Below are 57671 nucleotides of genomic sequence, written 5' to 3' on the forward strand. Positions count from 1 at the left end.
AGTCCATGCCAACCTCGTCGGCCTTCACGGCCGCCGCGCGGTTCTGGGCATAGAGGCCGTCCAAGGTCGGCGCGGTCTTGGAAATGATCCAGCCGCCGTTGGCGACCGGCAGGAACACCCCGAACTGCTTGCGTTGCGAAGGACGGTGGAACATGGCGCGCGTCTTTTTTGGGTCCTTCAGATTCAGGCCTCGTCCCCTAGGGCGCACAGACAGATCGGCCCGCGCCGCCATCATGCCTCGGACCTCGGTCGGCAGCCAGTGCGATCCATTCACCTGGCCTCAGCGCGTCCATTCAAAGACGCAAACAAGGCCCGGCCCTTGCGGGGCCGAGCCTTGCATCGCGCGTCGCCGGCGAACCGGCGATGCTGACTGTCCGTCTTAGAACTTGCGGCTGAAGCCGATCGACGAGACCAGCGGATCCAGGTCGACCTTCGACTTCAGGGCGCCGCCGTTGATCTTGGCGTCGGTGCTGAAATAGACCTTCTTGATGTCGGCGTTCAGCATCCAGTTGTTCTTCATCTTGACGTTGACGCCGGCCTGCAGAGCATAGCCGAAGCCGTCGTCGAGCTTCACGGTGAAGCCGTTCTTGTTCTTGCCGCTGTAGAACAGCATGTAGTTGATGCCAGCGCCGACATAGGGGCTGACGCGAGCGGCGGGCAGCGGGTGATACTGCAGGGTCACGACCGGCGGCAGCACCCAGGTCTTGTGGACCAGGACGTCCGTCGTACCGCCTTGAGCGCGGATGTCGTGCTCGGTGGTGCCCAGGATGGCTTCGACGGCGACCTTGTCGGTCAGGAAGTAGGTGAAGCCCAGGGTCGGCTTGATGTCGTCCTTGACGTGGGCCTTCAGGCCCGTGGCCGCGCCGGCGGCGGTCAGGATGGCGGCATCCTTGTCCGGAGCGACTTGGGTGATACGCGCATGGACGATGAAATCGCCCTTGGCGTTCGGCGAGAAGTCCTCAGCGTGCGCCACGCCGCCAGCCAGAGCCGTCGCCGCGATGGCCGAAAGAATAAGCGTCTTCATCATCTATCCCCAGAAGTGGCGACTCTCTAATTTTCGTCGCGATGTTTGTTTGAAGGATTACGGAGCACTCGACCTTGACCTCGATCAGTTTCTGAAAACTAGATCGCCCGGGAGAAGCCCTCACGCGTATCGGAGCGGTGATCGAAGGCCTGGGCGGCCAGGCGAACGAAGGGACGCCCGGTCTCCGTCACGCTGACGATGTCTCGGTCGACATTGACCAGACCGTCGTCATGCAGATCCGCCAGCTTGGCGATGTCGGCACTGAACACCATCGGCGAGACGCCGTGCCGCGCGGCCACCGCGGCCAGATCCACTTGGAAGTCGCACATCAGCCGCTCGATCGCGTCGGCGCGCAGGCGGTCGTCGTCCGTCAGTTTAACCCCGCGCGCGACCGGCAGGCGTCCCTGAAGGATGGCGTCGCGCCACGCGACCTCGGCGGGCAGGTTCTGGACGTAACCGCCCGGCATGCGGCCGATCGACGAGGCGCCCAGGCCGATCAGCGTCGGGTGCTGGTCGGTCGTATAGCCTTGGAAATTCCGACGCAGCGTGCCGGTGGCGACGCCGAGGGCTAGGTCGTCGTTCGGCAAGGCGAAGTGGTCGAGGCCGATCGCGACATAGCCCGCCTTCACGAGCCGCTCGGCGGCGGCCTGGCTCTGCTCGAAGCGACCGTTGGCGTCGGCCAGGTCTTCCTCGCGAATCAGCTTCTGGTGCGATCGCGCCCACGGCACGTGGGCATAGCCGAACAGGGCGATGCGTTCGGGGCGCAGGGTCAGCACCTTGTCCAGTGTGGCGACCACGTCGGCGGTCGTCTGCTTGGGCAGGCCGTACATCAGGTCGAGATTGATCGAGGCGACGCCCGCCTGGCGCAGCCAATGCGCCGCGCGCGCGACGACGTCGAACGGCTCGATCCGGTTGACCGCTTCCTGCACGTGGGGCGCCAGATCCTGGACGCCCAGGCTGGCCCGCGTCAGGCCGTGGAAAGCCGCGGCCTTGACCCAGCTCTCCGTCAGGACGGCCGGATCGAGTTCGGCGGAGATCTCAACGCCCGGCGCGAACGGGAAGACGTGGCGCAGGGCGCCGAACAGGCGGACGAGGTCGTCGCGCGACAGCATGTTGGGCGTGCCGCCGCCCAGGTGCACCGCGCCGGCCTTGATCCGGCCAGGCAGTCGCGCCTCGACCAGGGCCAACTCATCCACCAGGCGCTCGACATACTCGCTGATCAGCGCCTGCTTCTTCACCACCCGGGTGTTGCAGCCGCAGTACCAGCACAGTCGATCGCAGAACGGGATATGGGCGTAGAGCGAAACCGGCTCGCGCGGATCGAGGCTCCCGAGCCAGTCGCCGTAAACTTCCGAGTCGACCTCTTTGGAGAACTGCAGCGCGGTCGGATAGCTGGTGTAGCGCGGCGCGCGGCTGTCGTAGCGCGCCAGAAGCGCGTGGTGGTCGTTGGCGGGAATCGTGGCGGCGGCTGCGGTCATGCGTGTCTCCTGACGCGCGCAACTTGATCCGCCCCAGCCGTCCTCGCCGTGATTTGGATCAATCCTGGGGCGGCTTGTCCTCGAGGTGGTCATAGAGGATCCGGGCGGCGTCGCCCTTGGGGTCCTCGTACTGCCCCGACCGCATGGTCCAGAAGAAGGCGAGGAGCCCCATCGCGCCGAGGCCGATCGAGAACGGGGCCAGGAACAGGACGATATTCATCGACGCCTCCAGGCGATGCGCGGGCGCGCGGCGTTCAGCAGCACGACCATCGACGAGCCCGACATCGCCAGGGCGGCGATGAACGGATTGATAAGACCGAACATGGCGGCCGGCGTGGCCACGATGTTATACAGCGCCGAAAAGCCGAAGTTCTCAAGCGCGCGACGACGCGCCTCGCGGGCGGTGTCGATCGCCTCGACCACGGCGCCGAGTCCTTCGCCCGTGAAGACGAGATCGGCGGCGTTCTGGGCCGCATCGACGGCCGCGCCGGGCGCCATCGAGGCATGGGCCTTGGACAGGGCGGCGGCGTCGTTGAGGCCGTCACCGACCATCAGCACCTTGCGACCGTCAGTCTTAAACTGGTCCACGATCGCGGCCTTGTCGAACGGGGTCAGGCCGGCGCGCCATTCGGCGACGCCCACCTCGCGGGCGATGTCGCCCACGGGACCGGCCAGGTCGCCGGACAGGATCTCGACCGACAGGCCCATGCGGCGCAGGCGGGCGATGGTCTCGGCCGCGTCGGCGCGCGGCTGGTCCTCGAACACGAAACGGATCTTGATGTCGTTCTCGAAGCCGAACCACAGCTCGGTTTCGCGAGCGTCGCCGCCGGTGACGCCCACAAAGGCGGCGCGGCCCAAGCGGGCGCGGCGGCCATCGATCAGGCCTTCAACGCCCTGCCCGGCCGTCTCCACGCAATCGACGGCGACCGGGCCCAGCCCCGCTTCAGCGGCCAGGGCCTTGGCCAGTGGATGGCGCGAGGCGCGGGCCAACGGCGCGGCCATGGCCACCAGATGCCCGGGCGCATCGATCAAGCGGGGGCGACCTTCGGTCAGGACGCCGGTCTTATCGAACACGACGTGATCGACTTCGGCGAGGCGTTCGAGCGCGGCGCCGGACTTGACCAGCACGCCTTTGCGGAACAGGCGGCTGCTGGCGGCGATCTGCACGGCGGGCACGGCAAGGCCCAGGGCGCACGGACAGGTGACGATCAGCACCGCGGCGGCGCGCAGCAGCGCCTCCCGCGGGCCTAGACCCAGCGCCCAGCCGCCGACGAAGGTTAGGGCCGCGGCGGTGTGCACCACCGGGACGTAGAGCGCGGCGGCCTTGTCGGCCAGGCGCACATAGGCCGAGCGGGTCTGGGCGCCGGCCTCCATCAGGCGAGCGATGGCGGCGACGGTGGAATCCTCGCTGCGCGCCGTGGCGGTCATGACCAGACGGCCCGACAGATTCAGAGCGCCCGCATGCAGACGCGCGCCCGCGCCGACCGGCGCCAGGGCGGTCTCGCCGGTGATCAAGGCGTTGTCGAGTTCCGACTGGCCGCTTTCGACCAGGCCATCCACCGGGACGCGGTCGCCCGGCGCGACGACGAGACGATCGCCGATTTTCACCTCGGCGACGGGGATCCCCTGCTCGACGCCGTCGATCAGGCGCATGGCGACCGGGGTCTGCAGGGCCAGCAGGTCCCGCGCGGCCGAGCGGGCGTTGGCGCGTAGACGATGATCCAGATAGCGGCCGATCAGCAGCAGGAACAGCAGCGTCACCGCCGCGTCGAAATAGGCGTGCTTTCCACGCAGGATCGTCTCGGAGAAGCTGACGATCAGGGTCAGGATCACGCCAATCGAGATCGGCACGTCCATGTTGGCCTTGCCCCGCTTCAGCGAAGCCCAGGCGGAGCGGAAGAACGGACGGCCGGCGAACAGCGCGCACGGCGTCGCGACGATCGCGGCCATCCAATACATCAGCGTCAGGGTGGAGCTGTTCAGCTCCTGCCCGAACAGGCCGGCCCAGGCGGGCACGGTGAACATCATGACGTTGCCCGCGCCGAAGCCCGCGACGCCAAGCGCGACAGCCAGTTCGCGCCCTTCCCGGTCCTGCGCCGCGGCGGCTTCGCCGGGATCGAACAGGCAGGCGCGATAGCCGAGAGCCTCGACGGTCTCGACCACGCGTTCCGGATCGGCCTGCTTGCCCTCGAGCTGAACGGCCAGCTTGCCCGTGGTCAGGTTCAAGCGCACGGCGTCAACGCCGGGCAGTTCGCGAACCGCTTTCTCGATCTTGTTGATGCAGCCGGCGCAGCGCGCGCCGCTGACCAGCAGTTCGAGACGGCCCTTCCCTTCCTCGTCCCGTCGGACGAACGCCTCGAGGTCACGATGCAGGGTCAGGCTCTGGCTCATCGCGCGGGCTCCACCAGACGCGTTTCGATCTCGAACATGTCCTTGGCGTTGCGGGCCGTGGCGCGCAGGTCCCAGGCGCCGTCCAGCTGAGCGGTCGCCGCGTAGCGGCCGCCGCCCAGCGAGCGGAAGTTGAGGGTCTGGCGACCGGTTTCCGTCGCCGGACGCTCCAAAACGCCGGTCAGCGACAGACCATCCATCGGCTTGTTCGCGCGATCGACGACGGTGACGACGACGGTCTTGCCGGCCGGCGTCTCGACGCTGGCGGTCCAGCCCAGAGCCGCTTCCTTCTGGCGCTGGGCCAGGGTGCGGTTGAACGCCAGACCCGCTTCATAGGGATTGGAGGCCACCTCGCCCGAGAAGGTCCGATAGGCCTGCACCATGAAGACGATGTCGACCGCAATGACCGTCGCGAAGAACAGCACCACGCCGATCAGGACGTGCCAGCCGGTGATACGGCCCTTTTCCGACGGGACCTTGGCGATCGAGGACGTTGCGCTGGTCATTGCGGGTTCGCGGCTCCAGAGAGGAAGACGGTCTTGGCCTCGGCCTGCACGTCACCCGATCGGATAACGAAGCGCGCTGGGACGCTGGCGTCCAGTTCGGCGTTCGGCGGGGCGGTGACGAAGACGCGCAGCGGCACGACCTGGTCGGCGGGAACGACAATGCTGACGTGCTGGCCTTCGCCGCCGGGATGGCTGAGCCGCGCGCCGGGGACGCCTTCGAACGAGACATCGAAGCGTTGCTCGACGAAGGTGCGATTGCCGATCTTCAGCGTATAGCCGTCTCGCACCGCGCCATCGTGCATGCGCACGAAGACAGGGTTGCGATCCCGGATCACGTGAAGGTCCGCGTCGGGCCGCGAGAACAGCGACCAGAGCGTCAGGCCGCCAACGATCGTCATCGCGAGGGCGTAGTAGATCGTGCGGCTACGAACGGGCTTGTATTGCGGCTTGCAGCCCGAGCCGCGATGCGAGACGGCGGCTTCGGAGTCGTAGGCGATCAGGCCGGTCGGGCGACCCATCTTGGTCATGATGTCGTCGCAGGCGTCGACGCAGAGACCGCAGTTGATGCACTCCAGCTGCGCGCCGTCACGGATGTCGATGCCCATCGGACAGACGACCACGCACTGGCGGCAGTCGACGCAATCGCCGCGGCCTTCCCAGCTCTGGCCCTTCTTGTGCGGGCCGCGCGGCTCGCCGCGATAGCCCAGATAGGTCACCTGCAGCGAGTGGTGGTCCAGCATGGCGCCCTGGATGCGGGGCCACGGGCACATGTAGGTGCAGACCTGCTCGCGCATCCAGCCGGCGAAAATGTAGGTCGTGCAGGTCAGCAGGAAGCACGAGACATAGGCCGTGATCGGCGCGTCGCCGGTCCAGAAGGTCCGGATCAGGGTCGGAGCGTCGTGGAAGTAGAAGATCCAGGCGCCGCCGGTGCCGAAGGCGATGGCCAGCCAAGTCAGGTGCTTGCCGGTCTTGCGCCAGATCTTGTCGAACGACAGCGGCGCGGCGTCGAGGCGCATCCGGGCGTTGCGATCGCCCTCGAACAGGCGCTCCACGACGATGTAGAGGTCGGTCCAGACGGTCTGCGGGCAAGCGTAGCCGCACCACAAACGACCAAAAAGCGCCGTCACCAGAAACAGCGCCAGGGCGGACATCACCAGCAGGCCCGTGAAGATATAGACTTCCTGGGGCCACAGCTGGATGTCGAAGAAATAGAACCGCCGGCCAGTGAAATCGACCAGCGCCGCCTGTTGCGGAAAGCCGTCCGGCCGGTGCCAGCGGATCCAGGGCGTGATGTAGTAGATCCCAAGCGTGATGATGAGCAGCGCCCACTTCACGTTCCGCCACTTGCCGTGGACCAGCTTGGGATAGATCGGCTCGCGGGGCTTGTAGAGCCCGCCCTTGGCGTCACCCTTGCCCTTGGCCCGGGCGGCGGCCGAGACCGCCGTCCGGGTTTCAGGTTCAGGAGGCCTGTTGTCGATAAGCGTGGGCATAGCCCTTACTGACCACCGGCGTTGGAGTGAATGTAGACCGCGAGAGCCTTGATCGTCTCAGGGCTCAGGCGACCGCCCCAGGTGGGCATGACGCCGCCGTTGCCGGCGTAGATCTGGCCGCGGATCGAGGCCCGGTCAGAGCCGTACAGCCAGTCGGCGTCCGTCAGGTTCGGCGCGCCGAGCTCCTGGTTCCCCTTGCCGTCCACGCCATGGCAGGCCGAGCATTGGGTTTCGAAGATCGGAGCGGCGCGGGCCACGGAACCGGCGTCGGCGGGACGGTTCGACAGCTTGACCACGTATTCGGTCAGGTCGTCGATCTGCTCGGGCTTGAGCAGTTCGTCGCGGCCGTAGGCGGGCATCTGCGACATGCGAGCCCCTTCGGCGCCCGTGCGGATGCCGTGGGTGATGGTGTACTGGATGTCCTCCAGCTTGCCGCCCCACAGCCACACGTCGTCGCGGAGGTTGGCGTAGCCCTTGCCGCCGGTGCCGCCGATGCCGTGGCAGGTGGCGCAGTTGTCACCGAAGACCGACTGACCGACCTGCTGGGCGTAGGCCTGCAGCTTGGGATCCTTTTCGATCTGCTCCAGGCTGGCGGTGCGAAGCATCGCCGCGCCCTGGCCGCGCTGGAGTTCAAGCGCGGACAACTCCTTGCCGACATTCGCCCGGTCCGACTGACCCAGCATGCCCTTGGTGTAGCTATGCAGGCCCGGCCAGGCCGGCATGGCCACCCAGTAGGCGATCGAGAAGGCGATCGTCGCGTACCACACCCACAGCCACCAGCGGGGCAGCGGGTTGTCCAGTTCCTTGATGCCGTCCCACTCGTGGCCGGTCGTCTCGACGCCGGTGGCGTGGTCGGTCTCGCGTTCGTGAGCCATCAGGAGAGCTCCTCGTCATCCAGCGGCATATGCGCGGCGTGTTGGAATTCGGCCTTGCGGGAAGGCCACAGGGCGTAGGCGACGCCGGCGAGGAAGATCAGGCCGAAGTAGACCAGCCCACCCTGCTGCGCGAAGCGCGCGACGGTTTCGTAGGTCAGACCGCTCATCGTTGGTTCTCCGGCGCCTGGGCCTTGTAGGACTTGAAGTCCACCAGCGTGCCCAGCATCTGCAGGTAGGCGACCAGCGCATCCATTTCGGAGATCTTGTTGGGATCGCCGTCGAAGTCGCGGTTGACGACCTTGGCGTCGTAGCGGGTGCGAAGGGCCGCAGCGTCGGTCGAGAACGGATCGGCCTGGGCCTCGAGATCCTTCTTGGCGTTGGCGATCTGATCGGCCGTATAAGGCACGCCGACGGTCCGCTGGGTCTTCAGGCGATCGACGATGTCGCTGTAGTCTAGGTCCTTTTCAGCCAGGAACTTGTACGGCGGCATCACCGACTCCGGCACGACCGAGCGCGGGTCGATCAGGTGGTCGCGGTGCCAGGTGTCCGAGTACTTGCCGCCCACGCGCGCCAGGTCGGGACCGGTCCGCTTGGACCCCCACTGGAACGGGTGGTCGTACATGCTCTCGGCCGCCAGGCTGTAGTGACCGTAGCGCTCGACCTCGTCGCGCAGCGGGCGAACCATCTGCGAGTGGCAGAGGTAGCAGCCCTCACGGACGTAGATGTCGCGGCCGGCCAGCTCGAGCGGGGTGTAGGGACGCATGCCCTGCACCTTCTCGATCGTGCTCTGCAGCCAGAACAGCGGGGCGATCTCGACCAGGCCGCCGATAGAGACGACCAGGAGGATGCCGACGACGAGCAGCAGCGAATGCCGCTCAAGCTTGGAGTGTTGCTTCCAGAGAGACATCGGAACCTCAGGCGATCGCGGTGACGGGAGCGGCCGAAGCGTCGGCCTTCTCGGCGGAGGGCATCTGAACCGTCTTCCAGAGGTTGACGATCATGATCAGGGCGCCGGCGAGGTACATCAGGCCGCCAACGGTGCGGATGACGTTCTCGATGTGCTTGGCCGAGACGGTCTCGATGAAGCTGTAGGCCAGGAAGCCTTGGGGGGTGTATTCCCGCCACATCAGGCCTTCCATGATGCCCGACACCCACATCGCGGCGATGTAGAGCAGGATCCCGGTGGTCGCGATCCAGAAGTGCCACTCAACCATCTTGTTCGAGTACAGGCCCGGCTTCTTCCACAGCCACGGCACCAGGCAGTAGACCGCGCCGAAGCTGATGAAGCCGACCCAGCCCAGGGCGCCAGAGTGCACGTGGCCGATGGTCCAGTCGGTGTAGTGCGACAGCGCGTTGACGGCGCGGATCGACATCACCGGACCTTCGAAGGTCGACATGCCGTAGAAGGCGATCGAGACGACCATCATGCGGACGACGGGGTCGGTGCGCAGCTTGTCCCACGCGCCCGACAGGGTCATCAGGCCGTTGATCATGCCGCCCCAGGAGGGCATCCACAGCATGATCGAGAAGGTCATGCCCAGGGTCTGCGCCCACTGCGGCAGGGCCGTGTAGTGCAGGTGGTGGGGACCAGCCCAGATGTAGATGAAGATCAGGGCCCAGAAGTGCACGATCGACAGACGGTAGCTGTAGACCGGGCGCTCAACGCGCTTGGGCACGAAGTAGTACATCATGGCCAGGAAGCCGGCGGTCAGGAAGAAGCCCACCGCGTTGTGGCCGTACCACCACTGGGTCAGGGCGTCCTGCACGCCGGACATCACGCCGTACGACTTGTGGTTCAGCAGGCCGACCGGAACGGCGGCGTTGTTGACCAGGTGCAGCAGGGCGATCGTGACGATGAAGGCCAGATAGAACCAGTTGGCCACATAGATATGCGGCTCCTTGCGCTTCCAGATCGTGCCCAGGAAGACCAGCAGATAGGCCACCCAGACGATCGTCAGCCACAGGTCGGTGTACCATTCGGGCTCGGCGTATTCCTTGCTCTGGGTCGCGCCCATCAGATAGCCGGTCGCGGCCATCACGATGAAGAGCTGGTAGCCCCAGAAGACGAACCAGGGCGCGATGCCGCCGGCCAGGCGAGCCTTGCAGGTGCGTTGGACAACCCAGAAGGACGTCGCGATCAGGGCGTTGCCGCCGAACGCGAAGATCACCGCCGAGGTGTGCAGAGGCCGCAGCCGCCCGAAGTTCAGGAACCCGAACTCAGGGAAGTAGAAGATGCGCGGCCACGACAGCTGGGCGGCGATGAGCACCCCCACCAGCAGACCGGCGGCGGCCCAGAACATGGTGGCGATGACGCCGGCCTTCACGACGTTGTCGGAATACTGGTCGGGATGATCGCGCAGGGTCCCGCCGGCGAGACCGCCGTTCAGGACGAAGGCGGCGATCACGCCGGCCAGGGCGAGGGTTCCGGCCTGAAGACGGAAAATGGGGTCATGGGTTAGACCCGCCCCCAAAATCGCCAAAAAGGCGCCGATAACCGAGATAATTAGAAGGAGGCTGGAGCCCGCGGGCGGACCAGCACTGGTGTTAGATGGGGCGGACATGCGGACTCCATGAGTCGAACCTGGAACCCAGGGGTGTCACACCGGCTCATCCCGTGCTTTGATCTGTCTCAAAGCCAAGTCCGCGAACCTGTTGGACCCTGTGGGCCAATTCGGAGTCCGCCATGCTCAAAGAGTTCTCTCGTCATCTCCCTTCGGCCACCGGCGTGGCGGCCCTTGTCGCCTGGGCGATCGCCCTGCAGCAATCGCTGCCGCGTATGCTCGCCGGCCCCATTTGCAGCGCGCGCGGCGACTCCTTCGTGTTCGCGGGCCACTGCCCCGCTTGCTACGTGGCGGCCGCGCTCTCGATCGCATTCGTGGCGTCGCTGTTCCTTGCTGGCCGACAAACTCGGCGTGAAGCGCGCGCGATTCTGACGGTCGAAGCCGCGCTCTAAGCCTGACTGCGACGTTCCGCCGCGCCCAAAGGGCGCGGCGTGTCTTCAGCGGTTCGCGGTCGCCGCTTCTTCCAGACTGTCGCCGATCAGGGCCAGGTTCTGGATGGCCGCCAGCCCCCATTGCGCGACTCCGTTCGTCGACAGGATCGGATCCTCGTCGAGCGGGCGCAGCACCGCCGTCCCGCCAACGCGACGGCTTTGGCTGGACATCAGGTCGCCCCCTTCCCGCCCCGCCTTGCCAAGGAATTCCGACCAGGCCCGCAGCGCCAGGGCGTGATCGTTCTCATGCCTGGCGGCGTAGGCGGTGAGACGCGAATGGGCGTCGGTCAGGCTGCGCCCGCCCGGGACCTGGCCTAGCAGCGCCTTCAACTCGGCGGGCGGCGCATTGTAGTAGCGGCAGTATTCCAGCCAGGCCTTGCGATAGGCGGGGACGTCCAGCAGATCGAGCAGCTCGGACGTCATCTCGACCACCCCGAACACCGCGTTCAGGTGCGAGACGCTGACGTAGTCGCCGTCGCCCAAAAACTTGCCCGTCTTGAGGTCGTACGGCGCCTCGCCCGCGAACCAGCGCCGCTTCATCGCCGCGATCGTGTTCATGCCGTTCAGGATCCGGTCACGCCAGCGCGGATCGCGCGTGCGTTCCCACTCGGTGAGCCAAGCCCCCAGGAAGGCGCCCCACGACGTGCCAAACCCCGAGGCGACGACGCCCTTGGGATGCTCGCGCCCCGGCGACGGCGGCAGCTTGCGCGAGATGTCGACGACCTCGAGCGCCGAGTCGGAGGTGACCAGCTCGCGCATCAGGTCCCCGACCCGCTCGTCGGCCGTCAGGTAGTAGTAGATGCGGCGGTAGGCGACGTTCGAGACCCGCGGCTGCTTGGACGAGTCGGACCAGTGCTGCACGCCGTGTCGCGTGCCAAAACCCTTGAAGCGGCCCAGGTGATAGACGTCGACCTCGCCGGTGTGGCGGGTCATCGCCTCGGCGAACTTGAAGACATCCGCCCGCCCGGTGCGCAGGTAGCTGTACCAGACCCAAAGGTCGGTCGAGAGCTCGGAATTGTCCCAGGCGTAGCCGCCGACGTCGTAGCGCCACATGTGGCGGTCCGGGTCGTAGGTGTGCATGACGTCGCCATAGGACCAGAAGCCGTACCAGCGCCGCTGGTCCGTCTCCTTCATGTAGTAGTCGATCAGGTAGGTGAGCCGGTCCTCGATCCGCTTGCGGGTCGGCGTGGAGGCGTCGACGACGCTCCAGTCTCCGAACACGCCCGCCGCCTTCAGCCGCTGGGGCGACACGGTCAATCGCGGAGGATCGGCGACCCGGCCCGCCATGTCCGAGAACACGTCGTGAGACGGCGTCGCGCCCAGGACCCACAGGGTCAGCTCGGAGGTCCGCGCGATCCCGCGTGCGTCGTCCCAGCCGGCCTCGTAGTCCTCATAGGTGATGTCCAGGCCCTCAAGCTCCTCGGCGTGAGTGTCCATGCCGTTGGCGCTGCGATAGGGCCGCACGTCCATGGCTGGCGCCTCGGGCGACCACATCCAGGCGGTCAACTCGGCGAGGTCGGTGTGGGCGTTGCGGATGTCGAGCCCGGTTGGCGCGCGCTGCCAGAAATCCTTGAGGCCCAAGGCCACACCGCCGGAGACGCCGCCGACATAGGCCAGCCCCTTGGTCCTGCGCCCAGCGTTGGAGTCGATCCAGGCATGGCCGGCGCTGGTCCGTTTGCGCAGCGTGAAGCCGTCGGGCGTCAGCTGCGACAGCGAAAAGTCGCCCCACTCCGGGATCCACTTCAGGCCGTCGCGCAGCTTGGGCGGAAGGCTGTCTGTGCGCACCGCGCGGCCAGCGACCTGCGCCTCGCGGGCGGCGGGTCCCGGATCGCCGCGTGAGCGAAGGCCCGTCAGGGTCCGCACCGCTTCGCCGAAAACGCCGACTTCCTCGCCCGACAAGCGGACGTGGCGGTTATGGGTCTCGTCGCTCATCGGCACGCGCGCCGTGACCCCCAGCCCTCGGATGAAGTCCTTGGCCGGGTCGGCGTCGAGGATGAAGCTGTGGACGATACGCACGGCCTCGGAGCCGGCGTGAAAGTAGAGGCGCACGGTGACGGGCAGCCACTCGCGCTCCCCGCCGCGGTGGACGCCATCGAAGCGGACAACGGCCCGCACAGGCCCCGATTGCTCCACGGTGACCGTCGAGAACCGCGACTCGTATCGCGCGGAATGGACGACGCCGTCGGGCTCCAGGGTCGGCTGATCCTGGGCTATGGCGACCAAGCGCAGGTCCTTCAGCGTAATCCGTCCGCCGCGCAGCGCCTCCGACACAAGGTCGGGACCAGATGTCGGGAGACGCCAGACCAGATCGCCGGAAGTCACGGTGATCAGCGCTGCGGTCTGGGTCACGGTCACGGGCGAAGCCGGCGCTTTGGGCTTCCCGGGGACGAGCGACAGCCCCTCGCGGCCCTCCCCGCCCGCGACCGCGTGAGCGGACCATTTCAGCGAGCCGTCCGGCCAGTAGGCGATCGGCCACGACTGGACCGCGAAATCCTCGCCCGTCCTGCTGGCGATCCTAAACGCTTGAGAGGGCTTGAGCGCGCCCCGAGGCCAGGGGACGCCGAAGGTGGCGCCATCCAGAACCCTGGGCGGCTCCTCGTCGAGCCAGCGGAGCTCCGTGACCGGCGTCGAGGGCGAGGCGTCCGCAAGGGCGGTCGACCCGAAGCCGAATGCGGCGGCGGCCGCCGAGAGAACCAGAAGATCGCGGCGTGACAGAGCCGTGGCGTGGGCTTGCTGCAAGATGTCCTCCCAGACCTTCGCCGCCCGCACGGTTACGCCCCGCGGATCGCTGGTCCCAGAGCCCAAGCGTTAGTTCCATATTATGGATGGTCAAGTCACATTTTGAGAGCTCAACGATGCAACCGCCGCTACATCGCTCAACCGGCTCTAAAGACCCTTGAGCGCCAGGCTCAAGGCCTCGGCGCTGACCTGTTTCAAGACCCCCTGCGGGTTCTCGAACACGGCGGCGTTGGCGCCGTGCTCACGGCACTCGACCGAGGCCACCCAGCAGCGCCCCTTGGTCGCCGCGTTCACCAGCCCTTGCGCGTGCTCGAATACGTGCGCGGCCAAGGCCTCTGCGCTGACGCCCGGCACGATCCTGACCTGCGCCAGCCCCAAGCGCTGGAGCCGCTCGAACTCCAGCCGCGACGGATCGTCGGCCGCCACCAGCAAGGTGTGGTCGAACATGTGGTGAAGCCACTCGCGGATCGGACCAAAGCCAGCCTTGCCGAAGTCCACCACCCAGCCGCGCGCGTCCAGCTGTTCGGCCGCGAAGTCGAAAACGAAGCCCAGCGAATAGCCGTGCAGCAGCTGGCAATGGCTCTCGGCCGCCCACTGGCGGTAGGCGCATGACAGACCCCGCTCAGCCCCGTAGGTCTTCACCGACCTGTAGGCCATCAGGCGTGGCCCTCGACGTGGGCGGCGCGCTCGCGTCCGGCCTGGCCCATTAGCGCGCCAGCAACCGGCAGAGGGTTGTCGATCAGCGGATCAGGCTTGGCCAAGCGCGCCAGGACCGCGGGACGGGTGATCGTGACCAGCGGCCCATCGACCTTGACGCCATGCTCCGCCAAGGCGGCGAACGACCGAGAGAGGTTCTCGGGCGTCATGCCCAGCAGCGACGCCAGCATCCTCTTCTGCAGCGGCAGACGCAGCACGCCGCCGCCGCCCTGGCGACGCTGCTGCACGAGCAGGTAGTTGGCCAGCCGGACGAGCGGCGCGCGCAACTTGTGGCTCTTGATCGTGCGGACCAGGCCGCTGTAGCAGCCCGACAGCTCCTCGATCACCGCCATGGAGACGCCCTGGTCCTCACGGATCACGCGCCGAAAGAGCTCGCCGGGAATCATCAACAACTGGCTGCGGGCGAGGGCGCGCGCCGTCATCAGCGCCGGCGCCTCAAGAACCACCGAGGCCAGAACAAAACTGGATAGCGGTCGCAGCACGGCGAGGGTCGAATCGCGGTCGCCCCACGTGCCCTCCAGCTCCACGGAGCCGTCGAGCAGGATGTAGAGGAAATCGTTGACCTCCCCCTCGGCGACCAGCTCAGCGCCCTTCGGCGTCCATTGCAGGAAACCGCCCTGCCCGATCAGGGACAGAGACTCCTCGCTGGCGGAAGCCAGCAGCGGCAGGTCACGCACACGGCTTAGGTCAATGGGCTTGATCGACATGAGTCATCTCGAACATCAGGATGGTTCGTCGGCTTTACGGCCGGCGAACGCGCCCGACGTTGCGGTTAGTCAATCTTGGCCATGATTTGAGTCGCCCGAACGCCCGCGCCGGGGCTTAAGCTAACTGGACGCCAGGATCTGTTCGGCGGCGGTGAGACTGGCGGGCACGCCGATATCGACGAACGCGCCATCGAAGACCTGGCCGCCCAGGTCTTGCGCCTTGCAAAGCGCGGGCAGCAATTCCGCCTCAAGGGAGAAGGCGCGATTGGTCTTCGGCACGGCCATCTTGGTGAGGCGGCAGACGCCGCCATTGATCAGGCCTTTGCGCAGACTGGCGTCGCGAGGTCGGATCTCGTCGACAAGATCGCCGTTCAAAACCACGGTCTCGTAGCGGTCAGCAGGCTCGACCAAGCGTAGCGCCATCAGGCCGCCATACCCGCCAAGGTCGGCGAAGGCGCGCCAGTCGAAGTCGAACCAGGTGTCGCCATTCAGCAGCAGGAAGGCGTCGTCCAGCCGATCGCGGGCGTGGCTCAACGCGCCGCCGGTTCCCAGGGGCTCAGGCTCGACCGACACCGCGATCTCCATGCCAAGGCGATCGGTCAGCGCCTCCGCCTCGATATGCCCGGTGATCACCTCGGCCCGATGTCCGGCCAGCAAGAGCGCGCGGTCGAAGCCGCTGCGCGCCGCCTTGACGAGCAGATGCTCGAGGAAGGGCCGTCCGGCTACCGGCAGCATCGGCTTGGGCGTGTCGCGAGCGATGTCGCCGAGACGCGTGCCCAGTCCGCCGACGAGGATCACGCACTGACGCACCCTCACCGAGGCACGCTCCAGGCTTCCGCGCCGTCGAACGTGACCTTGACCGAGCTCGCCTGGCCGCCCGCCGCATTCAGCGTGGTGATCAGGTGGTGGCGGTTCTCAGGATCGGTGAAGAACATCAGAAAGCCGCCGCCGCCGGCGCCGGACACCTTGCCGCCCCAAGCGCCCTCGCCGATCGCGAGATCGAACAGGCGATCGACGGTGTCCGTCGCCACGCCGCTGGCCGTGCGCTTCTTGGCGGTCCAGGACTGCATCAGGATGGCGGCCATGTCGCGCATGTCGCCGCGCAGCAGCGCCTCGCGCATCAGGGCCGCATCGGCCTTGAGTTGGTGCATGCTCTCGAGGGTCTCGGCGTTCATGCCGACCAGCCCGTCGATCTGCTCCTTGATGATCGTCTCGGAGCGTCGCGATTGGCCGGTGAAGCAGATGACCAGCGAGGACTCGAATTCATTGAGATAGGCGCGCGGCACCCGCAGGGGACTGACCAGCACCTTGTCGTCGGGCAGGAACTCGATGAAGTTCACCCCACCGAACGCGGCCGCGTATTGATCTTGACGGCCGCCAGCCAGGCCGAGCTTGCGCCGCTCGATCAGGAAAGCCAGGCGCGCGACGTCAGCGGGTCCCAACGGCAGGTCCAGCGCGAGGCGAAACGCCTCCACCAGCGCCACGACCAGGGCCGAGGACGAGCCCAGGCCAGACCCGGCGGGCGCGTCGATATTCGTCGAAACGCTGAGCGCGGGCGCATCGCCGTCCAGATAGGTCTCGACCATATGCTCGTAGACCGCGCGATGCAGGCTCAGCCCCTCGTCGATCCGCGGACGCGCGCCCAGCTCATGCCGCTCCTGAACGCCGAGGTCGTTGGCGCGGAACGAGACCGCGCCGTCCCTGCTGGGGGCGATATGCGCGAAGGCGAAGCGGTCGATCGTGACATTCAGGACCGCGCCGCCGAACTGGTCGCAATAGGGGGAAAGGTCGGTGCCGCCACCCGCCAGCCCCAACCGCAGCGGCGCGCGGGCGCGGACGTCGAACCCGCTGGTCGCTCGAACTTGGCGAACGCCGCCGAGGACCTCCGCGCGCCAGGCGTTCATGCGACCTGGCTCAGCAGGACCTGCGTCCCGCCGCGATCGACGCCATAGCGCAGGCGCGGCATGTTCTGAGACGCCATGTAGGCTTCCAGGGCCTGGCCGTCGTTCGGCGTGAACAGCATCAGGAAGCCGCCGCCGCCGGCGCCGATGACCTTGCCGCCCGTAACGCCCAGATTGGCGCGAACGTGGTCATACAGCTGGTCGATATGCGGCCAGCTGATCTTCGACGAGAGCTGCTTCTTGCTGACCCAGTGCTCGTGCAGCATGCGACCCCAGCCGTCGAGGTCGCCGGCGACCCAGGCGTCACGGATGCGGTAGCCGAGGTCCTTGATCGCGCCCAGGCTTTGGGCGGCCTGCCGTTGGCGTTCGCCGTCGCTGAGCATGGCGCTGTTCTGGTCGTCCAGGATCACCGCCGCGTCGCGCCGAAGACCCGTATAGTAGATGTGGGTATGGGCGATGAAGGCCGCCTCGACCTCGGGATCCAGAGCGACCGAACCGACCCGAACCTCGCCGTTCGGCGCGATGTCCAGCGTCGTCAGGCCGCCGAACGCGGCCATGTACTGGTCCTGCTTGCCGATGCCCTTGGCCAGGACATTGATCTCCAGGTCGCAAGCCTCTTCGGCCAGCGCCTGACGATCGGGTTCATGGCCCTTCAGCGCGTGCAGGGCGCGCAGGAAGCCGACCAGGAAGCAGCTGGAAGAGCCCAGACCCGTGCCGCCGACGATGTCGCCGATGGAGGCCGCCTCGAAGCCGGTCTCGATCCCATGACGCAGAAGCGAGGCCCGGACCAGTTCGTGCTTGAGGTCTTCGGTGCGGGCGACGTTTTCGGGATCGGGCCCCATCAGGGCCACATGGTCATGGAAGGCCGGGCGATGCGCGCTGATATGGATGTACTTGTCCAGCGCCATGGCGAAGATGAATCCGCCATCGCGCCGGTAATAGCTCTCCAGATCCGTGCCCCCGCCTCCGAGGGTCACGCGCAGCGGCGTGCGGGTGGAGATCATCGGTTACTCGGCGGCGACCGCGACGGCGGGCGCGGGAGCGATCTGCTCCCAGTGCCCCTTCGACCGCGACAGCGCAGGGTGAGAAACCAGCAGGTGCCACACGACCGCGGCCAGGCCTTCGACGATAGGCGTGATCAGCTGCGGATCGACGGTGGGCACGACCACGCAGGCGTCGGCGATCTTGGCCGTGAAGCCGCCGTCGCGACCGACGATGCCGGTCACGGCCGCGCCCTTGTCCTTGGCATACTGCATGGCGCGGACGAGGTTGGCGCTGACGGGCGGCTCAAGGCTGCCGCCGCCGACCGAGAAGATCAGCAGGCCATCCTTGGCGGTCAAGCGGCTGCTCTCCAGCCAGGTCGAAAAGACGCCTTCCCAGCCCTCATCGTTGATGCGGGCCGTCAGTTCCGAGACGTTGTCAGTCGGGCAATAGGCCTCGAAGCCGCAGATCTTGCGGAAGTCGTTGGTCGCGTGGCTGGCGTGGCCCGCGCTGCCGCCGACGCCGAGCAAAAACAGACGGCCGCCGCCGTCGCGGACCTTGGCTAGCGTCTTCGCGACGGTTTCCACGGCGCCGCGATCAATCGCGGCCACGGCGCGCGTCGTGGCGTCCAAGAAGTGATCGGAAAACATAGTAAACTCTCGAGAAACGATATTATGTCGTTTCCAAAATATAGGAAAGCGATTGCGAGAGTCTTTCCACGACCTGGTCGGCAACGGCAACTGTACCCGAATTGTAGTCGCGCCGAAGTAGTATTGTCTTGCAACTAGCGGCCTGGCCGCAAGCTATATCCCGATCTTGATCACCGATCAGCCAAGACTGACGAAGGTCGATGTCATAGCGCTCCGCCAAATCCAAAACCAAGCCAGGCTTGGGTTTCCGGCAAGCGCAGGCGTCGATATTGTCGTGCAGGCACGCCGCGATCTCGTCCACGGGAAGCGCTTGCGCCAGGCGGGCATGGATCGCCTCGAGCGTCTCCGCGCTCATCAGTCCGCGACGAACGTCCGGCTGGTTAGTGACGACGAACAGCAAATAGCCCGCCGCCTTCAACGCCTGGAGCGTCGCGGGAGCGTCGGGCTCGATCTGCAGTTCATCCACGGCGCGCGGAGACGCCGCCTTGCCATCCCGCATGACGACGCGGTTCAGAACGCCGTCGCGATCCAGGAAGATCGCGCGGCGCCGCTGTTGAACGTTCAAAGCTTGAAGCCGGCCGCGCTGGCGTCGTCGTAGAACATGGCGACCGTCTCTTGCGACAGGTCCGCCAGATCCTTGCCGGCCATCGATAGCTTCTTCAGCACGTCGGGCGTCGAGGTGACGATGTGGCAGCCGCAATCGCGGGCCTGGTAGACGTTCAGCACCTCGCGCACGCTGGCCCACAGCACCTCGGCCTTGGGCTTGCGGGCGGCCATGGCGACGGCCGCGCGCATGACCGGCATGGGATCCACGCCCGTATCGGCGATGCGGCCGGCGAACACCGAGACCACCGCCGGGACGTCGGCGTGCAGCGCATCGACCGTCTCGGCCACCTGCTCCAGGGTCAGGATCGCGGTGACGTTCACCTTCACGCCTTCATCGGCCAGCGCGCGGACCATCGGCAGGCTGCTCTCGCGCTTGGTGTTGGTGATCGGCACCTTGACGTAGACGTTGGAGCCCCAGGCCGCGATCTTGCGCGCCTGGCGCGCCATGTCGTCGAACTCGTCCGAAAAGACCTCGAAGGAAATCGGCGCGTCGGGAATGCGCTCCAGCAGCGCCTTGGCGAAGCCCTCGTAGTCGGTGACGCCGGCCTTGCGCATCAGCGTCGGATTGGTGGTGAAGCCCGCCACCTGACCGCTCTGATGCAGGCGGGTGAAGTCCTCGAGGCTGGCGCCGTCGGCGAAGAGCTTGATCTGCGTCGTAAGATCCGCGGACAGGGTGTCGTGGGTGGAAAGACGATGCAGCATACTCTTCAGAGGCCCCCAAAAGGTTCGGAATTGGACGGCGCGCGCCCTGCGCCGTCGCGGGTACTAGCGGACTTGCGGTGAAGTTGGTTGAGATCAGGTTGCTCTATTGAGCGACGGCTCGGCGATGTAGCCGACGGCCCGCTTCCAAAGGAGCTTGCCGATACCGTGCTCCATCAGCGCGCGCCCGCGCAGACGGCGTTCAGAGCCGAACTCGAAGGTCAACGCCGATAGCACAAAGCCGACAATGACTTGCGCCAACCCCTTGGCCATCAGCGTCGCCCAGGTCAGCCGCGGATGCGGCGTGACGTCCAGGTAGATCGAGACATAGTGCTGCGCCTCTCGGCGCGCGCGAATGAGACGATATGTCACAGCCGTCCGATGCGGCGCGACCGTCTCGGTGACGACCGCGCGAGCCGCCCAGACAATCCTGCAGCCCTCTCGATAGAGACGAATGAAGAGCTCCGCGTCTTCGCCGCCAGCGTCGCCGAACGCCTCGCGCATGGCTGGCTCGCCGTTTGGAAAGCAACGCGACAGGTCGAAAAGCGAGTTGCCCGTGCCCATGCCGAAGCGCGGCTTGCCGGAGGGCGCCGTCAGCGGAATGATCGCGCCGTCGGGCAGATCGAAGATCCGGACAAATTGGGAGCCCTTCGGATCGTAAGGCGGCGGCTCACCGGCGAAGATGGCGTGCCTTGGCCCCACCGCCATGTCGGCGTTGGCGTCGCGCAAGGCGCCGACCAACTGGTCCAGCCAATCGGGTTCGGCGACCTCGTCGTCGTCGATCAAGGAGGCCAAGCGTCCCCTCGCCTCGGCGAAGCCCCGATTGCGCAGGGTCGACATGTTGCGCGTCAGCTCGGTCACGTAGCGCATTGGCCATCGCGCGCCTTGCGCGAGGCTTTCAACAACCGTTCTCGCGCTGCCGCTCGGATGGTTGTCGACGACCACGATCTCGATCGAAAGGCCGAGCGCGTTGGTCTGGGCGAGGCACGACTTCAGCGTCGCTTCAAGCGAAGCGGGGCGGTCATAGGTGCAAATGACGATCGACAGGTCCGTCATGCGGCCTTCTCGTCGATGAACCCGATCGGGGCGCGATAGGTGAGCTTGCCAAGCCCCTTGGCCATGCCGATGCGGTTGTCGTAGCGCGGCCCGCCCAGCCACTCGCCCGAGATCAGATAGAGCCCGGCGTGCACGGCGATCTGCGCCAGACCCAGGAGCGTCACCTTCACCCGCGTTAGACCGGGATGATCGCTGGTGGCGATGCGCGAGGCCGCATAGTGCTGCGATCCGCGCTTCATCCGGGTGATCATGTAACTGGGCTTGGTGCGGTCGGTCTCGATGAACTCGCGCACAATTGCGGTTGGACACCAGACGAAGCGCTTGCCGGCCAGCGCCAGACGGAACAGCAGGTGGGTGTCCTCGCCGTTGGCGTCGCCGAAGGCCACCGCGAAGGGCTCGGGCGTGTCGAAACAGGTCGCGACCCGGAACGCGGCGTTGCCGCTGCCCAGCCCTTTGCCCTTCTTGCGCAAGCGGCCAAACAAATGGATCGGGGTATCGGCGGGTTCGCGATAGTCGAGCGTATAACGCCAGCCCTCGGGATCCCAGGCTGGCGGCTCCACCGCCTCGAACACAGGATACTTGGGTCCGAACGCGGCGTCCGCGCCGGTGCGCTCAAGGCAGGCGTGCAACTCGGAAAGCCAGCCGGCGTCCGGCGCCTCATCGTCGTCGATGAAGGCGACATAGCGCCCGACCGCCGCCTTGATGCCGACATTGCGGACGATCGAGACGTTGCGGCGGGCGTCCGCGAAGTAGCGGATGGGCGCGCCCCCGGCGGCCAGGCGGGACACCAGCGCCTCGGCCAACCGATCAGGATGGTTGTCGACCACAATGATCTCGAACGGAACGCCGTTCGAAACCTCTAGTCTCAGGCAATTGACAAGCGTGCGCTCAAGCAGGTGGACACGGTCGTAGCTGAGAACCACGACGCTGACGGCGATCGGCGCGTCGATCATCAGGCGCCCGTTCCCCGGAAGACGACCACGGCCGTCCGCGCCAGGATCTGGATGTCCAGCCACAACGACCAGCGGCGAATGTAGTCGAGATCGCGCTCCACCCAGTCGTCGTAGTCGTTGATCCGGTGGCGCCCCTCGACCTGCCAGAGACAGGTGATGCCCGGTTTCACCGCCAGCTTCTGCTTCTGGAACTCCGTGAACCGCGCGTACTCATGCGCGCGCGGCGGTCGCGGCCCCACGAGGCTGAGGTCCCCGATCAGCACGCTCCAGAGCTGAGGCAGTTCGTCCAGGCTGTACTTGCGCAGCACCTTGCCCACCGCCGTGACGCGCGGATCGTTGGTCAGCTTGAAGGCCGGGCCGCGCATCTCGTTGCGGTCCTGAAGCTCGGCCTCCATGGCCTCGGCGTTGGAGACCATGGTGCGGAACTTGTAGCCGGTGAACGGCCGCTCGCCCTGCCCCACCCAGTGGCAAGCGTAGAAGACAGGCCCCTTTGACGTCAGCTTGACGAGGGCGGCGATCAGCAGCAGCAGCGGGGCCAGCAGCACCAGCAGCGCGGCGGAGACGCCGATGTCCATCAATCGCTTTATGGCGTGCGCGGAATCCAAGACTGCCTCGAAACGGGAACCGAACGTAAAGGTGGAGCCCGTACACTCAAGTATGGCGCCAATCGGCGTCGTTCTCTAACGCCCCTCTGCGGCAGGCTCTCTTAATGTCTGGTTCCCAAAGCGTCACAGAGGTCTCCAACGCTTCCGAACGTTGGCCCGAGGTGCGCTTCGCCGGACTTCGCTTCACGCCGATGACGGTGGAGCAGACGGTCGACGCCCTGGCGGAACGCTCCCCCCAGGCGCCGTTCGCGACGTTCGTCACGCCCAACGCCGAACATGCCTATCTGCGCCAGCGCGATCCGAAATTCCGCGCGATCAGCGACGCGGCCTGGATCAGCACCAATGACAGCCGCGTCGTGGGGCGAACGGCCCTGCTCGGCGGACTGCGCCTGCGTTTCGCGCCCGGCGCCTATGTTGTCCGTGAACTGTTCGAGCGGGTCATCGAGCCTGACACGCCGCTGTCCGTCATTGGCGGCACGCCCGCTCTGGCTGAAAAGCTTCGCCAGCAATATGGCCTCAGGAACCTCATCCAACACGTGCCCCCGATGGGCATGATCGACAACCCGGCGGCCGTCGCCCAGGCGGTGGCCTTCGTCGCCGCGCACCCGGCGCGCTTCGTCTTCGTCGCCATGGGCCCGCCACAGTCCGAACTGCTTTGCGGCTACATCATCGAGGACGGACGAAGCACCGGCCTGGGCCTCTGCATCGGCAGCTCGCTGCAGGTGCTGACTGGAGATTCAGACCCCGCGCCGGCGGTTCTGGAGCATTCGGGCTTCGTCTGGCTGTATCGCCTGACCAGAGAGCCCCGCAGGCTTTGGCGGCGCTATATGCGCGGCTTCTACGGCCTCGGACTTGGCCTGCGGGACGTGCTGTTCCGCTGGCTGGGTTTGCGAGGAGCGTATTCCCGTGAGTGACGGGCCGCCCCCTCGCTCCCCGCGCGAAGCTTGGCGCGTCGCGCGTTGGGAAGAGCGCGCGGCCGCTTCGGCGCGACTGGACGATCGGTTGTCGCTCTGGTCGGGCTTCGTCCTCGTCGCGATGCTGCTCTACATGATGATCGGCGCGGCCCCGTATACCCACGAGGTGACGGTCGACGCCCTGTCGGGCGCTTCGCCGACGTCGCCGCTCAACCGCGCGATCTGGCTCGCCATACTGGGACTGACGCTGCCGATCCTATGGTTTCGGCGCGTGGAGGTGATGAGCCTCGCGATGCGGGTCTGGCCTCTGCTGCTGCTGTTCGTCTGGTTTGGCGCAACGACACGCTGGGCTATCGATCCGATCGTCTCGAGCCGTCGCTTCATCCTCTATCTGATCAATGTGGTGGTGAGCATCGCTTTGGTTGCGGGCCTTCGCGATCCCCGGCGGATGCACGCCGCCCTGGCGGCCGCTTGCGCCATCATGATCACCATCGACGTGGCGTCATGGATTGCTCTGCCAGGCCTTTCCATGACCGACATCGGGCTGGCCGCGATCCATAATCACAAGAATACGCTCGGCTCGGTGATGCTGCTGAGCTCGCTGGTCATCACGCCATATCTCCTGTTCAGCAAGACGGTGAAGGCGCGCCTGTTCTGGGGGGTGATGTTCGCGGGATGCATGGCGCTGCTCGTCGCCAGCAAGTCAAAGACCAGCCTGGCGATCGCGCTGGCCGCCCTGGCCGCGACGCCTCTCCTGCTTGCGTGCCTGCGCCTGCGCGCCGGCGCCTTATGGGCGGCGGCCGTATTCGGCGTCACGGCGCTCTTCGCGGCTGGCTTCGGCTGGCTCGCCTGGAATTACGTTAGCGGCCAAGATCCTCTAGCCCCCCTGCGCGGCGTGAACTTCACCCGCCGCACCGAGGTCTGGATGTTCGCCCTGAACCAGTTCTCGCAACATCCTCTGAGGGGGCAGGGTTTCGGCTCCTTCTGGGACGTGAACCCCGCGGTCCAACCCAGCCTGCAGACGGGCCTTTGGTTCGCGGCCGAGACCCATACCAATCAGTCACACAACGGCTACATCGACCTTCTCGTCACCGTGGGCGCGCCAGGACTGGCGGGGGCGCTGCTGCTGCTTCTGCGCTGGATGACCCGAGGTCTTGGCCTTCTTCGCGACGGCCTCACGGACCCGACTCCCAAGAGCCGCGAGGCCTTGCCTCACGCGCTGTTCCTGGGCGTTTTCCCGCTGATCTTCTTCCTGCACAATTTCATGGAGAGCAGCTACTTTTCGGCCAACGCCATGCTGGGGATATTGATCCTGCTCTTCGGCGTCGACATCGACATGCGCCATGCGCCTTCTCAGAAAGGCAGGGTCGTTAGCCCTCGTTTGCGCGTGGCGCGGATCGCCGCCTCGCCGCGGTGACCGACAGGAGAATGGCGGCCATGGCCGCAAGCTCCAACAACTGGCCGGCCGCTGTGCCGATGATGGCGCCGGCGGGGCCCAGGCCCCGCATCGTCAGCAGGATGCAGGCCGCGGCGACCAGCGAGGCCGCGCCATTCGCCAGCGCCAACGGCTTGAAGGCGCGCAGCACCTGAAGGCCGGTGCTGACCACTGTCTGCCCCAAGGTGATGGCGGCGCTGAGCCCCCAGAGGACGACCATCCAGCCATCGGCCAGATACTTGCCGCCGAAAAGATGCGTTGCGATCGTCGGCCAGGCCATATGAAGGATCACGGTCCAGGCCGCCGCGAACAGCATCCCCACGCCCGCCGCAAGCGCCAGCAGCCTCCGAAAGCCGTTCCAAGCCTGGCGATCGCGTCGCCGGGCCAGATCGTTGCGGGCCACCATGCTCCAGGACATCGCGAGCAGCGGAACGGGCCGCAACAGCTGCTGGGTCGCCGAGAGGGATGCCAGCGTCGCGGCGCCAAACCAACCGGCGACCACGAATACGTAAAAGCGCGTCAGCAGCTCTGTGCTCGATACGCCCAGGAAAACCCAGCCCGACTGTCGGACGTAGTCGCCATAGGCCTTCATTTCATGGCGGCGAAGCCAGCCGCCCTGCCCTCGCAGAGCCCAAACCGCGCCCACGGCGCCCGTCACCGTATAGGCAAGGCCCAATCGCCAGAGGACGACATTCGCGTCCGGACGACTTCCCTCGAGCAGGACCTGGCCCAGCAGCAGCGCCACCAGACAAAAGACCGCCGCGGTTTGCGCGGTCGCTACGCCTGGGCGTCCGCGCGAGAAGGCCAGCGCCCTCAGGTACTGTTGCGCCAGGAACGCCGGCACGAACAAGGCCGCCGCCGGAGCGCCGTAAGGGCTCCCCACGCCACGCCACGCGAGCGCCGCGCCCAGACATGCAAGAGCCGTCATCACGAGAAACACGGCGTTGACGCCGTGCATCAGGCGTTCGACCGGCAGGCGCTTGGGATCGTTCCCGGCGCCGGGCGTCAACGCCTGCAGATGGCAGACGGTCAGGGCGTTCTGCAGACTGGACAGTACGAAGCCGCAGGACGCCCAGAGCATGAACGCCCCGTATTCGTCCGGCGCCACGAAGCGGATCAGCAGCAGATTGACGCCGAAATTGAGCAGGGACCAGATGGCCTGCTCGACAGCGGAGATCAGATAGCGGGACATCCGTCTCCTCGGGTAGCCCTCTGGCTAGTAACGCGTGCCGCGGTTGATGTTGTAGTTGAAATTGAACGGCAAGACCCCGGTCACGTACTGTCGAACGAAACGGTTGACCTCGGTGATGGCGCTGCGCGGCACAAAGATCAGATCGCCGGGCAGAACGGCGAAGTCGTCGCCGCCCTTGCCGTTCAGACTATCCCGCACATCGATCGTTCTCATCAGCAGCCGAGGATCACCCGGCCGCTGGCGGATGACCACCACATGCCCCGTTCGGGCCGTGTCTTGAAATCCGCCGGCCGACATGACGGCCTGGGCCACGGTCAGGCGGCCCTGGATCGTCTTCACGCCCGGATCGCGCACTTCGCCGCCGATATAGATTTGAGACGCGCCATAGCCCGCCACCAGCGTCTCGACCTCGGGCGCGCGCAGAACGGCCGCATAGGCGCGGCTCAGCAGGGCGTTGGCCTCTTCAGCTGTCAGGCCGGCGACATCCTGAGCGCTGATCAACGGAAAGATTCCTCGGCCGTCAGGGCCGACGACGACGGTGGCGTTGAGGTCGGGATTGACCACAAACCGGACCGACAGTTCGTCGCCAGGACCGATGCGATAGCGATAGTCCTCGCTGGTCCAGGGCGCGAAGGTCGCCTCTCCGCGCGCCGCGTTACGCGAGCTCGGCGCCGGATCCGAGGCGCAGCCGGCGACCGCCAGAACAACGAAGAGCGATAAAGCGCGCAGCCAGGCTGACAAACCAGTCTCCCTCGCCACGAGACAGCGCGGCATTGGTAAACGTAAGTGGCGCAAGGGCGTTAGGATTTGGTTGCCGCTCCTATCTGCGCATGCGGCAAATGGTTGCGCCCCATGTATTGGAAGCCTTTGCATAACAATGATTTTGCTCAAAACGGGTCGTTTCAAGCGATGTGGGCTTAACGGCGCGCGAGGACGTCAGTGTTTGTTAAGTCCTGCACCGCTATCGACCAGAGTTACGTCGCGCTTACGCGGTCGCAGAGTCGAAGTCCTCCGCACAGATGAACACCGCGGTGATAGAGCAAGGCGCTTACGTCAAAGGAGGGCAAGGACGCACGCGCTCGCCTTTGACGGTGCGCGAGTTGCTGACGCCGGTGTTCTACTACCGCGCCGAAGCCCTGCTCGGCTTTCTGATCCCTGTCGCGCTGGCGGTGATCGCCATCTTCCTGGCGCACCCTATCTACACCGCCCAATCGCGCCTGCTGATCCTGCTCGGCGACGACTATGTGTTCCGCAGCGATGTGGATGGAGGGGCTCAAGGCCTCAGCTTTGACCGCGCCCAGATCGTCCAGGCCGAAATTCAGATCCTGTCGGCCAAGGAACTGCGCATTCAGGCCATCCGAAAAGTCGGCCTGGCCCGCGCCTATCCCGGCCTGGCGAACCAACCCAAGGGGCTGGAGAAGGCGGCCGAGCAGTTCTCCAAGGACCTCGACATCGTCAACATCCCGCAGTCGAACGTCATCGAGCTCAACCTGCAGAGCGATGACCCCAAGGTCGCCGCCGACCTCCTGAACACCTTGGTGAAGCTCTATATCGAGCGTCGACGGCTGATCTTCGAGCAGGCCGATCCGTCTCTGGTGAACGCCCAGCGCGACCAGCTGAACAAGCGCCTGACCGAGGTCGAGGCCAAGCTGCTTCGCTTCTCGGTCGATCACGGCTTCGGCGACTATCCGACGGAGCTGACGACGGTTCAGAATCAGCAGGCCTCGCTTGTCAGCCAGATCCAGGTGCTGGATCAGCAGCTCGCCGCGCGAAGCGGCCGGGTCTCGGTGCTGTCCGGCTGGCTGAAGTCCGCGCCGGCGGAAGTGGAGATCTCCAACGATAAGGGGCGCTCGCAGCAGCTGGACGACCTGACTCGCACGCTGCTGGACCTGCAGAACCAGCGACGCCAAGCCGCAGCGCGCTATGTCGAAGGGTACCCGCTGATCGTCGATCTCGACCGCAAGATCGCCGAGGTTCAGGCGCAGATTCACGCGGCCCCGCAACAGCAGGTCATGGCGGTTCGCCGCGGCGCCAACCCGGTGCGTCAACAGCTCGACACCGAACTCGCCGACAGCGTCGGCGATCTCACGGGCCTGCGCCTGGCGCGTGTTCAAGCGGCGCGTGACCTCAAGACCGTCAATGCGCGCCTCGCGGAGCTGGTTCTGATTGGCCCGGAGTATCGCGAGCTGATACGGCAGCGCGGCACGCTGGAAGGCAGTTTCGCCGAAGTGGCGAAGCGCGCTCAGGACACCGGACTGGCCAGCACGCTCTCCAAGGCCAAGGCCAACGTCCGCATTGTCCAGGCCGCGGACCCGCCCGTGAAGGGTTCGAGCGGCCGCCTAGTTCTACTGCTGGCCGGTCTGGGGCTGGGTTTGACCACGGCGGTGGCGGTGATCGTGGTGTCGTCCGCCTTCTCGGACGTGATGATCACGCCGCGAGACGTGGAACAGAAGCTGGACTTGCCGGTCGTGCTGACCGTTTCGGCCGACGACAAGATCGCTGCGCGACGTCATGGCCGGCCTGGCTCGGTCGGCCGCGCCTCGTTCCTGGGCTATGACGACGCCAAGCTCGTCTTAAGGCTCCTTACCAGCGTCGCGCCGGGGCCCGGCCGCGTCATGCAACTTGTCGCCGCCAACGGCGGAGAAGGCGTTTCCAGCCTGCTGATGGACCTGGCCATGATGGCCGCCACGGCCAACGCCAAGCGCGTGCTGATCGTCGATATCGAACCGGCCGTCGAGGGGTCCGTCATCCAGGCTTTCGCGGAGAGCGGCGCCAAGCTGACGCGCGTCTCTCCGGATCGGATCGGCGTCAAGGGCACGTCGCTGCATATCACCCTGCCGATGGGCGCGGGCTCTCACGTACTGAGCGAGACCGAGTGGGAGACCTTCTTCCGCGAGGCGCGCCGGAACTATGACGTGGTGCTGGTCGACTGTCCTGCCCTGGAACGCTCGTCAGCCTGCCTGATCTTCGCGCCGCTGGTCGACATGAACCTGGTCGTCATCGAAGCCGAAGCGACGCGAGCCGCCGTGGCTCGAAACATGATCGAGCGCATCGAAGGCGCCGCCGGCGAGGTCGCGGGCGCGATCTTGAATAAGCGCGGCTTCTACATTCCTCGCGCGATCTATTCCTGGCTCTAGGACGCCGACGGCAGGGGCTGGGCGTAGGCGTTGCGGGCCCGCCCTGATCGCACAAAGACGCGGGTGATGCGCGGATCGACCGCGCGGATTTCCCTGGCGAAATCGTCGGCGGCGTCCTCGATCTCGCGGGCCGTCAGGCTGTCCAGAAAATCGAGGGTGACGCCGAGGAGGATTTCACGCGGCCCCAGGTGCATGGATAACACCTCGGCGACCGTGTCGATCCTGGGATCGGCGGAGAGCACCTGCTTGACAGCCGCCACGATCCGCGGGGATGCGGCCTCGCCGGTCAGGAGGCTGCGCGTCTCGTTGGCCAGGAAGATCGCCACCGCCACCAGCAAGACGCCGATCGCGATCGACGCCGCTCCGTCCGCCCACGCGAGCCCCAGCAAGGACGCGCCCGCGACGCCCAAGCCGGCGATCAGAAGACCGATCAAGGCCGCGCCGTCCTCCAGCAGTACGGCGAACACAGAGGGATCCTTGCTGCGTCTCAGAGCGGTCAGAAAGGGCGTCTCGCCGCGCGTGGTCTTGAACTCTTTCCAGGCGACGAGGAAAGACGCCCCTTCGAACAGGGCGGCGAGGCCAATGACCAGGAAGTTGATCCAGGCGCGATCGATCGACTCCGGCTCGACGATCTTGCGCCAGCCTTCGTAGATCGAGAACGCCCCGCCCAGCGCGAAGATCAGCAACGCGACGACAAAAGCCCAGAAGTAGAGTTCCATGCCGTAGCCGAAGGGATGGGTCTCGCTGGGCGGCCTGGCCGCGCGCTTCAGGCCCAGCAGCAGCAGGCCCTGGTTGCCGGTGTCGACGGCGGAGTGGATCGCCTCGGTCAGCATCGCCGACGAGCCAGTCAGCAGGAACGCGACCAGCTTGGTGACGGCGATCGCGAGATTGCCCGCCAGGGCCGCATAGACGACAATCGCGGAGCTGTTGCGGGGTCCGGTGGCGGCCATGCACGCCCAACGTCAACCGGGAAAGGGCGTTCCGCCTTATCGCGCGAACGGCCAGAAGAACGCGATCAGCGCCGGCGCCAGCAGCAGGATCAGCAGGGTCAGCGGCGCGCCAAGACGCGCATAGTCGCCAAACCTATAGCCCCCAGGCGCCAGGACCAGCGTGTTGCACTGGTGCCCGATCGGCGTCAGGAAATCGCAGCCCGCGCCGACGGCGACCGCCATCAGGAACGGGTCGGGGCTCAGGCCCAGCCGCTCCGCTAGGCCCATACCGATCGGAGCCACGATCAGAACCGTGGCGGCGTTGTTCAGGAACGGCGTCGCGGCCATCGCGACCGCCATCATCGCCGTTAGGGTGACCAGGGGCGGAAGGCCGTGGAACGCGCCCGAGAGCCAGCTTGCGATCAGGTCCGCACCGCCGGTGGACTGCACTGTGTCGCTGACGGGGATCATCGCCGCGACGAGCACCAGCACCGGCCCTTCGAGAGACGCATAGGCCTCGCGCATGCGCAGGGCGCCCGTCGCGACCACCAGCACCGCCGCTCCGAAGAACCCCGCCGCCGCGGGCAGCACGCCGAACGCGACCAGCAGCATCGCCCCGACCAGGATCGCCGTCGGCAGCAGCACGTGACGGGCGCCGCCCAGACGCACCTCCCGCTCCGCCAAGGGCAGGCACCCCAGGGCGGACAGGGCCAGGGGAAGCTGCTGCTCGGCGCCCTGCAACACCAAGATGTCGCCGGCGCGCAGGCGGACCGTCGCCAGACGACCGGCCATGCGATACCCGCTTCGGCTGACGCCGAGCAGATTGACCCCGTGCGCCTCGTTCAGCTTCAGGCCGCGCGCTGTCTGGCCGATCAGATCGGATTCCGCGCCGATGACGGCCTCCACCACCCTCACCTCTTCCGTGGGCTCGTTCATCACCACGGGGCGGTCGGCGTCGGTCAGCTTCAGGCCTGTCTTGACGATCAGTTCGTTGAGCGCCTGCTGCTCGCCCTCCAACAGCAGTTGATCGCCCGGGAGGATGCGGCGATTGGCGTGGGGCGAGGCGATGCGTTTTCGACCGCGCAGGATCGCCACGACACTGACCGCGCCATCGGCGGCCGTGCGGAGATCGGCCACGCGGCCTTCCGCGAAGCGCCAGCCCTCCGGCGCCTCGACCTCGGTGACATAGGCGTTCGCGGCCAAGGCGGCGTCAACGTCGATCGCCGCCGTCCTGTGCTTGGGCAGCAGGCGATAGGCGACGGACAGATAGACGATCGTGATCAGGGCCAGGCTTCCACCCACGGGCATGAAGTCGAACATCCGAAACGGCTCGCCCAGCGCCTTTCCGCGCACTTCGGACACGATGATGTTGGGCGACGTGCCGACCAGCACGGCCAGGCCCCCGACCAGCGAACCGAACGACATCGGCATCAAGAGACGCCCCGGCGAGACTCCCGTTCGCTTGGCGATCTGCAGCGCCGACGGCATCATCAGCGCCAGCGCGCCGACGTTCTTGGTCATCATCGACAGAAACGTGGTCACCGTCACCAGGACGGGAACCTGGCTGCGCTCGCTTCCAAGCCGGGGCAGCAGCGGCGCCATCAGGCGGTCGACCAACCCAGATCGAGAAACCGCCGCGCTGAGCACCAGCGCGCTGGCGATAATCACAACGATATCGTTGGCAAAGCCGTCGAACGCGGACTTCACCGGGATCAGCCCGATGGCGATCCCGACCGCCAGGGCCCCCAGCGCGATAAGGTCGTAGCGCCAGCGCCCCCAAAGGAAGCAGAGCACCGTGGCGCCGATCAACCCAAACGAAAGACCCTGCTGAAGCGTCACGCGTCCGTCCCCTTTTCCGGGCGACAGGCCCGGGCGGCTCCTACAACGAAGCGGAGCCTTGAACGGTTCACGCGGGTTGGCCGCTTTAGCCGCCGCCCGCCAAGAGGAAGCTGGGCCAAACAAAATCCAGAGCAAACAACAATATGCATCAACAAATACAGCGGCGTTTACATATTTTAATTTTGCACGTCGACACCGATATTCTGATGTAGCATTATAAATTCCGGGACGGGGCTCGCAAATAGGGAGCGAGCTATGAGTAAAATTCAAGCGAACATCTTGCGCAGAGATTGGACGTGGTCGCGATGCTAGCGATCGCGGCCCTGCGGCCGCCAAGAGAGATGCTCGGCGACCGAAGCTACATCCGACGGCTCCGACGATATGGCTTGCTCCGCGAGGAAGATTGGCTCGAGCTGGAAGCTCTTCTGGCGGGAACAGAAGCCTACTCAGCCAACCAGTCGATAGAGACGGACGCCCCAGCCTTCTTCCTGACATCGGGCTGGGCCTGCCTCGCCCGCAGGTTGGGCGACGGCCGTCGGCAGCTCCTATCATTCATCCTGCCGGGTGACGGCGTGGGCTTCGATCTGCTGACCCGCGCCCAACCCTCGGTCGAGGTCTTGGCGCTAACCCCGTTGAAGGTGCGGCAAGCCAAACCCGCCTTGCCGCCGCTCTCCGAACGCCTGGGTAGGGTGTTCGCCGGCGCGGCCGCGGCGCAGCAGGGCCGCCTCCTGGACCAGGTCGTACGCCTGGGCCGGCAGACCGCCTACGAACGCATGGCGCATCTGCTTCTGGAGCTCCATGGTCGCCTCATGGAAGTCGGCGAAGCACGTCCTGACGGGTTCCACATGCCGGTCAAACAGGAGGTGCTGGCCGACGCCTTGGGCCTCAGCCTGGTTCATGTGAACCGCACGCTGCAGCATTTGCGCAGGGATGGCCTCATCGAAGTGCGAGGCGCCCAGGTCACCCTGCTGGATCGCTCCGCACTCGAAGCGGCGGCGAACCAGCGCCCCTGACCGGCCCGCGCTTCCAAGCTTGGTCGCCATCAAAAGAGGCCGTTCGCAACGGACGTCGCGACGGAGGGTTGAGCCCAGAGCAACCCTCCCTCGCAAGGACTTCAAATGCCCAAGGTGATCGGCAAGGACACCGGCGCGACCTCGCACGCCGCTGAATTCGAAACTCGCCTTGGCGAGGCTGGTGAGCTCCATCAGATCGCCCCGGAGAATGGCGATGAAGGCGCGGTCCTGACCAACCAGCAAGGCGTACCCGTCGCGGATGACCAGAACACCTTGCGTGTCGGCGCGAGAGGTCCGGCCTTGCTGGAGGACTTCCACTTCCGGGAGAAGATCTTCCATTTCGATCATGAGCGCATTCCCGAGCGGGTGGTCCACGCTCGGGGTTACGGCGTCCACGGAACCTTCACGTTGAAGGAGTCTCTGGCCGAGTTCACGCGGGCCAAAATCCTGACGGAGGTCGGCGAGACAACGCCGATGTTCGTCCGGTTCTCGACCGTGATCGGCAACAAGGGCTCGTTTGACTTGGCGCGCGATGTCCGGGGCTTCGCGGTCAAGTTCTACACCAAGGAGGGCAACTGGGACATCGTGGGCAACAACATCCCGGTGTTCTTTATCCAGGACGCGATCAAGTTCCCGGACATGGTCCACGCGGCCAAGCCCGCGCCCGATCGCGAATTCCCGCAAGCCCAGACCGCCCACGACAACTTCTGGGACTTCATCACCCTGACGCCCGAGTCCATGCACATGATCATGTGGACCATGTCCGATCGGGCGATCCCCCGCTCCTACCGGTTCATGGAAGGCTTCGGGGTCCACACCTTCCGCCTGATCGACGCCAACGGCAAAGGGACCTACGTGAAGTTCCACTTCAAGCCGCGCCTGGGCCTGCAGTCGGTTCTCTGGAACGAGGCGCTGAAGATCAACGGCGCCGATCCCGACTTCCACCGCCGCGACCTCTGGGACGCCATCGACCTGGGCGCGCCGCCGATCTGGGATCTAGGGGTTCAGCTGTTCGATGACGACTTCGCCGACCAGTTCGAGTTCGACGTTCTGGACGCCACCAAAATCATCCCGGAAGAGCAGATCCCGGTCAGGATCATCGGCGAATTCGTGCTGGACGGCCTCGTCGACAACTTCTTTGCCGAGACAGAACAGGTCGCCTTCTGCACTCAGAACGTCGTGCCCGGCGTCGGCTTCACCAACGACCCGCTGCTGCAGGGGCGGAACTTCTCGTATCTAGACACCCAGCTGAAGCGCTTGGGCGGCCCGAACTTTACGCACATCCCGATCAACGCGCCGCGCTGTCCAGTCCACAACTTCCAGCAAGACGGGCACATGAACATGCGCAACCCCAAAGGGCGCGTGAACTATGAACCCAACAGCTGGGGCGGCCCCCGCGAAAGTCCCACGACCGGCTATCGCCACTTCGAAGCGGCCGAGAATGGTCGCAAGGTTCAGGAACGTCCCGGGACCTTCTCGGACCACTACAGCCAGGCCCGGCAGTTCTTCATCAGCCAGACCGCGATCGAACAGAAGCACATCGGCGACGCCCTGGTCTTTGAACTGTCCAAATGCGAGCGGATCGACATCCGCGAACGCATGGTGGCCCACCTGCGCAATATCGATGAGCGTCTAGCCCTAGTGGTCGCGACGGGCCTTGGCCTGCCGACCCTGCCCGCTCCCGCCCCGGCGGCTTCGCCGCCGCTGACCACCCTGCCGCCGTCGGACGCCCTCTCGATCGTCAAGCGCGCCCCCGGCAGCTTCGCCGGCCGCAAGCTCGGCATCCTGGTCAGCGATGGCGCGCCGGCGGCGCTGGTGGAGGCCCTGGTCGAGGCCGTCAAAAGCCTGCCGGCGGTCTATGAAATCATCACCCCCAAGACGGCCGGGGCGGTGCTCGACGACGGGACGGTCGCGCAGGCCAAGCAGAAGATCGATGGCGGTCCCTCGGTCCTGTACGACGCCGTCGTGCTGGCGCTGTCGCCGGAGGGGGCGGCCATGCTGGCCAAGGACAAGACCGCCAAGGACTTCGTCAGCGACGCCTTCGCCCACTGCAAATTCATCGGCTACACGAGCGCCGCCGAGCTGCTGCTCACCAAGGCGGGGATCGCGCCCGAGGACTTCGACGAGGGCATGATCGCACTCGAAGGGCCGCAGGACGTTCCAGCCTTCCTGGCGCAGTGCGGTCAACTGCGGTTCTGGACACGAGAAATGGCGATCGATCTGGATGCGGCGGTCTTCCTCGAAAACGCCGGGCTCGACTGATTTCCTTGGGACCGCTGGGAAGCCGGCGGCCCCTTCCAGTCTCGAAACGAAGAAAGCGTGGCGGTCGACCGCCACGCTTTCTTTTGGTGTTTCGCGAAGGCTAGTGCGCGCCGTCGCCTCCGGCCTTTAGCTGTTGCACGTGATCGAGGTGAGCCTGAATCTTCGGAACGGCCTTCGAGGCCGCGTCGCGCAGGCCGGCGTCGTCGCCGCGCTCGGCGTAGCCCTGCATCAGCGTCAGCGCCTCGTTGTGAGCGGCGTCTTGCTGGTCGAGATAGACCTTGTCAAAGTCGGCTGGCGCGGCCGCGTTCAGATTGTCGATCATGCCTTTGCGACGCTCGTCCAATCCAGGCGGAGCGGTCTTACCGGCGGCGGCGATCAGTGGCTTCATGGCGCTGGACAAGGCCGTGTGGTCGGCGACCATCATCTTTCCGAAGTCCTTCACGCCCTGGGCCTTGCCCTTCTGCTGGGCGATCTTGCCGGCCTCGATTTCGTACATGTCGCTGATCACGGCGTTGGTGACGAAGGCGTCCGTGGACATCGGTCCCGCCGTCGCGGCGGAGGTCGCCCCAACGGCGGCCGAGGTGGCGTCTTGGGCGGCGTTGACGGCCTCATTGCTCGTGCCCGGATCGTTCGGATTCGGCGTGGAGTCCTTTTGCTGGCAAGCCGCCAAGGAAAGGGCCGCCACGGATGCGGCGGCCGCTAAAGTCATTCGAGCTATGTTCGTCTCCCAGAAGTGGTCGAAGCTCAACGACAGGGGAGACCAAAGTGTTCGGCCGCTAAGCAAAAGACATGGCGTCAGGGCTTGAGCACCACCTTGACGCAACCGTCCTTCTTGTCGCGGAAAGTCTTGTAGAGTTCGGGCCCCTTGGAGAGCGGCGCGGTGTGAGTGATCACGAAGGTCGGGTCGATCTCGCCTTCGCCAATGCGACGCAGCAAATCGTCGGACCAGCGCTTCACGTGAGTCTGGCCAGTGCGGATCGTCAGTCCCTTGTTCATCACCGCGCCCATCGGGATCATGTTGGACATGCCCCCATAGACGCCGGGAATTGAGACGACGCCCGCCGCCTTACAGGCCATGATCGCCTCGCGCAGGGCCACGGGCCGTTCAGTCTCCAGCTTCATCGCCGCCTGAGCCCTGTCGATGAGGCCTAGCATCGGCGTCGGCCCATGCGCTTCCAGGCCGACGGCGTCGATGCAGCGCTCTGGGCCATGACCGCCGGTCATGTCCTTCAGCGCGTGCAGAACGTTCACCTGGCTGCGGTCCAGGATCTCCGCGCCCAATCCTTGGGCCATGGCGAGCCGCTCGGGCACATCGTCGATCGCGATTACCCGCTTGGCGCCCATGATCAGGGCTGACTGGATGGTGAAGAGGCCCACCGGACCGCAGCCCCACACTGCGACAGTGTCTGTCGGCCGGATGTCGGCGAAAGCCGCCGCCTGCCAGCCGGTCGGCAGGATGTCGCTGAGAAACAGGTACTTTTCGTCCTCGCCCGACTCCGGGACCTTGATGACCGTGGTCGCCGCGTAGGGCACGCGCATGTACTGGGCCTGGCCGCCGGCATAGCCGCCCGTGATGTGGGAATAGCCGAACAGGCCCGCCGTCGTATCGCCGAAGAAGGCCTTGGCCAGGTCCGCGTTGCGGTTGGTCGTCTGGCAGACTGAGTAGTTGCCCTGCCGGCACTGTTCGCACTCGCCGCAGATCATCTGGAACGGCACGACGACGCGGTCGCCGACCTTCAATCCTTTCGCCTTCGCTTCCGGGCCGACCTCGACGACCTCGCCCATGGGTTCATGGCCCATCACGTCGCCCGCGCACATGGTCGGCACGAAGCCGTTCATCAGGTGTAGGTCGGACCCGCATATACAGGTCGAGGTCACGCGGATGATGGCATCCTTGGGATCCTCGATGATCGGATCGGGCACCTCCTCGCAGCGGAGGTCCTTCTTGCCTTGCCAGCAGATCGCCTTCATCGCCGCCTCCTATGCGCAATCGCGCTTGACGTTGGTCATTCGCACCGCGGCCACGACATCGAGGGCGGTGATCGCCAGCACCACGCCCATCGCCAGGCGCGCGTTGCCGCGTTTCGGATTGTCTCGGCGCGCCAGCCGACGCAGCACGAGGATGTCGAAGACATCGCCCGCCACCCGGGCCCACAGGGCGCTGGACTTGGTCGGGTCCGAAGCCAGCACCATACCGGTGGCGAGCTCGCGCGCGCCAAACAGAGCGCGCGTCGTCGTCGCCGACGCGCGGATGCCGAGAAAGCGATTGACGCTATGGGGCGCGAGCAGCCCCCACAGCCCGAGGCCGAGCGCGTTCTGACCCAGCACCATCGATATCTGCGGCGTTACGGCCGGCGCGGCGCGCACCCTGTCGGTGGACAAGGTCATCTGCTTGCCGCCCGGAAGGCGGAAGGTCCTGGTCGGGGCGGTCGCGGGAACGGCCTTCGCGCGCGTCCCCGGACTCCAGGAGCGAGGTTCGTGGCCTTGGGCGCGGTCGGCGTCGGACTGCGGCCGGCGTCGCGGCGATGATGTCGGGGGGGCGTCGAGCGACATGCAGACCTCCAGATTAAAAGTGGTCAAAGGGGATCGCGGAGGGGGCCGTCCCGTTCCCGGCGCCAGCAATTGACGCCCGCCCCGTCACAGCCGTCGCGACGGCTTCGCGCGCGGCTTGATCGGCGCGGATTGGCGCGAAATGGCGACCTTGTGGACGCCGCCCAGGCCATCGGCTGTCTTCGGATCCTTGCCCTTGGGCATGGCCGGCTCCTTCGCGAGTTGAGCCGGGCTAACAGCGCGGTGAAGACGGAGGTTCCAGCTTCATCGGGCAGGACTAGCTTTGGATATTCCTGAGCGGCTTTGACCGAAAATGCCCGACAAGGTCCGTGCGGTCGCGCAAAGTTGGGAAGTCGACATCGGCTTTTGGCGCCTTTGGGCCGCTCGCGCATTTCCACGACATCCCAGCTTCGCGGAAAGGTGCGTCACGATGGAGACCAGGCCTGCTTACGGCGCGGCGCCGGCTTGGCCGGCCCGCGCGCTTGGCGTCATCCTTCTGCTCATCGGCCTGGTCCTGGCCGCCGGCGGCGTGCAGCTGCTCGTCCTGGGCGGATCCCCCTACTACCTGCTCGCCGGGCTGGGCCTGATCGTGGCCGGCGTCCTGATGATCCGGCGGAGCATCGCCGGCGTCTGGATCTACGTCGCGGTGTTTCTGGCCACGGTCGTTTGGGCGCTTTGGGAAGTCGGGCTGGACGGTTGGGCCTTGATCCCGCGCCTGGTCGGCCCCTCCGTTCTGCTGGTTCTGGCGCTGCTCTGCGCGCCGCTGCTCACCGAGGATCGGCGCCCTCGGCGCTTTGCCTGGCGGACACTGCTCGTTTGCATAGCGGGCCTGATCATCCTGACCTTCGCTTCGGTCATCGCCGGCCAACCCGTCAGACCTGGGCAGCCCTCTGGTTCGGAACTGGCCGCTGGTCCGTCAGCCGGTTCGGACTGGGCCGCTTATGGCGGCACGTATGGCGCGCAGCGCTACTCGGCCCTCGCCCAGATCACTCCGGAGAACGCAGGCAAGCTTCAACGCGTCTGGATGATTCACACCGGCGACCTGCCCGCCTCCGAGACGGCTCGGAAGATGTACGGCGCCGAGACCACGCCGCTGAAGGTCGGCGACACCCTCTATCTCTGCACGCCGAAGAACATTTTGATGGCTCTGGACCCGGCGACCGGCGCCACCCGGTGGCGGTTCGATCCCAAGGTCCCGGACGCCAATATCCCCTACACGGCCGCCTGCCGAGGCGTCTCCTACTACGCCGTCCCTGGCGCCGCGTCGGGATCGGCCTGCGCCACGCGGATCATCGAGGGCACGCTGGACGCCCGCTTGATCGCGGTGGACGCCAAGACCGGCCGTCCTTGCGCGGACTTCGGCTTCGGCGGCCAGGTCAACACCGCCGAAGGCGTCGGCGAGGCCGCGCCGGGCATGTTCTCGATCACCTCGGCGCCAACGATCGTTCGCGGCGTCATCGTCACCGGCCACCAGGTGTTGGATGGCCAGAAGCGCTACGCGCCCTCAGGCGTGATCCAAGGCTATGACGCCGTCACCGGCCAGCTTCGCTGGGCTTGGGACATGGTTCGCCCCGACCGGACCGGTGCTCCGCCCGCCGGCGAGACCTATACGCGCGGCACCCCGAACATGTGGACGACCGCCAGCGGCGACGAGGCGCTAGGTCTGGTGTACCTGCCGCTGGGCAACAGCGCGGTCGACTATTGGAGCGGCATGCGCTCGCCGCTGGAGAACGCGCACTCGACCTCGCTGGTCGCGCTCAACGTCGCCGACGGGCGCGAGGTCTGGAAGTTCCAGACCGTGCGCAAGGACGTCTGGGACTATGACCTCGGTTCGCAGGCGACCCTGGTGGACTACCCGACGCCGGCGGGCGTCGTTCCGGCCCTGGTGCTGCCGAGCAAGCAAGGCGACCTCTATGTCCTGGACCGGCGCACTGGCCAACCCCTGACGGGCGTCGAGGAACGCAAGGTTCCGCAAGGCGGGGTCGAACCGGGCCAACGCTCGCCGACCCAGCCATTCTCGCTTTTCCACACCCTGCGCAAGGCGGACCTGACGGAGCGGACGATGTGGGGCATGTCGCCGCTCGACCAGATGATCTGCCGCATCCAGTTCCGCAAAGCCAAGTACGACGGCTTCTACACGCCGCCGGTCTCGGACCGCCGCTATGTCGAGTATCCGGGCTACAACGGCGGCTCGGATTGGGGCGGGATCGCCGTCGATCCGCGCAAGGGCGTAATCGTCGCCAACTACAACGACATGCCCAACTACAATCGCCTGATCCCCCGCGCCGAAGCCGATAAGAAGGGTTGGGCGCCGCGCGGCGAGGAGCGGGGCGGCTCGATGAAGGGCGGCGCGGAAGGCGCGGGCGATCCTCAGGCCGGCGCGCCCTACGCCATCTCGGTCAACGCCGGCTGGCGCTTGCCGCTGACGGGCCTGCTGTGCAAGCAACCTCCGTATGGCGGCTTGCGGGCGATCGACCTGCGCACCGGGAAGACCCTGTGGGATCGCCCCCTCGGCTCGGCGCGCCGCAATGGCCCGTTCGGCATCCCATCGCACCTGCCGCTTGAGATCGGCACGCCCAATAATGGCGGCGCCGTGGTCACGGCCGGCGGCGTGATCTTCATCGCGGCGACCACAGACAACCTCATCCGCGCCATCGACCTGAAGACCGGCAAGACCCTGTGGCAGGACACACTGCCCGCCGGCGGTCAGGCGACGCCCATGACCTACGAGGTCGGCGGCCGGCAGTACGTGGTGATCATGGCCGGCGGCCATCACTTCATGGAGACGCCGATCGGCGACGCCCTGGTCGCCTACGCCCTGCCCCGATAGCGCCAAAGAAAACGCCCGGGTCTTGCCGAGACAAGACCCGGGCGGCTGCCGCCCAGGGGGGAGGTGAAAAGCGGCTGCGGAAGGCCTAGAAGCTGTAGCGGAGACCGACGTGGTAGAAGCGGCCCAGCAGGTCGTAGAGCGCCGGGTTCGCGTCCAGACCGGTGTTTGTCTGCGGCGACGGGGTCGGATCGCGGTTCAGCAGGTTGTCGACCTTGCCGTAGAGCTGCAGACCGTTGCCGAACTTGTACGACGCGCTGACGTCGACATAGGTGGCGCCCTTCATGTGGTTGTAGTCGATGGTCGGCCGGCTGCCGGTCGAGACCGGGCAGCTGCCCGGCTTGCATTCGACATACTCGGTGGTGGTGCCGCCGAACCGGCCATCGCTGAACCAACGCTCCTGCACGCTGATAGCGAAGCGGTCGTTCTCCCAGGACTGGACAGCCAGGACCTTCCAGTCCGGGGTGGCGCCGGAGTTCTGGCCGGCCGAGTCCACGGCCACCGCTCCAGGGATGCCCGGGTTGGTGACGAACTTGTGGACGTTGGTGGCCAGGCCGCGGACCGTGAAGCGGCCCGGAACGCTGGGCAGCTCGAAGCGATAGCTGCTTTCGATGTCGAAGCCGCTGGTCTTGATCGAGGCCAGGTTGAACGTCTGCGAGTTCACGAAGGCCGACGGCGGGTTGAGATTGAAGGCGCCGCAGAACTGGGTCAGGCCCGCATAGCAGAAGTTGACGATCTGCTGAGCGCCCAGGCTGGAAATGCCGCCATTGAGGACGATGTTGTACCAGTCGACCGAGATGCTGAAGCCCGGCAGCCATTGCGGGTTCGAGAGCACCGCGCCGATCGTCACGTTCTTGGCGATTTCCGGCTTCAGGTCCGGGTTGCCGACGACGTTCTGCAGAACGGTCAGCGATCCGCCGGCGGGCTGGCCCGCGGGGGGCTTGCCGTTCGAGGGAACAGTGAAGTTCGGCAGCGTGGTCGTCACCGGCGCGGCGAACAGCTCCGACAGGTTCGGCGCGCGGACGTCACGCGACGTGACGGCCCGCAGGCGAACGCCGTCGACCGGGGTGTCCCAGGTGGCGCCGATCTTCCAGGTGTAGACGGTGCCGGACGTGCTGTAGTCGGTCCAGCGGCCCGCCAGGTTGAGGTTGGCCTTGCCCGCCGCGTCGGAATTGACCAGCGGAATGTTCACTTCGGCATAGGCCTCCTTCACCGAGTACTTGCCGGCGCCGGAGTGATAGTTGCCCGCGAACCAGTTGGCCCCCGAGGCGTTTAGGATCGGATCGGCGGGGTAGTCAGCCGTGTTGGGCGAGTCGGTGTTGCCGTCGCCGTAGGGGTCGCCTTTGACGTGATATTGTTCCTTGCGCCACTCGCCGCCGATGGCCAATGAGATCGGCCCCGCCCAACCGTTGATCGGCTCGCCGCTGAAGTTGATGCTGGCAACGTCCTGCTTCTGCACCGAGTGCTGATACGGGCCGTTCTTGGGCGTGATGTAGGCCAGGGCGGCGTCGCTGGGGCGCTGGCCGCCGAAGATGTTGATCGGCACGCAGCCGTTGGCGCGCGCGATCGGATCGGCGCAGACGATCTGGCCGTTCACGAGCGTGGCCTGGACCGCCGCCCGATAGCGCGGCGTCAGCAGGATGTCGCGAACATGGATGTTCGTCGTGTTCTCGCCGTGCTGGTAATAGGCGTCGTAGCGCCATTCCGTGCCCAAGGCGTTGAACTTGCCATCAGCGCCGATCACGCCGCGATACTGGGTCCGCGTCGGGTGCACCGAGATATTGCGCGGCAGCAGCGCGTTGCTGGTCCCGAAGGTGAAGGTCGTGATGCCGTTCGCGGCGCAGGCCGCGACGATCGACGCCGGCAGATAGGGATTCGAGCACGACATCGTCAGGCCCGTGGTGGCCGCGCCGGGGTTCGGCTGGTTGCTGCTCTCCACGCGGGCGGCGTTGAAGGTGGCGTAAATCTCGTTGTTGGCGTCGAGATCAAAGCCCACGCGGCTGTAGCTGTTCAGCCGCTTGATGCGCGACTGCAGCGAGGTGCCGATGCCGACGTTGCCCGACAGATCGCCGCCAATGCAAAAGCCGCCGTTCGTGTAGCAGCCGCTGACCGCGCCGTTGGCCGCCTTGGACGGCACGCCGCCGCCGCCATACTGGAACTGGAACGGGTTGCCGTTGATGTCGAACGCCGTGCCTTGCAGCGGGCCCGCGCTGATCAGACCGTACTTAGTGTACTGATAGGCCTGGGCGTGCTCGCGATAGAGGTATTGTGGCGAGCCGTCATTGGTGACGCCGCGGTTGACCAGGGTGGCGGTCGTGTACCAGTCGCGGCTGCCCGGCGCGTCCTCGCCAAAGCCGCCCGCCGGGACGCCCTCTTCCCAGTCGTATTCGCCACTGACCTGCACGTGCAGGCGGTTGTCCATGAAGCTCTTGCCCGCGGCGACCTGGGCCAGCCACTGGTGGTTGTCGCCATAGGTCGTGACGCCGCCCATGACGTTGGCCTTGAAGCCCTCGAACTTCTTGTTGGTGATGAAGTTGACGACGCCGCCAACGGCGTCCGAGCCGTAGGAGGCCGAGGCGCCGCCGGTGACGACGTCCACGCGCTCCACAAGGAGTTGGGGGAACAGGCTGATGTCGGGAACGCCGGTGACGTTGGCCGGCACGACGCGTTGGCCGTCCAGCAGCGTCAGGGTGCGGATGGTGCCGAGGCCCCGCAGCGAGAACGACGACAGGCCCTGTTGGCCGCTCGAGGTGCTGAAGGTGCCGGTGGTGGCCCCGCTGGACCCCTGCAGCGACGGCAGTTGGGTGATGGCGGTGAAGATGTTCGGCTGAGCGGCGCGCTCCAGCTCCGCGGTGCCCAGCACCTGGGTCGGCGTCGGCGCGGTGAAGCCCGTCGAGCGGATGCGCGATCCGGTGACCACGATCTCGGTGACGACCGAGTCGTCGGCGGTCGTAGCCGGCGGCGTCTGCGCCGCCTGCGCGTGAGCGGCGCCGCCCACCATGATCGTCGCGAACGCGCTCGTCGCGAGCAAGGCGCTCAAAAAGGACGATCCCCCTCGCGTGCTACCGACAGCACTCATCCTACAACCCTCCCAATTTTCTTTTTGACCATCGTCGATGGCCTAGGAGGACTGTGTCAGAGCGGCGGCGGACGAACTATTAGACCATGGTCGTAGGCGACCGGAGAGCGAGCTGAAACGTCGTTTCTAGTCCGCCCGCACGGCGTAAAGACCGTGGTGCGAAAGCACGTACAGAGTCCGCTTGTCGGTCCCGCCGAACAACAGCTGAAGGGGGCGTTCCGGCACGTCGATCCGGCCCAGTTGGCGCCCGTCCGGCGCGTAGACGAACACCTGGCCGTTGGCGACATAGACGCGCCCCTCGGCGTCCGTCGCGACGCTCTCGCCGCCGCGGTCGGCGAAGACCTTGAGGTCGGTGATCGCGCCGCGCGCATCGACCCGGCCGCTATAGGTCTTGTTCTCCGAGCTGTTGGCGACGAAGACGCGCTCACCAGGCTTGGCCGTGGTGAAGCCATAGGTGTCCAAGGTGTTGGAGAACCTCAGCCCGCGATGGTCCGGCGGCCCCTGTTGGAACACCCGATAGGCCGGCAGCGCCAGACTGCCGTCCGGGGAGACATATTCCGAGGCCGGCGGCGCGGCCGTCTCACGCGCGAACAGCTCGGCCAAGGTCGTAAACTGATAGGTGTCCGGATCGATCTGATCCTTGAACTCGCCATTCACCCACCAGTTTACCGGCAAGACCTTGGCGGCGTTCGGTCGCCCGCCAGCTGGCGTCGCTGGAATGACCGTCACCTCGGTGTCGGGGCTGCCAGGCTTGAAGCTGTACACCGAGCCGTTACGGCCGTCCGATGACAGCACCAACAGGTTGCCCGAGCCGTCGACCGCGAGATTGATCGGGTCGAGCGTATTGTCCCGAACGATCGAAAGCTTGCGCTCCGGCGACCAGCTGTAGATGCGCTGGTTGCGCCGGTCGGTGAAGTACAGGACCCCCGCCGCATCGACGGCGCCGCCCCCCGCCGAGAAGAAGCCATCCGCGAGACGCTCGACCCGGGCATTAGCCGGGAACACCGACGGCGCCGACGCCTTCGCGTCCTTGCCGATGTCCAGAACCGCGAACTGCCGCTCGCGCACCTGCAGGCCGCTCGTCACGTCTTCGATCGCGTTCTCGTAGGGATACTTGGTCAGGCGCAGGAAGGTCGCGCAGCCGCCTTCGTCGCAGGTGGAGAAGCCGCTCTCGCCGTTCACCGCCACGTTGCGGAAGCGGATGTCCTGCGAGTTATAGATCTTCACGGCCGAGGAGACCGGGCGACGCGTCCGCGTGACGCGATAGCCGTGATAGTTCGCCAGCAGGATGTCGCGGGAGTCACGGATCTCCAGCGAGACCGTGTCCTCGCCCTCGCCCGCTTCCTCCTCGGTCTGCGGCGCCAGGAACTCCCAGTTGGCGACCCGGTTCAGGCTGATCTCGGACCGCACGTGGTGCTCGACCGACGCCTGATAGACGTGGCCAGGCGTCGTCGTATCCGACACATAGATGCCCGAATAGGCGTAGGTGTTCGGGCTCCAGACATTGGCGAAGGTCCCACCGCCGCCGTTGGTCACCCACAGGCTCGGATACTGGCCGCCCCACCGCTTGGCGGTGTCTTGATCGGCCGAAGCGTTGGCGTTGTAGGGATTGAAGCGCGAGCCGTCGTACAGGTTCGTGCCGTGGCCGCCCTGGAACTTGACGTCATTGACCATCGAGCGCTCGCCTGCGGTCCACAGCAGCGCCGTGGCGCGAGGGTTCTGGCCTTCGGTGTAGAGGCCAAGGCCAAAGACGATGTTGTCGCCGCCCTTGCCGGACTCGACCAGCGCCTTGGGCGCGCCAACGCCCTGGAAAGCCGGTGTGCCGTGAGGCAGAACGATCTGCGTCAGGCTGGGATGCAGGCCGATCAGAACGGTGTCGGGCCGCAGCTTCAGGGTGTCGGTGACGCGGTAGAAGCCGGTCGGGAAATAGACGACGCGATGGGCGTCGATCGCCTTCTGGATCGCGGCCGTGTCGTCGGTTACGTTGTCGCCCTTGGCACCCAGGTCGCGAACGCTGTTCCACTCCGACATCGGCGGCAGGTCGCGGATCGCGGGCGTCTGCGGCGCCGGATAGGCCTTTAGCGCCTGGGCGTCGAAGGTGGTCTTGTACTCCCCCATCTGGCCGAGCGCGGGAACGGTCAGGCCGTAGTTGAAGGCGCCAACCCGGTAGGCGCTCCCCTTCCCCGCCACGGTCTTGCCGCTGTCCCGGAAGCGAGCGAACGTCGGCGTGCCCTTGGCGACGGCGTTCTCGAAGCCGACCTGGGTGTAGACGTTGCCTTCGTTGGAGATCACGACGCCAGCCTTCGAGACGTTCTCGAACCGGACGTTCTTGCCCCACAGCCAGTCGCCATAGCCCCGGTCGATCTCGATCCCGACCGGCGTGTCGCGCATGGTCACGTTGACGAGGGTGAGGCCCGCCTCGTGCTCGCGGATCGCCGCGTCGCGCTGGCCTTCGAAGGTGGAATCGAGCAGCACGAAACCCCAGGCCGGCGAAGGCTTCTCGGTCAGGATGCCGTAGCGGCCGCCCTTGAAGTGCAGGTCCTCGGCCTCGTTGCCGATCTGGTACAGCGCCGCCAGGCCCGAGCCTATATCGAAGCGCATGTGGCTCAGGAAGGCGTGCTGGGCGGCGTGGAAGCGGATCGCCGTCGCGGCCGGATTGCCCTTGCCGATCTCGAAATCGACATTGCTCATCGCCGTGTAGAAGGTGCCCGAATTGGCGTCCGGCACGTCCTTGTTGAACGGCACGCTGCCTGGCGGCGGGAATGGGACCTTTCGCGCTGGGTCCGGCTTCGCGCCCGCGACGATCACCATGTTGGCGATGCCCTTCTGGAAGCCGGGGGTCGCGTCGCCCAGCACGATCACGGGTCGGGTGGCCCCGACGCCGAACACCCGAACGCCGGGCCACAGGAACAGGGTCTTGGTGATGCGATAACGACCCGACGGCAGGAAGACGACACCACCGCCGGGCTTGGCGGCGGCGTCGATGGCCTGTTGCAGCGCGGCGCTGTCGTCGGCGCGGCCGTCGCCGCGCCCCTTCGCGACGATCGCCGCCGGATCGGCTGGCGTCGCGACGAAAACCGAGCGGCTCTCGGCCGAAGCAACGGAGCCGACAGCGGTGGAGGCCAGAAGCGCGGCCAGCGCGATGGTCATGGTCTTCATGGGCGTCCTCCCCGGGCCTGTCTCAGGGCGTCACAGCGTAGAGCGAACGGTGGGTCAGGACGAACAGGGTCCGGCCGCCCTCGCCACCGAAGATCAGCTGCAGCGGACGCTCGGGCACATCGATCCGATCGACCAACTTGCCATCAGGCGCGTACTGGAAGATCTGGCCGTTGGCGACAAACACGCGGCCCTGCCCGTCCACGGCGACGCTCTCGCCGCCCCGATCGGCGAAGACCTTCAGGTTCGTCAGCGTCCCGCCGGGACCAACCTGGCCGCTGTAGGTCTTGTTCTCGGAGCCATTGGTAACGAACACCCGCTGTCCGGCCGCGCCGCTGATCAGGCCATTGGTCTGGAGGGTGTCGGCCCAGCGCCACCCCACGTGATCAGGCGGCCCCTGCTGCCAGACGCGGAAGGCCGGAAGCACGACGCTGCCGTCGGGCGAGACATATTCCTGCGCCTTGGGCGTTCCGACGTCGCGGGCGAACATCTCCGCCAGGGTGGTGAAGTGGTCGGTCGCCGGGTCGTACTGGTCGCGGAACTCGCCGTTCACCCACCAGTTCACAGGCAGGAGCGTCTTGGCGCCGGCGCGCGGCGCCGCGGCCGTCGGCGAGATCATCGTCATCTGGTCTTTCGGCCCCTCTGGATCGATCGAATAGACCGAGGCCTGCGGACCATAAGAGGACACGACCAGCAGCTTGCCCGAGCCATCGATCGCCAGGTTCGTCGGGTCCAGCGAGTGGTCGCGCACCACCTCGAGGCCGCGCCCCTCCGTCCAGCGGTAGATGCGCTGGAAACGCTTGTCGATGAAGTAAAGCGTCCCATCCGCGCCCGTCGCAGCGCCCGAGATCGACCAGAAGCCGGTCTCCAGCTTGCGCACCCGCGGATCAGCCGCCGGCGGCGCGCCGGGCGTCACGGGCCCCGTCACGTCCAGCACGGCGAACTCGCGTTCGCGAACCTCCAGCTTGCGGGTCTTGTCCTGGATCGCGTTCTCGAACGGATACTTGCTGGCCCGCAGATAGGTCCCGCAGCCGATCTTGTCGCAAAGGGCGATGCCGCTCTCGGCGTTGATGTGGACATTGCGGAAGCGGATGTCGGTCGAGTTGAACAGCTTCACCGCCGTCTCGGCCGGATGGTACGAGCGCGTGACCCGATAGCCGTGATAGTTGGCGAACAGGATGTTGCGCGAGTTGCGCACCTCCAGCGACACGGCGTCAGGGCCGTCGCCCACCTCCTGCTCGGTTTGCGGCGCCAGGAATTCCCAGTTCTCCACATTGTCGAGCACGAACTCGTTGCGGACGTGGTGCTCGACCGAAACCTCGTAGATATAGCCGGGCGTCTTGGTGTCGCTGATGTAGAAGCCGGCCGAGGCGAAGGTGTTGGGGCTCCAGACGTCGGCGAAAGTCCCGCCGCCGCCATCCGTCACCCAGATGCTCGGGTACTGCGCGTCCCAACGCCCGTCGGCCACGGGATCGCCGCTGCGGGCTTGGGCCGCGCCCAGCGATTTGCCATCCGCCGTCGGCGTGCCACCGCCGCCCATGATCTTGACGTCGTTGACCATGGAGTTCGCGCCCGAGCGCCACAGCAGGGCCGAGGCGCGCAGGTTCACGCGGCCCGTGAACAGACCGATCCCCGAGAGAATGTTGTCGCCGCCGCGCGGCGTTTCCAGGATCGGCCGCACCGCGCCGACGCCAGCGTGCTTGGGATTGTTGTCCGGGATGACCAGCTGGGTGATGGCTGGATGCAGGCCGATCAGAACGGTGTCGGGCCGCAGCTTCAGGGTGTCGGTCACCATATAGAAGCCGACCGGCAGATAGAGCACCCGGTGCGTATCGATCGCCTTCTGCAGCGCGGCCGTGTCGTCCGTCGAGCCGTCGCCTTTCACGCCCAGCGTCTTGACGTTGGTCCACTCAGCCATCGGCGGCAGTGCGCGGAGCGCCGGGGTCGCGGCCGTCTTCGCGGTGAGCGGCGTGATGTCGGCGACCGTCTTGTACTCGCCCGTCTGGCCGAGCGCCGGCAGGGTCAGGCCATAGGTGAACGAAGTCACCCGATAGTCTTTCCCCTTCCCCGCCACCGTCTTGCCGCTGTCGCGGAAGCGGGCGAACACCGGCGTGTTCGAGGCGGTCGCGTTGTCGAAGCCCACCTGGGTGAAGACGCTGTTCTCGGCGGAGATGACGACGCCCGCCTTGGAGACGTTCTCGAAGCGGACGTTCTTGCCCCACAGGCTGTCGCTGTAGCCGCGGTCGATCTCGATCCCGACCGGCGTGTTCTTGATGCCGACGTTCACCAGGGTCAGGTCGACCTCATGCTCGCGGATCGCCGCGTCGCGCTGGCCGTCGAAGGTCGAATCCACCAGGGTGAACTGCCAGGCCGGCGAGGTTTTCTCGGTGACGATGCCGTAGCGGCCGCCATGGAAGTGCACGTCCTCCATGATGTTGCCGGCCTGATAGACGCCGGCGAAGGCCGAGCCTAACCGGAAGTCCATGTGCCGCAGGAAGGCGTGCTGGGCCATCCGGAAGCGTACGGCCGCGGCGGCCGGGTTTCCCTCGGCGATCTCGATGTCGATGTTGCTCATCGACGAATAGAAGGTGCCGGAGTTGGCGTCGCGAACCTTGGCGGTTGTCGGGCGGACGGTCGGGACCGGTACGGGGATATCGCCGACCTGGTACTGGTCACCGCCCGTGAACGCGATCATCGTCGCGACGCCCGTCTGGAAGCCCGGCGTATTCGCGCCGAGCACGAACACCGGACGGGTCGCCCCGACGCCGAACACGCGCACGCCCGGCGGCACCAGCAAGGTGCGGCTCAGGCGATAGCGGCCCGACGGCAGGAACACGAGCCCATGGCCGGTCTTGTCGCGGGCGGCGTCGATGGCCTTCTGAACGGCGTCGGTGTCGTCGGCGCGACCGTCTCCAACGGCCTTGACCACCACCGCGTGCGGGTCGTCGGGGATGGAGGTCAGAATGGAGCGGGTTTCCGCTAAGGCTGGAGTCGAAACCGCCAGGATGGCCGCGAAGACAACCGCTCTCATGTCACTCTCCCAGTCACTATCGCCAGCGATATGAGATCGACAGGCCGCACGCATCCAAGACCATGGTCGTAGTTACGCCTGGACAGGCGGCCGGTAGAAAACGAGCTCCGATCGAGCGCTCGCCAAGCCTGCCAGGCGCTCGGCCAGCCACGGGGAGCCCGTTTGCAGACGCCATCCAGCCGCGCGCGCCCTGACGAGGGGCTTGCCATCGTGACTATGGGCGTCAGCGGCTGCGGGAAGTCGACGCTGGGCGCGCTTCTGGCCCGTCGCCTCGGCTGCGCGTTTCTCGAGGGCGACGCCTTCCATGACGAGACGGCGGTCGCGAAGATGCGCGCGGGGCGTCCGCTGACTGACGAAGACCGATGGCCGTGGCTGGATCGGCTGGGCCTGGCGATCAAGGAGACGCTGGCGTCCGAAGGCCAGGCCGTCGCCGCCTGTTCGGCCCTGAGACTGAGGTACCGAGAACGTCTTCGCGCCGCGATCGGCGCGCCAGTTCGTTTCGTGCTGCTCGACGCCAGCCGCGAAGAGTTGTTGAAACGCATGACTGAACGGGCCGACCACTACATGCCCGTCAGCTTGCTCGACAGCCAATTGGCCACGCTGGAGCGGCCCTCCGCCGAAGAGCAGGTCTTCGCCCTCGACGCCCTCATCTCACCTGATCAGCTTTGCGACAGCGTGCAGGCTTGGCTCTCGGACCAGTCGCTGACCGCCGACGCTCACGTCTCAGGGCATTAGCCGCTTTCGCCCGCGCGACAGGTGCCATCGCATCGCCAGCGCCGCGCCATCGCCGTCCTGGGCGCGGATCGCCTCCACGATCATCTCGTGCTCGCGCATCATCTCGTCGATGGCCTCGGGCGGCCGGGAGCGGGAGATATCGACCCCGGCCCGCATGATCTTATCGACATCGGGCTGAAGCGCCTCGAAGGTCACCAGGAAAGCTGGGTTGGCTGTGGCCAGAACGATCCGGCGATGCAGCTCCATGTCCTCGTCATGGGCGGGGTCGTTCGACAGCAGCGCGGCGCGCAGGCTGGACAACGCCTCCTCGATCCCCGCCATCTCCTCGCTGGATCGTCGGGCGGCCGCCAGGCGCGCGGCCTCGGCCTCCAACACGAACCGCACCTCGTAGCTGCCCAGGGTCGATGGCAGTTCCGAGAGCGGCACATAGGCGCCGAGCTTGTCGGAAGGCCGGTTCTTCACGAACGATCCGGCGCCGCGACGGGCCTCGGTGATGCTGTCAGCGGCCAACCGGACCAGCGCCTCGCGAACGATCGTGCGCGACATGCCGAAGATCTCGGCCAGCCGCGCTTCGGACGGCAGCCGGTCGCCGGGGGTCAAGCCCTCGACCTTGATCATCTCGACGATGCCTAGATAGGCCTGATCGGCTAGCCTCCCCTGGCTCATCCACCCCTCCCCTTTTGGCGTCGCTCACCGAGAAACCTGTCCAACAGATTTAAGCCGATGGCAACGCCTGCGGAAATTGTTTGCGTTAACATTGACCATTCCGTTTGAATCTGTCCAACTAATATAACTACGTTCGTAGGCACGAACCGCCCGCTGGCGAAGACCGGCGCACAGACCAAGGCGGAGGCCGCTCATCGCAAGATGCGCGGTGTGGGACAGGAAAAAGCAGGGGTGAACATGACCGGGAAAAAGCAGGACAACGCCGAAACCACCACGCGGGTCGGCCTTTGCGACCTGACGCCGACGCAGCTGAAGGTTCTCGAAGGCGTCAACTCCGGGCTGCTGAACAAGCAGATCGCCTTCGACCTCGGCATCGCCGAGGCGACGGTGAAGGCTCACATGACCGCGGTGATGCGGAAACTCAACGTCCACAATCGCACCCAAGCCGCGATCGCGGCGCGCGCGATGAGCCTGGAGCCGCGGGCGGCGCAATAACGGCCACGACGGTCGCGGCTCGCCCTATGCGAACCGCGACCGCGAGGCTTTTCATCTCGAAACGGAAAGCCGTTCAGGCGCTTTAGGTCTCGTCCGTCCCAGGTTCGGCCATCTTGCGATGCTGACCGGCCAGCACCGATTGCGGGGTGACCGCGGCCGCCGCGGCCTGCATCTTGTTCTTCAGGCCGTGCACGATGTCGCCCTCCCCGCGCATCATCGCCTCGAACCCCGTCTTGGCGACGTCCGCTGGATCGTCCTTCTTGCCCTGACCGACCTTGGTGTCGAGCATGTCCGCGCGTTCGAAGAATTCGGTGTCGGTCGCGCCCGGCATCAGGCAGGTAACCGTGACGCCGCTATCCTTCAGCTCGTCCCGCAAGGCGAACGAGAAGCTGTCGATGAAAGCCTTCGTCCCGTTGTAAACCGCCTGGAACGATCCGGGCATCAGGCCGGCGATCGAACCGGTCAGCAGGATCCGCCCCCGCTCCTGGTCTCGCATGCGGCGTCCAAGCTGATGCAGCAGATAGACCGTGCCAGTGACGTTGGTGTCGATCACGTGCCGGATCGCCGCGAAATCCTGATCGAGAAAAGCGTGCCCCAGGCCATGGCCCGCGTTGGCGAGCAAGGCGTCCACGTGACGTCCGCCGACCGTCGCCAGCAGCTGATCAACGCCATCGGTCGTCGCGAGATCGCCTTGAACGGTTTCGACGGAGGCCCCGAGGCCCCGAAGCATCTGCTCGGTCTCGGCAAGGGGCCGATCAGCGGCGATGATCAGGTCAAAGCCGTTCTGCGCGCAAAGCTTGGCCAATTCGTAGCCAATGCCGCTCGAAGCGCCGGTCACGACCGCTAGCGGACGTAGGTCAACCATATCCCTGCTCCCTTTCGCTTATGGCGCGACGACACCGTGTCGGCTTGGCGATGGAGGCGCGCGCCATCGTCGAAACGATGGATGGGCGCCGCTGTTTCCGGGAGCATCAAATGTGCCGAGCGCTACTCGGCTAGGCGATACCCGACGCCCGGCTCGGTCAGGATCAGCTTTGGTTTGCCAGGATCATCTTCCAGCTTCTGCCGCAACTGCCCGACGAACACCCGCAGATACTGGGTGTCGTCGGCGTGGGCCGCGCCCCAGACGCTGACCAGAAGCTCCTTGTGCGTCAGCACCTTGCCCTGAGACATCGCCAGGCGGCTCAGCAGGTCGAATTCCTTGGGCGACAGCTTCACCGGCTGGGCCGTCTTGCTCACGAGACGTCGGTCGAGATCGATCACCACGTCCCCGAGCGAAAGCGGCTCGGTCGGCCGCTTGACTGTGGTCGACTGTCTTAGCGCCACGCGCAGTCGCGCCAGCAACTCGCCGACGCCGAAGGGTTTCTCGACATAGTCATTGGCGCCGCGGTCCAGCGCCTCGATCTTCTCGACCTCTCGATCGCGGGCCGAGAGGATCAGGATCGGTCCCCCGTAGAACGCCCGGGCCTTCTCGAGCACGTCCTTGCCGTCCATGTCGGGCAGACCGAGGTCGAGCACGACGGCGTCCGGCGACCACAGGGCTATGCCGCGCAGGCCCTCCTGGCCGCTGTCGGCCCGCAGCGCCTCGTAGCCCGCCGCGTCGAGCGCGGGCCCCAGGAACCGGTGGATCTGCGGCTCGTCGTCAATGACGAGGATGCGATGGCGGAGCGCGCTCATGCCGACGTCATAGCAGATGGTGCGGCGTGGCGACGCCCTTCGGCAGACTGATCAGGATCCGCGTCCCCTTGCCGTCATGAATGGGGCTGGCGGCGGCGATGCGCCCGCCCAGCGCATCGATGAAACCCTTGGCGATCGACAGTCCCAGGCCCGCGCCCTGGCTACGATCGCTGGGCTCTTCCATCCGGCGGAACTTGTCGAAGACCCGCTCCAGCTCCGAGGGCGGGATGCCTCGTCCTTCATCCTCGATGCTGATCACCACATTCGAGCGGTCCTCGTACGCCGCCATCTCGATGCGGGCCTCGGGCGGGCTGTAGGCGATGGCGTTCTCCAGCACATTGACCACAACCTGTTCCAAGAGGCTGGCGTCGGCCTGGACCAGGGACAGTTCGCGCGGATAGTCGCGGGTCAGCGCGCGTCCGCCCAGTCGGCGGGAGACGCGATCGGCGGCGGCGTTGAGGACGTCGCGCACGTCGATCCAGTCGGTCCTTAGCCGCAAGGCGCCGCCTTCGATGCGGGTCATGTCCAGCAGGTTGGCGACATAGCGGTTCAGCCGCTCGGCCTCCTCGCGAATACTGACGACGAGATCCTCACGCACCGGCTTGGTCAGCTTGTCGCCGTAGTCGATCAGCGTGGTCGAAGCGCCCAGCACGGTCGAGAGCGGGGTGCGCAGGTCGTGGCTGACCGAGTTCATCAGGGCCGAGCGGAAACGGTCGGCGCGGCGGAGCGTCTCGGCCTCGACCGCCTCGGACGCCAGCTGCGAACGCTCCAGCGCCACCGCCCCCTGCTCCAGCAAAGCCAGCACCAAGCGCTCGTGATCCGAGCCTGGTGGCGTGGCGCCGGCCTCGACGCCGGCCACGCCAGTACGGGCCCTCACGCCGTCCATCGGCCAGAACGTCCAGCGCGCCTGGGGCAGGGTCCCTGTCCCGAAGCCGGCGGGCTCGCCCTTCTCCCAGGCCCAGCGGGCGGCCGCCATCTGGGCGGCGTCGAGCGGCTCGACATTAGGCGAGCCGAAAGCCGGCGCGATCTCGTCACCTTCCGGCAGCAACACTAGGGATCGACCGCCGGCCGCGGCCGAAATCTGCTCGGCTAGGGCTCGGGCCACGGCGTCTCGCCCCGTCGCCGCCGAAAGCGTGCGGCTGGCGGCCAGCAGGGTCGTCACGGCGGCGGCGCGGCGTTGGGAGCCCAGCGCCTGGTCTCGCACACGGCCAGCCAAGCCGCCCGACGCCAGCGCGACGGCCCAGAACACCACTAGCGTTATGAAGTCCGTGGGCGCGCCGATCGCCAGGCTGTAGCGGGGCTCGAGGAACAGATAGTTGTAGACGAAGAAGGCCACGGTGGCCGCCGCGAGCGCGGGACGCAGACCATGCAGCACGCCCGCCGCCAGCACCGCGGCCAGGAAGATCATCCCCAGGTCGACGCGATCGAAGGTGACGTCAAGTCCCCAGGCCGCCAGGGTGGCGGCGGCGATGAACAACGCCCCCACCGCATAGCCCTGCCAGCGCCCCAATCCCAGCGGCCTCGACGGTCTGTCCTCGCGCTCGTGCGCGGCCTCCGTCACGACGTGCACCGCCACGCCCCGGGCCTCGCGCAACAAGGCGGTGGCGAGGGAGCGTCCGAGCAACTGGCGCCAGCGGCTCTCGACCGACTTGCCGATCACGATCTGCGTGACGTTGTGACGGCGGGCGTAGGCCATCACCGTATCGACGATGTCGCCGCCGGTGAGGGCCACAGTCGCGCCGCCCAGTTGCTCGGCCAGGCGGTAGGCTTCGCGCAGCCGCGCGGTGTCCCCGTCCTTGGCCAACGGCCGGTCGGTCCGCTCGACGTGGGCGACGATCCACGGCGCGTCCATCATCATGTCCGACAAACGCCGCCCTGCTCGCACCAGGGTGGCGGCCATCGCATCGCCGCTGACCAGGACCAGGATCCGCTCGCCGGCGGCCCAAGGGCCCTCGACGCCCTTCTCGCGCATGGTGGCGACCAGCTGGTCGTCCACCGTCTGGGCGGCCCGGCGCAGAGCCAGCTCGCGCAGGGCGGTGAGGTTCTCGACCTTGAAAAAGTTGTCCGCCGCCAGACGGGCCGTCTCGGGCACGTAGACCTTGCCCGCCGCCATCCGCTCGCGCAGTTCGCTCGGCGTGATGTCGACCAGCTCGATGTCGTCGGCGCGGGAGAGGGCGCTGTCGGGGACGGTCTCGCGCTGGCGAACGCCGGTGATGCGCTGAACAACGTCGACTAGGCTCTCCAGATGCTGGACGTTCAGCGTGGTCCAGACATCGACGCCGGCGGCCAGCAGCTCCTCGACGTCCTGCCAGCGTTTTGGATGGCGCGAGCCGATGGCGTTGGAGTGGGCGTATTCGTCAACCAGCAGGATCTTCGGCTTGCGCGCCAGGGCCGCGTCGATGTCGAACTCCATCTGGACGCGGCCGCGATGCTCGATGGGCTTGCGCGGCAGGACCTCCATGCCGCGCAGCAGGCTTTCCGTCTCGCGCCGGCCGTGGGTCTCGACGACGCCGATCAGCACGTCGGCGCCCTCGGCCTTCCGGCGGCGGGCGGCGCGCAACATCTCGTAGGTCTTGCCCACGCCCGGCGCCATGCCCAGAAACACCTTGAGGCGCCCCCGGCGCGCCTTGTTGGCGGCGGCCAGGAGCGCCTCGGGGTCCGGACGTTTCGGTTCGTCAGCGGGCACTAGCCGCCTTTCGGAAAGCGAGCGTCGAGCGCCCGGTTGAGAGCTAGCACGTTGACGCGCGGCCGGCCGATGAAGCCCAGCAGCGGCCGCTCGACCTGAGCGTCGATCAGCGCCGCGACCTGGTCGATTGGAACGCCGCGCTCGACAGCCACACGCGGCGCCTGGAAGCGGGCGTTGGCCGGCGAGATGTCGGGGTCGAGGCCCGAGGCCGAAGCGGTGACGGCGTCGGCGGGGATGACCGCGCCGGGGTTCTCGGCGCGCAGCGCGGCGGCGTCGGTCTTCTCCCGCGCGATCAGCTTGTCGTTCAGCGGCCCCATGTTGGAGCCGCTGGAGGCCGTGGCGTCGTAGCCGTTCCCCGCCGCCGAGGGACGGCCGTGGAAGTATTCGGGCTTGGCGAAGGCCTGGCCAATCAGGGCTGAGCCGATGACCTTGCCGTCCGCGTCGCGGACCAGGCTGCCGTTGGCCTGGGCGGGGAAGGCAGCCTGGGCTACGCCGGTGACGGCCAGAGGATAGGCCAGGCCCAGCAGGGCGGTGAACAGGCCCATTGAAACCAGGGCCGGACGAAGATGCGAAAGCATGACGGATGACTCTCCGAGGACTCGTGTTTACGCCAGACCCAGGGCCGAGACCACGAGATCGATCAGCTTGATGCCGACGAACGGCGCGATCAGGCCGCCTAGGCCGTAGAGGGTCAGGTTGCGCGACAGCAGCTTGCCGGCGCCGACGGCGCGGTACTTCACGCCCTTCAGGGCCAGCGGGATCAGGGCGACGATCACCAGGGCGTTGAAGATCACCGCCGACAGGATGGCGCTCTGCGGGCTGTGCAGCTTCATCACGTTCAGCGCGCCCAGGGCCGGCAGCGACACCACGAACATCGCCGGGATGATGGCGAAGTACTTGGCCACGTCGTTGGCGATCGAGAAGGTCGTCAGGGCGCCGCGGGTGATCAGCATCTGCTTGCCGACCTCGACGATCTCGATGACCTTGGTGGGATCGCTGTCGAGATCGACCATGTTGCCGGCCTCGCGGGCGGCCTGGGCGCCGGTCTGCATGGCGACGCCGACGTCGGCCTGGGCGAGCGCGGGCGCATCGTTGGCGCCGTCGCCACACATGGCCACCAGGCGGCCCTTGCCCTGCTCTTCCCGGATCAGCCGCAGCTTGTCCTCGGGCGTCGCCTCGGCCAGGAAGTCGTCGACCCCGGCTTCGGAGGCGATGGCCGCGGCGGTCACCGGGTTGTCGCCGGTGATCATCACCGTGCGCAGGCCCATGCGGCGCAGGTCGGCGAAGCGTTCCTTCACGCCGGGTTTGACGACGTCCTTCAGGTGGATGACGCCTACCAGGACGCCATCTTCGCTGACCGCCAGCGGGGTCCCGCCCGCGCGAGCGATACGGTCGATGGCGGCGGTCAGCTCGACCGGTATGCTTTTGGGCTCCAGCGCCAGCGAACGGTAGACGGCGTCGACCGCGCCCTTGCGCCAACTGCGGCCGTCGTGATCCAGGCCCGACTGACGGGTCTGGGCCGTGAACGGAATCGAGGTCGCGCCTTCGGGCGGCTCGACGGTCAGGCCGGCGTTACGGGCCAGTTCGACGATCGAGCGGCCTTCCGGCGTCTCGTCGGCCAGCGAGGCCATCAGGGCCGCCTTCATCGCCGTGTCCGGACGCACGCCCGGCGCTGGGATGA

At 66.6% G+C, this 57671-nt stretch carries 47 protein-coding genes and 1 pseudogene (1 of these 48 running past the window's edge); 9 read left to right on the forward strand and 39 right to left on the reverse strand.

Translation table 11 applies throughout. From position 1 onward, the window contains the following. The 11 genes and pseudogenes from Q0379_RS18980 to ccoN all read right to left on the reverse strand — a co-directional run. Positions 1-154 (reverse strand): annotated as a pseudogene (locus Q0379_RS18980) (LLM class flavin-dependent oxidoreductase); the annotation flags it as partial. A gap of 225 nt (positions 155-379) precedes the next feature. Continuing rightward, a complete protein-coding gene (locus Q0379_RS18985) occupies positions 380-1024 on the reverse strand; it encodes an OmpW family outer membrane protein (protein ID WP_299015278.1) in 645 nt (214 codons plus the stop codon). Positions 1025-1122: 98 nt separating this feature from the next. Beyond that, the gene (gene hemN, locus Q0379_RS18990; protein ID WP_299015280.1) at positions 1123-2502 is read right to left on the reverse strand and encodes an oxygen-independent coproporphyrinogen III oxidase; all 1380 of its coding nucleotides are present in this window, start codon (positions 2500-2502) and stop codon (positions 1123-1125) included. A gap of 58 nt (positions 2503-2560) precedes the next feature. Then, positions 2561-2722: a cbb3-type cytochrome oxidase assembly protein CcoS gene (gene ccoS / locus Q0379_RS18995; protein ID WP_066685363.1), complete on the reverse strand. Its 162-nt coding sequence runs from the start codon at positions 2720-2722 to the stop codon at positions 2561-2563. After that, positions 2719-4893 (reverse strand): heavy metal translocating P-type ATPase, encoded by a 2175-nt coding sequence (locus Q0379_RS19000; RefSeq protein ID WP_299015286.1) that lies wholly within the window; start codon positions 4891-4893, stop codon positions 2719-2721. The genes ccoS and Q0379_RS19000 overlap by 4 nt, the downstream gene beginning before the upstream one ends. Further along, on the reverse strand, positions 4890-5396 hold the full coding sequence (locus Q0379_RS19005; RefSeq protein ID WP_299015289.1) for a FixH family protein: 507 nt from the start codon (positions 5394-5396) through the stop codon (positions 4890-4892). Before Q0379_RS19005 ends, Q0379_RS19000 begins: the two co-directional genes overlap by 4 nt. Next, positions 5393-6886, reverse strand: coding sequence for a cytochrome c oxidase accessory protein CcoG (gene ccoG, locus Q0379_RS19010; RefSeq protein ID WP_299015292.1), 1494 nt, complete (start codon positions 6884-6886; stop codon positions 5393-5395). Before ccoG ends, Q0379_RS19005 begins: the two co-directional genes overlap by 4 nt. Positions 6887-6891: 5 nt before the next feature. Further along, positions 6892-7761 (reverse strand): cytochrome-c oxidase, cbb3-type subunit III, encoded by an 870-nt coding sequence (gene ccoP / locus Q0379_RS19015; RefSeq protein ID WP_299015295.1) that lies wholly within the window; start codon positions 7759-7761, stop codon positions 6892-6894. Then, the gene (locus Q0379_RS19020) at positions 7761-7928 is read right to left on the reverse strand and encodes a cbb3-type cytochrome c oxidase subunit 3 (RefSeq protein ID WP_066685372.1); all 168 of its coding nucleotides are present in this window, start codon (positions 7926-7928) and stop codon (positions 7761-7763) included. Before Q0379_RS19020 ends, ccoP begins: the two co-directional genes overlap by 1 nt. Then, positions 7925-8668: a cytochrome-c oxidase, cbb3-type subunit II gene (gene ccoO / locus Q0379_RS19025; RefSeq protein WP_299015299.1), complete on the reverse strand. Its 744-nt coding sequence runs from the start codon at positions 8666-8668 to the stop codon at positions 7925-7927. Before ccoO ends, Q0379_RS19020 begins: the two co-directional genes overlap by 4 nt. A 7-nt stretch (positions 8669-8675) precedes the next feature. Further along, positions 8676-10322 (reverse strand): cytochrome-c oxidase, cbb3-type subunit I, encoded by a 1647-nt coding sequence (gene ccoN / locus Q0379_RS19030; protein ID WP_299015302.1) that lies wholly within the window; start codon positions 10320-10322, stop codon positions 8676-8678. Between the two features lie 122 nt (positions 10323-10444). On the opposite strand from ccoN, the gene Q0379_RS19035 reads away from it, so the two are divergent. After that, the gene (locus tag Q0379_RS19035; protein ID WP_299015303.1) at positions 10445-10714 is read left to right on the forward strand and encodes a hypothetical protein; all 270 of its coding nucleotides are present in this window, start codon (positions 10445-10447) and stop codon (positions 10712-10714) included. A 45-nt stretch (positions 10715-10759) separates the two neighbouring features. Here Q0379_RS19035 and Q0379_RS19040 read toward each other — a convergent pair whose 3' ends face one another. The 12 genes from Q0379_RS19040 to Q0379_RS19095 form a co-directional block, all read right to left on the reverse strand. Beyond that, positions 10760-13492: a Tat pathway signal sequence domain protein gene (locus Q0379_RS19040; protein WP_299015306.1), complete on the reverse strand. Its 2733-nt coding sequence runs from the start codon at positions 13490-13492 to the stop codon at positions 10760-10762. Between the two features lie 147 nt (positions 13493-13639). Further along, positions 13640-14149, reverse strand: a complete 510-nt coding sequence (locus Q0379_RS19045) for a 6-carboxytetrahydropterin synthase (RefSeq protein ID WP_066685380.1) — start codon at positions 14147-14149, stop codon at positions 13640-13642. Beyond that, complete coding sequence (locus tag Q0379_RS19050; RefSeq protein WP_299015314.1) at positions 14149-14916, reverse strand: cyclic nucleotide-binding domain-containing protein; 768 nt, start codon at positions 14914-14916, stop codon at positions 14149-14151. Before Q0379_RS19050 ends, Q0379_RS19045 begins: the two co-directional genes overlap by 1 nt. Before the next feature lie 120 nt (positions 14917-15036). Then, the gene (locus Q0379_RS19055; protein WP_299015317.1) at positions 15037-15732 is read right to left on the reverse strand and encodes a sugar phosphate nucleotidyltransferase; all 696 of its coding nucleotides are present in this window, start codon (positions 15730-15732) and stop codon (positions 15037-15039) included. Beyond that, positions 15729-16820: a dehydrogenase gene (locus Q0379_RS19060; RefSeq protein ID WP_299015319.1), complete on the reverse strand. Its 1092-nt coding sequence runs from the start codon at positions 16818-16820 to the stop codon at positions 15729-15731. Before Q0379_RS19060 ends, Q0379_RS19055 begins: the two co-directional genes overlap by 4 nt. Next, complete coding sequence (locus Q0379_RS19065) at positions 16817-17821, reverse strand: hypothetical protein (RefSeq protein ID WP_299015322.1); 1005 nt, start codon at positions 17819-17821, stop codon at positions 16817-16819. Before Q0379_RS19065 ends, Q0379_RS19060 begins: the two co-directional genes overlap by 4 nt. Before the next feature lie 3 nt (positions 17822-17824). Then, on the reverse strand, positions 17825-18448 hold the full coding sequence (locus tag Q0379_RS19070; protein WP_299015324.1) for an SIS domain-containing protein: 624 nt from the start codon (positions 18446-18448) through the stop codon (positions 17825-17827). Positions 18449-18470: 22 nt separating this feature from the next. Further along, positions 18471-19013 carry an HAD family hydrolase gene (locus Q0379_RS19075; RefSeq protein WP_299015327.1) on the reverse strand — a complete coding sequence of 181 codons (543 nt, stop codon included), beginning with the start codon at positions 19011-19013 and terminating at the stop codon, positions 18471-18473. Then, positions 19010-19756, reverse strand: a complete 747-nt coding sequence (locus Q0379_RS19080; protein WP_299015330.1) for a transaldolase — start codon at positions 19754-19756, stop codon at positions 19010-19012. Before Q0379_RS19080 ends, Q0379_RS19075 begins: the two co-directional genes overlap by 4 nt. Positions 19757-19849: 93 nt before the next feature. Continuing rightward, a complete protein-coding gene (locus Q0379_RS19085) occupies positions 19850-20809 on the reverse strand; it encodes a glycosyltransferase family 2 protein (protein WP_299015332.1) in 960 nt (319 codons plus the stop codon). Next, entirely contained in the window at positions 20806-21762 is a 957-nt protein-coding gene (locus Q0379_RS19090) for a glycosyltransferase family 2 protein (RefSeq protein WP_299015335.1), read from the reverse strand. Before Q0379_RS19090 ends, Q0379_RS19085 begins: the two co-directional genes overlap by 4 nt. Beyond that, positions 21762-22337 (reverse strand): sugar transferase, encoded by a 576-nt coding sequence (locus tag Q0379_RS19095; RefSeq protein WP_299015337.1) that lies wholly within the window; start codon positions 22335-22337, stop codon positions 21762-21764. Before Q0379_RS19095 ends, Q0379_RS19090 begins: the two co-directional genes overlap by 1 nt. Before the next feature lie 134 nt (positions 22338-22471). Between Q0379_RS19095 and Q0379_RS19100 the strand changes: the two genes are divergently transcribed. Beyond that, on the forward strand, positions 22472-23281 hold the full coding sequence (locus tag Q0379_RS19100; RefSeq protein WP_299015340.1) for a WecB/TagA/CpsF family glycosyltransferase: 810 nt from the start codon (positions 22472-22474) through the stop codon (positions 23279-23281). 88 nt (positions 23282-23369) lie between these two features. Further along, a complete protein-coding gene (locus Q0379_RS19105) occupies positions 23370-24698 on the forward strand; it encodes an O-antigen ligase family protein (protein ID WP_299015343.1) in 1329 nt (442 codons plus the stop codon). Here Q0379_RS19105 and Q0379_RS19110 read toward each other — a convergent pair. Continuing rightward, positions 24652-25908 (reverse strand): hypothetical protein, encoded by a 1257-nt coding sequence (locus tag Q0379_RS19110; protein ID WP_299015345.1) that lies wholly within the window; start codon positions 25906-25908, stop codon positions 24652-24654. The two genes, Q0379_RS19105 and Q0379_RS19110, sit on opposite strands and share 47 nt — an antisense overlap. A gap of 24 nt (positions 25909-25932) precedes the next feature. Further along, entirely contained in the window at positions 25933-26649 is a 717-nt protein-coding gene (locus Q0379_RS19115) for a polysaccharide biosynthesis/export family protein (protein ID WP_299015348.1), read from the reverse strand. Positions 26650-26993: 344 nt separating this feature from the next. Between Q0379_RS19115 and Q0379_RS19120 the strand changes: the two genes are divergently transcribed. Beyond that, positions 26994-29045 carry a hypothetical protein gene (locus tag Q0379_RS19120; protein ID WP_299015350.1) on the forward strand — a complete coding sequence of 684 codons (2052 nt, stop codon included), beginning with the start codon at positions 26994-26996 and terminating at the stop codon, positions 29043-29045. Here Q0379_RS19120 and Q0379_RS19125 read toward each other — a convergent pair. Then, complete coding sequence (locus Q0379_RS19125) at positions 29042-29995, reverse strand: cation diffusion facilitator family transporter (protein ID WP_299015353.1); 954 nt, start codon at positions 29993-29995, stop codon at positions 29042-29044. The genes Q0379_RS19120 and Q0379_RS19125 overlap by 4 nt on opposite strands. Positions 29996-30031: 36 nt before the next feature. Beyond that, positions 30032-31813, reverse strand: coding sequence for an SLC13 family permease (locus Q0379_RS19130; RefSeq protein ID WP_299015356.1), 1782 nt, complete (start codon positions 31811-31813; stop codon positions 30032-30034). Positions 31814-32199: 386 nt separating this feature from the next. Here Q0379_RS19130 and Q0379_RS19135 point away from each other — a divergent pair, with 386 nt between their 5' ends. Both Q0379_RS19135 and Q0379_RS19140 read left to right on the forward strand, forming a co-directional pair. Next, positions 32200-32826 carry a Crp/Fnr family transcriptional regulator gene (locus Q0379_RS19135; protein WP_299015359.1) on the forward strand — a complete coding sequence of 209 codons (627 nt, stop codon included), beginning with the start codon at positions 32200-32202 and terminating at the stop codon, positions 32824-32826. Between the two features lie 105 nt (positions 32827-32931). Continuing rightward, the gene (locus Q0379_RS19140) at positions 32932-35088 is read left to right on the forward strand and encodes a catalase (protein ID WP_299015362.1); all 2157 of its coding nucleotides are present in this window, start codon (positions 32932-32934) and stop codon (positions 35086-35088) included. 100 nt (positions 35089-35188) lie between these two features. On the opposite strand, the gene Q0379_RS19145 is transcribed toward Q0379_RS19140, so the two are convergent. The 3 genes from Q0379_RS19145 to Q0379_RS19155 all read right to left on the reverse strand — a co-directional run bounded on the left by Q0379_RS19145 (position 35189) and on the right by Q0379_RS19155 (position 37476). Beyond that, positions 35189-35773: a DUF4142 domain-containing protein gene (locus Q0379_RS19145; protein WP_299015365.1), complete on the reverse strand. Its 585-nt coding sequence runs from the start codon at positions 35771-35773 to the stop codon at positions 35189-35191. A 110-nt stretch (positions 35774-35883) separates the two neighbouring features. Next, entirely contained in the window at positions 35884-37059 is a 1176-nt protein-coding gene (locus Q0379_RS19150) for a zinc-dependent alcohol dehydrogenase (RefSeq protein ID WP_299015368.1), read from the reverse strand. Positions 37060-37068: 9 nt separating this feature from the next. Further along, entirely contained in the window at positions 37069-37476 is a 408-nt protein-coding gene (locus Q0379_RS19155) for a hypothetical protein (RefSeq protein WP_299015371.1), read from the reverse strand. 592 nt (positions 37477-38068) lie between these two features. Between Q0379_RS19155 and Q0379_RS19160 the strand changes: the two genes are divergently transcribed. Next, positions 38069-40468 (forward strand): membrane-bound PQQ-dependent dehydrogenase, glucose/quinate/shikimate family, encoded by a 2400-nt coding sequence (locus Q0379_RS19160; RefSeq protein ID WP_299015374.1) that lies wholly within the window; start codon positions 38069-38071, stop codon positions 40466-40468. Between the two features lie 85 nt (positions 40469-40553). Here Q0379_RS19160 and Q0379_RS19165 read toward each other — a convergent pair whose 3' ends face one another. The 3 genes from Q0379_RS19165 to Q0379_RS19175 all read right to left on the reverse strand — a co-directional run bounded on the left by Q0379_RS19165 (position 40554) and on the right by Q0379_RS19175 (position 49731). Continuing rightward, on the reverse strand, positions 40554-43544 hold the full coding sequence (locus Q0379_RS19165; RefSeq protein WP_299015377.1) for a TonB-dependent receptor: 2991 nt from the start codon (positions 43542-43544) through the stop codon (positions 40554-40556). A gap of 126 nt (positions 43545-43670) precedes the next feature. Beyond that, a complete protein-coding gene (locus tag Q0379_RS19170) occupies positions 43671-46703 on the reverse strand; it encodes a glycosyl hydrolase family 28-related protein (protein WP_299015380.1) in 3033 nt (1010 codons plus the stop codon). Between the two features lie 22 nt (positions 46704-46725). Continuing rightward, positions 46726-49731, reverse strand: coding sequence for a glycosyl hydrolase family 28-related protein (locus Q0379_RS19175; RefSeq protein ID WP_299015383.1), 3006 nt, complete (start codon positions 49729-49731; stop codon positions 46726-46728). 162 nt (positions 49732-49893) lie between these two features. Between Q0379_RS19175 and Q0379_RS19180 the strand changes: the two genes are divergently transcribed. Then, positions 49894-50466 carry a gluconokinase, GntK/IdnK-type gene (locus Q0379_RS19180; protein WP_299015386.1) on the forward strand — a complete coding sequence of 191 codons (573 nt, stop codon included), beginning with the start codon at positions 49894-49896 and terminating at the stop codon, positions 50464-50466. On the opposite strand, the gene Q0379_RS19185 is transcribed toward Q0379_RS19180, so the two are convergent. Continuing rightward, the gene (locus Q0379_RS19185) at positions 50455-51132 is read right to left on the reverse strand and encodes an FCD domain-containing protein (RefSeq protein WP_299015388.1); all 678 of its coding nucleotides are present in this window, start codon (positions 51130-51132) and stop codon (positions 50455-50457) included. The two genes, Q0379_RS19180 and Q0379_RS19185, sit on opposite strands and share 12 nt — an antisense overlap. A gap of 237 nt (positions 51133-51369) precedes the next feature. Between Q0379_RS19185 and Q0379_RS19190 the strand changes: the two genes are divergently transcribed. Next, complete coding sequence (locus Q0379_RS19190) at positions 51370-51627, forward strand: LuxR C-terminal-related transcriptional regulator (RefSeq protein ID WP_066685559.1); 258 nt, start codon at positions 51370-51372, stop codon at positions 51625-51627. A gap of 82 nt (positions 51628-51709) precedes the next feature. Here the strand turns inward: Q0379_RS19190 and Q0379_RS19195 are convergent, their stop codons facing one another. The 5 genes from Q0379_RS19195 to kdpB all read right to left on the reverse strand — a co-directional run. Then, entirely contained in the window at positions 51710-52492 is a 783-nt protein-coding gene (locus Q0379_RS19195) for an SDR family NAD(P)-dependent oxidoreductase (RefSeq protein WP_299015394.1), read from the reverse strand. 122 nt (positions 52493-52614) lie between these two features. Next, positions 52615-53304: a winged helix-turn-helix domain-containing protein gene (locus Q0379_RS19200; protein WP_299015397.1), complete on the reverse strand. Its 690-nt coding sequence runs from the start codon at positions 53302-53304 to the stop codon at positions 52615-52617. A gap of 7 nt (positions 53305-53311) precedes the next feature. Further along, the gene (locus Q0379_RS19205; protein WP_299015400.1) at positions 53312-55990 is read right to left on the reverse strand and encodes a sensor histidine kinase KdpD; all 2679 of its coding nucleotides are present in this window, start codon (positions 55988-55990) and stop codon (positions 53312-53314) included. Next, a complete protein-coding gene (gene kdpC, locus Q0379_RS19210; protein ID WP_299015403.1) occupies positions 55990-56568 on the reverse strand; it encodes a potassium-transporting ATPase subunit KdpC in 579 nt (192 codons plus the stop codon). The genes Q0379_RS19205 and kdpC overlap by 1 nt, the downstream gene beginning before the upstream one ends. Before the next feature lie 27 nt (positions 56569-56595). After that, on the reverse strand, positions 56596-57671 hold the 3' portion of the coding sequence (gene kdpB, locus Q0379_RS19215; RefSeq protein ID WP_299015406.1) for a potassium-transporting ATPase subunit KdpB. It continues 985 nt past the right edge of the window; the window shows 1076 of its 2061 coding nt (coding positions 986-2061); the start codon falls outside the window, past its right edge — the gene reads right to left on this strand; it ends in the stop codon at positions 56596-56598.

The organism is uncultured Caulobacter sp., assembly GCF_937900395.1.
In the GTDB taxonomy this organism is placed as follows: Bacteria; Pseudomonadota; Alphaproteobacteria; order Caulobacterales; family Caulobacteraceae; genus Caulobacter.

Excerpts from the sequence above, each read along its gene's own strand:
- Q0379_RS19195 (WP_299015394.1), bottom strand. The coding sequence starts at position 52,492 with ATGGTTGACCTACGTCCGCTAGCGGTCGTGACCGGCGCTTCGAGCGGC.
- Q0379_RS19110 (WP_299015345.1), bottom strand. The coding sequence starts at position 25,908 with ATGTCCCGCTATCTGATCTCCGCTGTCGAGCAGGCCATCTGGTCCCTG.
- Q0379_RS19050 (WP_299015314.1), bottom strand. The coding sequence starts at position 14,916 with ATGTCGATCAAGCCCATTGACCTAAGCCGTGTGCGTGACCTGCCGCTG.
- Q0379_RS19085 (WP_299015332.1), bottom strand. The coding sequence starts at position 20,809 with ATGACGGACCTGTCGATCGTCATTTGCACCTATGACCGCCCCGCTTCG.
- Q0379_RS19165 (WP_299015377.1), bottom strand. The coding sequence starts at position 43,544 with ATGAGTGCTGTCGGTAGCACGCGAGGGGGATCGTCCTTTTTGAGCGCC.
- ccoP (WP_299015295.1), bottom strand. The coding sequence starts at position 7,761 with ATGGCTCACGAACGCGAGACCGACCACGCCACCGGCGTCGAGACGACC.
- ccoG (WP_299015292.1), bottom strand. The coding sequence starts at position 6,886 with ATGCCCACGCTTATCGACAACAGGCCTCCTGAACCTGAAACCCGGACG.
- Q0379_RS19190 (WP_066685559.1), top strand. The coding sequence starts at position 51,370 with ATGACCGGGAAAAAGCAGGACAACGCCGAAACCACCACGCGGGTCGGC.
- Q0379_RS19020 (WP_066685372.1), bottom strand. The coding sequence starts at position 7,928 with ATGAGCGGTCTGACCTACGAAACCGTCGCGCGCTTCGCGCAGCAGGGT.
- Q0379_RS19000 (WP_299015286.1), bottom strand. The coding sequence starts at position 4,893 with ATGAGCCAGAGCCTGACCCTGCATCGTGACCTCGAGGCGTTCGTCCGA.
- Q0379_RS19005 (WP_299015289.1), bottom strand. The coding sequence starts at position 5,396 with ATGACCAGCGCAACGTCCTCGATCGCCAAGGTCCCGTCGGAAAAGGGC.
- Q0379_RS19150 (WP_299015368.1), bottom strand. The coding sequence starts at position 37,059 with ATGAAGGCGATCTGCTGGCAAGGCAAGAAGGACCTCCGCTGCGAGGAG.
- Q0379_RS19175 (WP_299015383.1), bottom strand. The coding sequence starts at position 49,731 with ATGAGAGCGGTTGTCTTCGCGGCCATCCTGGCGGTTTCGACTCCAGCC.
- Q0379_RS19090 (WP_299015335.1), bottom strand. The coding sequence starts at position 21,762 with ATGATCGACGCGCCGATCGCCGTCAGCGTCGTGGTTCTCAGCTACGAC.
- Q0379_RS19125 (WP_299015353.1), bottom strand. The coding sequence starts at position 29,995 with ATGGCCGCCACCGGACCCCGCAACAGCTCCGCGATTGTCGTCTATGCG.
- Q0379_RS19140 (WP_299015362.1), top strand. The coding sequence starts at position 32,932 with ATGCCCAAGGTGATCGGCAAGGACACCGGCGCGACCTCGCACGCCGCT.
- Q0379_RS19170 (WP_299015380.1), bottom strand. The coding sequence starts at position 46,703 with ATGAAGACCATGACCATCGCGCTGGCCGCGCTTCTGGCCTCCACCGCT.
- ccoS (WP_066685363.1), bottom strand. The coding sequence starts at position 2,722 with ATGAATATCGTCCTGTTCCTGGCCCCGTTCTCGATCGGCCTCGGCGCG.
- kdpC (WP_299015403.1), bottom strand. The coding sequence starts at position 56,568 with ATGCTTTCGCATCTTCGTCCGGCCCTGGTTTCAATGGGCCTGTTCACC.
- Q0379_RS18985 (WP_299015278.1), bottom strand. The coding sequence starts at position 1,024 with ATGAAGACGCTTATTCTTTCGGCCATCGCGGCGACGGCTCTGGCTGGC.
- Q0379_RS19185 (WP_299015388.1), bottom strand. The coding sequence starts at position 51,132 with ATGAGCCAGGGGAGGCTAGCCGATCAGGCCTATCTAGGCATCGTCGAG.
- Q0379_RS19065 (WP_299015322.1), bottom strand. The coding sequence starts at position 17,821 with ATGATCTCCACCCGCACGCCGCTGCGCGTGACCCTCGGAGGCGGGGGC.
- Q0379_RS19095 (WP_299015337.1), bottom strand. The coding sequence starts at position 22,337 with ATGGACATCGGCGTCTCCGCCGCGCTGCTGGTGCTGCTGGCCCCGCTG.
- ccoN (WP_299015302.1), bottom strand. The coding sequence starts at position 10,322 with ATGTCCGCCCCATCTAACACCAGTGCTGGTCCGCCCGCGGGCTCCAGC.
- Q0379_RS19045 (WP_066685380.1), bottom strand. The coding sequence starts at position 14,149 with ATGGCCTACAGGTCGGTGAAGACCTACGGGGCTGAGCGGGGTCTGTCA.
- Q0379_RS19035 (WP_299015303.1), top strand. The coding sequence starts at position 10,445 with ATGCTCAAAGAGTTCTCTCGTCATCTCCCTTCGGCCACCGGCGTGGCG.
- ccoO (WP_299015299.1), bottom strand. The coding sequence starts at position 8,668 with ATGTCTCTCTGGAAGCAACACTCCAAGCTTGAGCGGCATTCGCTGCTG.
- Q0379_RS19160 (WP_299015374.1), top strand. The coding sequence starts at position 38,069 with ATGGAGACCAGGCCTGCTTACGGCGCGGCGCCGGCTTGGCCGGCCCGC.
- Q0379_RS19070 (WP_299015324.1), bottom strand. The coding sequence starts at position 18,448 with ATGTTTTCCGATCACTTCTTGGACGCCACGACGCGCGCCGTGGCCGCG.
- hemN (WP_299015280.1), bottom strand. The coding sequence starts at position 2,502 with ATGACCGCAGCCGCCGCCACGATTCCCGCCAACGACCACCACGCGCTT.
- Q0379_RS19100 (WP_299015340.1), top strand. The coding sequence starts at position 22,472 with ATGTCTGGTTCCCAAAGCGTCACAGAGGTCTCCAACGCTTCCGAACGT.
- Q0379_RS19155 (WP_299015371.1), bottom strand. The coding sequence starts at position 37,476 with ATGACCTTGTCCACCGACAGGGTGCGCGCCGCGCCGGCCGTAACGCCG.
- Q0379_RS19060 (WP_299015319.1), bottom strand. The coding sequence starts at position 16,820 with ATGAACGCCTGGCGCGCGGAGGTCCTCGGCGGCGTTCGCCAAGTTCGA.
- Q0379_RS19200 (WP_299015397.1), bottom strand. The coding sequence starts at position 53,304 with ATGAGCGCGCTCCGCCATCGCATCCTCGTCATTGACGACGAGCCGCAG.
- Q0379_RS19080 (WP_299015330.1), bottom strand. The coding sequence starts at position 19,756 with ATGCTGCATCGTCTTTCCACCCACGACACCCTGTCCGCGGATCTTACG.